Genomic DNA, 57,671 nt, shown 5'->3' with positions numbered 1-57,671 from the left:
GAATACGACAAAATGAAGGAAGCGTTGAGAGACTATGCGGTTTCGTATGAAGGACGCAGGCATATCGATGAATTGGAGCCGCTGACCACGGCCAGTGCAGTCCGCAGGGCGCTGGATGAGACGGCGGAAGCCAAGGCGCTGCTGGATAAAGGGGCCAGCGTCCCGCTGCCATCCCTGGAAGGGATTGACCGGATCGTCTCCCTGCTGCATACAGGGTACCTGTTCGACGAGCAGGATTTTACCGCGGTCCATACGTTTCTGCACAGCTGCGGGCAGCTGCGTAAGTACATGGCCGGGAAGCGCGACATCGCGCCGGGCATCAGCTCGTATGCTTCCTCGATGCAGGAGCTGGCGAAGCTGAAGAGCGAAATTGAGCGCTGCATCCGGTTTGGCCGGGTGGACGATCAAGCCAGCAAAAACCTGGAGCGCGTCCGCAAGAAGATCGCCATCGTGAAGGAGCGCATTCAGAAAAAGATCGCCGCGATTCTGTCCAGGCACGGCTCGATTTTGCAGGAAAACCTGGTCAGCGTCCGGGGCGGCCGGTACGTCATTCCGGTCAAGCGGGAGTATCACAAAACGATCAAGGGCTCGGTGCTCGACCAGTCGACGAGCGGGCAGACTGTCTTTGTGGAGCCGGAGGAGGTCGCCCATCTTCAAAGCGAGCTTGGCATGCACGAAGCGGATGAGGCCCGGGAAGAAGGCATCGTGCTGAGCGCGTTGACCGGGCTGCTTGAAGCGGCATCGGCCGATCTGCTGCTGAACATTGATATCACGGGAACGTACGATTTTATTTTTGCCAAAGCAAAATACAGCCGCACCTTGGGCGGGAACAATGTTCTTCTAAGCGACAGCGGGCGCATCAAGGTAAGCGGAGCGCGGCATCCGTTCATGCTGAAGACGATGGTGCCGCTGCGGCTGGAGCTGGGCGGCGGTTACCGCTCGCTGATCATTACCGGGCCGAATACCGGCGGCAAGACGGTGGCGCTCAAGACGCTCGGGCTGCTCACCCTGATGGTGCAGTCGGGTCTGCTCGTGCCGGTGGAGGATGGCAGCACGTTCACCGTATTCACTAAAGTGCTGTCGGCCATCGGGGACGGGCAGAGCATCGAGCAGTCGCTCAGCACCTTTTCCGCCCAAATTAAGCGCCTGATCGGGATGGTGGATGCGGCGGACCGCCATACCCTGCTGCTGATCGACGAGCTGGCGGCCGGAACGGATCCGGGGGAAGGGATGTCCCTGTCGATCGCCATTCTGGAAGAGCTCAGCAACAGAGGCGCCATGATCATGGTCACGACGCATTTTAACGAGCTGAAGACGTTTGCGGCACGGACGCCGGGCTTCCAGAACGCCCGGATGGAGTTCGATGTCGAGACGCTGGAGCCGCTTTACCGGCTGACGATCGGCGAGGCGGGGCAGAGCTACGCGATTCAAATCGCCACAAAGCTGGGGATGACAGCTGGCATTATCGAGCGGTCGCAGGAAATTTTGCAGAGGCAGAAGCCACTGCCTGCCCTGCAGCCGAATGCAGCCGAGGAACATCCCATTGTTCAAACGGAGTCTGAGCAGATGGAGGAGACAGCTCAGTCCTCTGACCCACTTGAAGCCAATGAGGGCGATGGAGCAGGGAGCCGGGATCAGGCGGATGAGGATCAGGAGCAAGCATCGGCCGCGCCCGTGCGCAAGCTTGAGGTAGGAGACGCTGTCTATGTCAGCTCCTATGGGCGAACGGGCATCGTCTACGAGCCGGAGGACGCCATGGGCATGGTAGGGGTCATGATCCAGAAGGAGAAGATCCGGATCAACCAGAAGCGGCTCAAGCTGTTCATTGAGAAGAGCGAACTGTACCCTGAGGACTACGATTTCGACATTATTTTTGAGTCCAAGGAGAACCGGAAGAAGAGCAAGCTGATGAACCGCAAGCATGTCGAGGGGCTGTCCATCATTCGCGATTCCGACTCGAAGCCCTAAATTGTGAATCGGGTTACGGAAGAAAAAAATGTTAAAAAAAGCGGATAAATGCCCCTTCGGTAGCGGTTAGATTCCTGCGAAACGGGTAATTGGAAGATGACAAGACCTGACATCAATCGTGCAGACCATGAGGCAAAAGATATAGATCAGAAAGTCAAGTGGAGGGAGAAACGATGGAACCAGACAAAAGAGGCCGGGACTCAGGCCCGGCCGGATCCAATGTGACCGAGCAGGACGTGCTGACCCAGCTGGGAGGCGAGTCCGAAACGCAGGAGAGCAAGCATAAAATGCAGCTGTGGACCAAGGAAGACTACCTGCGGTCCCAGCGGGAAATCGATCAGATTAACCGGGATTTAAAGGCAGCCATCGAGGAAGGCCATCACCCGGGTGCTCCGCAGGTTCAGCGGATCATCCGCAGGCATTATGAATGGATGAGCTGTTATTATACGCCGTCGGCAATGGTATATATCGGATTGGGAAACTTATATGTGGAACAGACCGAACACAAGCAGCTGTTTACGGCATACCATCCGCAGCTTCCCGTTTTTTTACGGGACGGGATGATCATATTCGCCGAGCGCGAGCTGATGTAAGGAAGATGAACAAGGGTGAGCACAACAAGCCCGCCTGGCCGATGAATGGCCGGGCGGGCTTCTGCCGTATACGGAAGAGCATTTGTTCATTTCATTGGGGCGGATTCGAGAACTGACTCTACCAAAAGGCGTTAATTAATGGCCGCTTCAACCGTCTCGTCCGGCTCGAGCAGCACGTACACGCCCGGGTTCAGCTGCAGGGCCGTTCCTTCCGGAAGGTTCGAATATGTCTCCACTTTGGTAAACGGCCCGCTCGAAGGCGGCGCAGGGACGTAGTCCGGGAGGATCTCTTTTCCGCCGGCACGGATCACCGATTGCGAGACCCCTTTAAAAGTTGGGTCCTCAGAGGAAGACTTCACGATCAACTGGCTGCCCTTCAGATAGTAGGTGAACGTGACCTTCCGTCCGTCCAGATCCATCTGCACCTGCTGCTCAGTGGCAGTCGGCGCCGCCAAATCGTACCAATGCTTCGAAAGGTCCCTTTTTGTAATTTCCAAACCTGAGAAGATAAGCTTCATCGGTTCCCCCGACCAGTCTTTGAACCATGTCGGCGACTCAAAGCGCAGGTAGCCTTCATCCAAATATTCCCGGTGCCGGACCTTCTCGTACATGCCGGTATGATAGTCACCGCCTTCGATGCGCTGGTCCCCCAGCTGCAGGGATACTTTCGTAAAGCGTCTCACGCCCTCAGTCCAGTCATTGGAATCCTGCCTGTATGGGATTCGGATCTGTAGCGGCGTGATGACCAGCTGTTTCAGGTTCAAATTGACGTTTGTAGCCTGTTCCTCATTTGCCGGAAGCGGTTTGCTGTAAATGGCTTCGCTGGCCTTGCTGCCGTCTGCGTTGAAGTCAAAAGCCCAGGTTCCCGCTACTCTCTTGATCTCCTGCAAATAGGTCAGGTGAAGCTTGGCTCCCTTCCAGTCCCGTTCCGGAATGGTGAAGGTCGACTGGCACAGCAAATCGTTACCGTCCGGGGGCAGGACCGCCTGGGACACGCTTTGATACGTGTGCGAACCGGAGGTGATCACCAGGTGGGGGTCCAGATAGCCTGGATCCTCAAGTGGTGACGTCAGGGCATACCGGATGGTCAGTTGGTCGTTTTTCCGGACGATCGATTGGATCTCCACAGCCGCGAAGCCGCCTGCAGACGACGATGGAGCAAGCATGGAACCTTCGGCAATATCTCCCGCAAGAGGCAGATCGTCATATTGGTAAAAAACCAGGTTGCTGGCGTCCAAGTGCATGCTCCGTTTAGACTTCTTCAGCTCATCCAGCAGCTCGAACATCCCTTTCAGGGTATCTTTTTCCTCATCGCGCTTGAGCAGGACGTTTGGCTTGGCATCTTTTCCCTTGGAATCGGACAGGGAGACGGATTCGAAATCGACGGCGTCATAATCCGGAAGGTCCGGAACCTTCATTGTAAAGAGCACATCCATCTGCTCGCCGTCGGTCACGACGCCGTGCAGCTTCATCGTTGTGCCCGACTGCCGGGCACTCAAATCCAGCGGCTCGCCAAAGCCGTGCTGAATGGCATTGTTCACACCCGGCCGTCCCCACAAGTCCCAGCCCGGGTTTATGGCTGCAAACACGGGAACGGCTACCGCCAGGAAGACCACAGCGGAAGCGGCCGCCGGAACCCACTTGCGGGTCACCGATGACCTTTTTACAGTTGAAGACTGGCCTGAACGCCGTCGCCCAACCTCTTCCTCGATCGTGCTCCACATCGCTTCAAAATCGGGAGCGGGCTCAGGCTTTCGTGAAATGGCCCGTTCCATCTGTTCCAAGCTGAATCGGTTCATCGTCATTCTCTCCTTTCATGAGGGGGCAGGAGGGCTTAGCGATATATTTTCTCATGAGCGAAAGCCCCTTATTGATTCTGGATTTGACGGTCCCCAAGGGAACGCGGATCATGTCGGCGATCTCCTGCTGAGACAGCCCGTTAATGTAACGGAGAATCATCACCATCCGAATGTTCGCGGGAAGCCGTCCGTAGAGCCGGGACAGCTCTAAGGCCAGTTCCCGCCCTTCGACAGTTTCCTCGACCGAATGCGGGGCAGCCGCCAGATGCCGATAGGAAAAGAGCTTTTCCTTGATGACGCCCGCTTTCAAGCGGCGAAGCGAGTTTTTGCACAGATTGGCGGCGATTTGAATAAGCCAGCGCCGGATATCCTGAATAGAGCTCCGGTCCGCGAGCAGTGCCCGGATAAACGTCTCCTGGCAGAGGTCTTCGGCATCTTCCCTGCGCTGCATCATATAGTAGCAAAAGCTGTAGACATCCCGGTTAAAGGTCTCGAACAGCTCTTTGTCCGTCATTGCCTCACCTTCCTTGACATGCAAAGATCCATGGAACCGATGCCGGCCGGCGGTTGTTCCATCTGACCATAAGACAAACAACACCGTGTTTTCGTTCATTATCTTATCATGCAGGAATGGAAAAAAGCGGTCTTCCGCATCATAAGCAGAAGACCGCTTTATTTTCCAGGATCCTATATTACAGCTGTGCCGTCAAAATACCGGCAAACTGTTCGAGAAACTGCCGCTCATCTTGGTCAAACCGCCCCTTCAGCGGGCTGTCGATATCGAGTACGCCGATCAGGCGCTCTCCCTGGACCAGCGGAACGACGATTTCACTGTTCGAGGCGGCATCGCAGGCGATATGCCCGGGAAACTCATGCACGTCATCGACCACAATCGTTCTCCGCTCGGCTGCCGCTGTACCGCATACCCCTTTACCCAAAGGAATGCGGATGCAGGCCGGGAGCCCCTGAAACGGTCCGAGAACCAGCTCGTTTCCATCGAAAAGATAGAAACCAACCCAATTTATGTCAGGAAGGAAGCTGTTCAGCAGGGCCGAGGCGTTGGCTAGATTGGCAATGGAGCTGGGCTCATCATGGATGAGCGACTTAAGCTGTTCGAGGACGGCTGCAAATTGGTCATTCCGGTTTCCTTCGTAGGGAAGGGCTTGAAACATGACGATCCACCTCATTTCTGTCTTTTAACCGTTGGTTAATTATAAAAGATAGTATACAGGAATTCCTTCCACGTCAAGTGAAATTCCTCCCTCTCAAAGTAAAGAACAATTCCTGGGAATCCTGCTGATTCCGGCGTCCGGCATGGCTTAAGCAGGGATCGGTATTGTTTCCCGGCAGCGGAAGAAGGGTAAACAATGGTAATGACAGGCTCATTTTTACAGGCGTTCGCCGGAAGGAGAGGAATCTATGCGTGCAGACGTACAAAATTTATTCATGAGTATCCACATGCTTTACCATGCTCATCACCATGACTTGACCATCCGTGATATGCAGCCCGTGCTGGAGGCGCACGGCTACAAGGTGGGGGAACGGGAAGTGAAGCAGCAACTGGAGCACCTGACCGAATTGAACTTTCTGACGGCTCACGGCGATGAATACAGCTTGACCGGAACGGGAATCGGGGAGTTCAAGGAAATTCAGGTCATGCTTCAGAAGCTGTGCGGGGAAGTACTGGCACCACTTGAAGAAACGGAGAGCGCGAATGCCGGTGCTTAACGCCCAGGCTTCCAAGATCAACTTCCTGCCACCTAGAATCGTTACCGCATCTTAGAATGGAGGGAATGAATATGCATAAATGGTTTACTACGGCTTTGACGACAAGCCCGGTGCGGGTGCTGGCGGCGGAACTGCCCGATGCAGGGACTGAGCACAGCGCGCACGGAGCATGGTATTGGTTGTCCTATGCGCTGGCGATTCTTTTGTTCGGATTTGCTATATATGTCATGATTGGAGCGCGTTTGAAGCGCCGGCTCAGTCGTTTGAAGCATACGCTGTCGGATGAATTGGTAAAGGTCAACGGCGCCCTGGTAGCCGAAAAATCCTCGGAATTAACAGAGGAAAGAGCCGGCCAATATGCGCAGTCCCATATCCGCAGGCTGACGGATTTGAGGGACCGGCTGAGATCGGACGTGGATGAACTGAGCGAGCTGGACGTTTCCGTCTTCGACCTGAAGGGATTAAACCAGGCGATCAGTCATTACAACGCGGAGAAAATGAGCATCCGGGAAGACATCGCGGCAGAGGAGAGCAAGCAGTACAGGATGCGATAAGGCTGGCTGGCTTCATGTTCAGAAAATGAAAAAGCCCCTTGGTCCGAAGGAGAGGAGTCCAAGGGGTTTTTTTGGGTTGTAAATGTTGTGAGCTGGTGCAGAAGTCTTACATATTAAATTCCGGCTGAGGAAGCCCCGCCTGCACAGGCTCTTCCACAAGCTCCTCGGCCTGTTCCGGCTGCATTGCAGGTACGGCGCCTTCCATCACGTCGCGGACAAATTCCTGCACGGCTTTTTTATACAGCTCCGGATTGATCCCCAGCGCATTGCCGTGGGAGGCTCCTTCAACGAGAAGAAGCCGTTTCATTCCTTCTTTGGCGGCAAACAGTTCCTCGCTCATCTCCGTCGGGATATAGCGGTCCCGTGTACCATGGATAAACATGACGGGAACGGGGCTGTACCGGGCGGAACGGACAGGGCTGACCTGATTCAGCGTAAAGCCTGCTTTCCGGAACAGTCTGCGGTCGACGAGCGGAAGGAACACAGCCGCGGGAATACGGTTCAGCGCCTGCATTTGATGATGCATCAGGCGCGTCAGATCGGAATAAGGGCAGTCGGCGATGACAAAGGCGGCGTCCGTGTGAGGCAGCGACAGGTATTCCAGCACGGTGCCTCCTCCAAGCGACATGCCGTGCAGGCCGACGACCGAGTCGCTGCCGTACGTGGCGCGTATCCACCGGATCCAGGAGTCGATGTCGTGCTTTTCGTGGAACCCGTAGGTCGTATATTTGCCTTCGCTTTTTCCGTGCCGGCGCAGGTCGATCAGCAGCGTGTTGAACCCATCTTCCCGGAAAATGTCCATAAAGGGAATCGATGCGGGAAGCGAGGCGGTATATCCATGGACGAGAATGACGAAACGGTTGGAGCCCGACGGGTGCGGTATGAGCATGCCGTTCAGCTTCAGCCCGTCATAGCTTGTAATTTGAACCTCCTCCTTGGGCAGCGACTCAAAGTAGTCCTGCTTGAACAGCCCGACCTGCTCCATGGCTTGAAAGGTCTGCTCGTACGTGAGGGCTTTCATCTGCGTCATTTGATAAAAGGCGAAACGTGTAATTCCCATCGCGGCCAGAACAGCGGTAAAAACGACAATAACGGCAGTCTGCCACTCCATAAGATATTCCCCCCTTCTTTTCATACAGTTACGGTAAAAGTAGTATCACCGGAACGTTTTAAGTCAACTCATATTTTCATGAAAAAACTCACTACGGGCTGTCATGTAATTGATTTTGTTACAATTTATTTAACAATTCCCGATTTGACCGGTTTTGGAAGCGGTTCTTTCTGGTCATCGGCGGGGGGAAATGCTAGAATAACCTAGAGAAGAAGTGTTAAGTAACTTACATTAAGGAAGAACTAAAGACCCAAATGCCAAGGCGCCTCAGCTTTAGTTCACAGGAAAGGAGACGTCAGGCTTCGTGAAACCGAAGAAGAAGCAAGTCAACACCGTGGCCCAACGTAAAGCCCAGCGGGCAGCGCAGGAGAAACGCATGAAGCGGATCATGTGGATTACAGGTGCATGTATCGTCGTGCTGGTCCTGCTGCTGGTGTTCATTCGGCCGCAATCCAAGGAAGCATCGTTTGATTACAGCTCGCTCCCAGTGCTGGGAAATCCGGAAGCCCCGATCAAGATCGTGGAGATGGGGGACTATAAGTGCCCGGCCTGCCAGTATTTCAGTCAGGACATCGAGCCGAGCCTGCAGAAGGATTTTATCGATTCCGGTAAAGCCGCGCTCTATTTCATGAATTACCTTATCATCAGTCCGAATGCGGACTCCAACACGGCTGCACTGGCCGCGCAATCGGTGTTCCATCAGAACAAGGATGAATTTTGGAAGTACTACCATGTACTCTTCGACAACCAGCAGGATGAAAAAACCGAGTGGGCAACGCCAGAGTTTCTGGTGAAGCTGGCCCGCGACAATAACATCAAAGTGGATTACGATCAGCTTAGCAAGGACATCGAGGAGAAGACGTACCAGGATGAAGTGGACAGCCATATGGCTACCGGCACCAAGCTGGGCGTGAACAGTACACCAACGCTGTACGTGAACGGCGAGAAGGTAGCGGAGAATGTCACGCTCGATTACAACGCGCTCAAGAGCTATTTGGATAAAAAGTCGGCTGACACCGACAAGTAAGGGGAGTTTCGGATGGAAGGCAACCGTTTCATTGCGTTCATCAAGCCCTACAGCCTGTATCTGGCCTGGATCGTCTCTCTTGTCGCCACGGGAGGCAGCCTGTATTTAAGCGAAGTGATGCACTACGAACCGTGCAGGCTGTGCTGGTTCCAACGGATATTTATGTATCCGGAAGTGATCCTGCTCGGCATCGCCAGCTACAAAAATGACCGTAAAATCATTCCTTATGCAGTGACCCTCAGCGCGATCGGCGGCTGCATCTCGATCTATCATTATGCGGAGCAGAAGATTCCGGCGCTTGCCAAGGCGCTGCCATGCAAGGTAGGGATCCCTTGCAATTTCGATTATTTGAACTGGTTTGGCTTCATTACGATCCCGCTTCTGGCATTGATCGCTTTTATTTTTATCATTGCGTTTCTGCTGATGGGAAGAACGGAAGCACAGCAATAATGGTGTAAAATACAGCGATGGACAAGCACTCCGGCTGCAGCCCTCCTCAAGGACAAAGGGTAAGGCCGAAGTGCTTTTTGCGTTCATATGGCAGAAACCAGGAGGGCAGGCGCTCTTGTGCTGCAGGGGGCAGGCGTTGTACATTGATAATATTGCAAAGTACACGAAAGGGGCGTTGGGATGAGCTATCAATGCAGCGGGCATATTCCCGAGCTTGAAGGGCCGCGGATCCGGCTGCGTCCGCTCGAGGAAGGCGACGCCCCGGCACTGTATGCGTGCTGGACCGACGAGGAGGTTCGGAAGTACTCGGATCTTCCGGACCTGCCGGACGAAGCGGCGGCAGCGGAACTCATCCGGCTGCTAAATCGTTTGGCGGCCACCGAGGATGGGCTCCGCTGGGGAATTCTCCTGCCGGAGGCAGGGATCATCGGCAGCTGTGGTTTTAATTGGTGGCAGCTGGAGGGTGCCTACCGGGGAGAAATTGGCTGCGAGCTTGCGAGGCCCCATTGGGGAAAGGGCTACATGCGCGAAGCAATTGGCCTGATGCTCGGATTCGGCTATCGGACCATGGGCCTCAACCGGATCGAAGCGCTGACCGATCCGCGGAATGAACGAGCCGTCCGTCTGTTCGGGTCCCTCGGATTCACGGCCGAAGGTCGGCTGAGACAGTACCGCCATACGGCTTCAGGCTTTCACGATGCACTGCTCCATTCGCTGCTGCGTGAAGAGTGGGAGCAGGCGGAGCATAACAAGTTTTAGATCAAGGAGGAGCGATCAAACGATGATTCTATCGTATCAAGGGGGAGGCTCGCCGCTGCACCGCATCGACCCGCTCAGCAAGCTCGTGGTCCTGCTATGCATCGCCGTGCTGACGATGCGTTTGCACACTTCGGCAGGGCAGGCACTGCTGCTTCTGGCGGCCTCGTTCATGGCCCGAACGGCAGGCGGAATCAGCTGGAGAAGGCAGTGGAAAGCGATGGCTTTCCTGATCGGTTTTGCGGTTCCGTACTTTGTACTGACCCTGCTGACCGTACCTGGCAGCCATACCATCTGGCAGTTCGGCGTGCTGCACGTCACGACGGAGGGAGCCGATGCGGCCGGTTCGGTCACGCTGCGCATGTTTACGGTTTTTCTCTCATCCTTTGTCTACATGGTCACGACCGATCCCGGCGATCTCGTCACCGCGTTAACCCGGCGGATGAAGGTTCCTTACCGGTTCGCCTTCGGCATTTCGATGGCGCTCACGTTTTTGCCTTTGCTGCAAGAAGAAGGGAGAAGCATCTCGGCTGCCCATCAGGTCAGGGGAGGGGCACCCCCCAAGGGAATCAAGCAGCGTGTAGGCTGGTGGAAGGTGTTTGTGTCCGCCATTTTGCATAATGCTGTGCGCCGGATTCAGCAAACCGCGGGAGCGATGGAAGCCAAAGGCTTTGGTGCATATCCAGAGCGTATGTTTCTAAGGGAGCAGCAGCCGTCTGCAGCCGGGCAAATCATGGCGGTTGGGGCCGTACTGATTACCGCGGCACTGTGGTGGTATATCCATATTGTTAACCTGTAATTTATTTTTAGGTTGACGTTTCGAATCCGATCATGCACAATAGCAGGGAGGCCTGGCCATGCGAGTCCTCAAGGGTGAGAAATCCCACCATTTTCCTGATTAGGAGTTGACATGAGATGGAAACTTTATCACAATCAAAGAAACGTGTTGTCCCGTTTACGACGCTGGACATCGTGCTGATGGCGATGCTGGCCACAGCGAACGCGGTATTGACCTTTTATTTATCTTACATTAATAAAATGCTGAACAGCCTGGGCGGGCCCGTGGCGACCTCTACCATCGTCGGCGTGTACATGGTGTACGGCCTGCTGGCCTACTACATTATCCGCAAGCCGGGAACCGCGGCCATTACATACGGAATCGGCGGCGCGATCCAGTGCTTTGTAGGCAATACGTACGGGATCGCAGCGAGCATCGTGGCCGCGCTGTGCTATCTGGTTGTGGCGGAGGCCGTATTTTTTCTGCTTCGCTACAAACGCTGGAATGCCGGTGCGATGATGCTGGTCGGCGGCGCGATGGTTCCGATCTGGTTCATTTGCGCGGCGAACATGTTCGGGTATACGTCCTGGAGCTTTCAGGTGCTGTCAATAACGATGGTGGTGCGGATCATCAGCGGCATCGTGCTGTGCGGCCTGCTCACCAAGGTGCTCGGAGATATGCTTCAGCGGAGCGGACTGCTTAAACGTTTTGCCATTGGCAGAAAGGCTTCTGCGGATGCAGGGAACTTCCATTGAGCTGACGGAGCTTTCTTATTGGTACGAAGATGTGGAACAGCCTGCGCTCCGCGGCGTGTCACTCACGATTCCCGCAGGACAGTTTACGGCGGTGATCGGACCGGGCGGCAGCGGCAAGTCTACCCTGTGCCAGCTGCTTAGCGGCTATCTTCCGCGGAGCGGAGGCGGCCGTCGGGAAGGGAAGGTGCGGCTGGACGCGATTGACCCGGCGGAAGCTCCGATCGCTGAGATCGCCAAGGTGGCCGGTATCGTGTTCCAGGATCCCGACGCCCAACTCGTGAGGGGCGTCGTTGAGGATGAGGCCGCGTTCGGGCCCGAGAATCTCTGCGTGCCGCCGGCGGAGATCGAGTCCCTTGTGGCCGAAGCGCTGGCGGCGGTGAACCTGACCGCCCGCCGCAGCTCCCCGGTGCGCGAGCTGTCCGGCGGACAGCGCCAGCGCACCGCCATTGCCGCGGTGCTGTCGCTGTCTCCGCGGATGATCGTCTTCGACGATGCATCCGCCAGCCTCGACCCCGCGGCGCAGGCGCAGTTCGTGCAGCTATGCCGCAGGCTGCACGCCGAGGGCCGGACCGTCGTCACGGTGTCCGGCCGCTTCGACGATGCCGCGCGCGCTGCGGAGCGCGTCATCGTCCTGGACGGCGGCGCAGTCCTGCTGGACGGAGCGCCGCAGGAGCTGCTGCGCACCAGCCGGGATCGGCTGGCGCAGCTCGGCGTGCTGCCCCCGTGGGAGGGGGCAGCGGAAGCCGGCGGCCCGGCAGGTGGCCGCCGCGAGGTCCCGGAAGCCGGCGCGCATGCAGCGGAGCCGGCCGCCGGGACCCTGCAGAGCGCCGGCATGGTGACGGCGCCGGCGCAGAGGCCGCCGGGTGCGGATTGCCCCGGCGGTGACCCAGCTTCCGGACCGCTGCTCGAGGTCCGGAACCTGAGCTACACTTACCCCGGAGGGCAGGAAGCGCTCCGGGACGTCTCGTTTGCGATGCATCCGGGAGCGTGGGGCATGCTGACCGGTGAGAACGGTTCGGGCAAAACGACGCTCACCCGCCTCCTGATGGGCCTGCTCCCGGTTCCTTCCCGTTCGGTATATTGGAAGGGCCGGGACGTATCCGGTATGCCGGTTCATCAGCTTGCCGGGGACATCGGATACGTGTTCCAGCAGCCGGAGCATCAATTTGTGGAGCATACGGTGTGGGATGAGCTCGTGTACGGGCTGCGGATTCGAAGCGGCTGGCGCCGGCGGCAAGCTGAACTGACACCTGAGCAGACCGAAGCGGCCGAGGCGTTGCTTGCGGCTGCCGGGCTGAGCGGGCGTCGTCAAGACTCCCCATACCTGCTCAGCCAGGGTGAGAAGAAGCTGCTCAGCGTCATCGGCCAGCTGATCCAGCCGAAAGCCCTCTACATTCTCGATGAGCCCACCTCAGGCATCGATTACCGCGCCGCGCAGCGGCTGCTGAAGCTGTGCCGGGGTGCCGCCGCCCGGGGCGCTGCCCTGCTCATGATTACCCACGACCCCCGCCTGGTGGAGGAGGATGCTTCTTTCGTGCTCCGGCTCGATCAAGGCAAGGTCGAGGATTACCGGCAGTTGGGCCGGAATCACGGACTTATTCATGTACGATCATAGGCAGGAAGATTTCGTTTGAGTGACGGTCGAACGATCGTCTACGTCTGAAACTTCATGCCCTTCTATTTTAATAAACCCTATGCATCCGCCCAGTCTGAAAAGCGGTCTCTTGCCAGAGGCCATTTTTCGTGCACTGGGTGGATACGTTTCGTTATAAGGAAACTTTGTCAAAACGGGAGAAAGGATACAAATAACGTGAATCGATCTGAACAATTGCCTGGAAAGCAGAGCCGGAACTGGATTCTGGCCGGAATCCTCGTATCCACGTTCTTGTCGGCCATCGAAGGAACCGTAACCGGACCGGCCGGTCCGGCCATCATCATCAGCTTTGGCGGCATGAAGCTCCTCAGCTGGATTTTTACGGCCTACCTGCTGACCATGGCCGTATCCACTCCGATTTTCGGAAAAATCAGCGACCTGTACGGCCGCAAACCAGTATTTCAAATCGGGTCGCTGCTGTTTGTCCTGGGATCGCTGCTGTGCGGCTTCTCGCAAAGCATGGGACAGCTGATCGCGTTCCGGGCCATTCAGGGCATCGGAGCGGGGGCGGTCATTCCGGTCACTTTTACGATTATCGGGGACGTCTACCGGATTGAAGAACGTGCCAAAATCCAGGGACTCATCAGTTCGGTCTGGGGCATTGCCTCCCTGATCGGACCGCTCATCGGCGGATACTTTGTCGACTATTTGAATTGGCGCTGGATTTTCGGCTTTAACGTGCCGTTCGGGCTGCTGTCCATGTGGATGATCGCCCGCCATTTCCACGAACAGCGACAGGAGCGTGCCGAAACACATGTCGATTTCGCAGGTGCCGGAACGTTTACGGTGGGGATGACGGCGCTGCTGTTTGCGCTGGCAACCGGCGGGCAGTTTTTTGCCTGGTCTTCGGTGTGGATCGTGCTCTGCATCGTGCTTGCGCTGGTTTTCCTGGCAGCCTTTATCGTGGTGGAGGCACGGGCGAAGGAGCCGATGCTGCCGCTGAAGCTGTTTAGGATTCGCGATATTTCCGTGTCCACCGTCGCCGCTATGCTGACCAGCGCGCTGCTGATCGGCCTCACGACGTATACGCCGCTCTGGATTCAAGGAGTCATGGGCAAAAATGCCACGATGTCCGGGCTGACGATGGCGCCGATGTCGATCGGCTGGCTGTTCGGCTCCGTAGCGGGGAGCCGGCTCATTCTTACCGCCGGTTCGCGGAAAACGACGCTGATCGGCCTGGCCGGCATCGTGATCGGGGCTCTCGGATTAGCCTGGATTGGCGAGGGGACGCCGCATTACGTGATTTTGATTTTTACCTTTATCTACGGCCTCGGCTTCGGATATTCCAACACGGTGTTCACGATTATTGCACAGTCCTCGGTCGGTTACTCGCTTCGCGGCGCTTCGACGGCGCTGAATACCTTTATCCGGTCGCTGGGCCAGACGGTCGGCGTCGCTGTCTTTGGATCGTTGATCAACTTGACGCTGGCCGGGCGGCTCGCCGATACTCCGGGGTTGGAGCGGGTCGGCCAAGAAGAGGTCAACCAGCTGCTGACTCCGGAAGGAAGCGCATCGCTTCCCAAGGAGTTGTGGAGCGAGCTGAGGCATATTCTTGAGGGGAGCCTCCATTCCCTGTATGTCGTGATGGCTGTCATTGCTGTCGTAAGCCTTCTGATCGTGCTCGGACTGCGAAATACGGTTCCTTCGGCCGGTCCGGAGGAAGAGATGAAAGAGCGCGGGAAGGCGCGAATGGATAAAACCTCATAGCGTTGCTGCCGCAGCAAGGATTCTTCGATGTCCGGAGAATCCTTGTTTTTTTGGAATCCCTGGGCTCGCCAATACCGTAACATCGTCATTGTTCCAGCCGTCCTTTTCTAGTAAGATAGGGGGAAATCTTGCGGGAGGGATGCGGCAGTGATTCAATATCCGCGAATGGAAAAAGGGGCTGTCGTCGGTGTGACGGCTCCCTCCTCGGGCATAGAGCCCGGTCTGCACGACATGTTCCGCACGGCTGTCAGCCGTATGGAGGAGAGGGGCTATCACATACGCGTCGGCGAGACGGTCTGGACGCAGCACAAGGCCAAGTCCGCCCCGGCCAAAATCCGTGCCGAGGAGCTGAACGAGATGCTCGGGGATCCCCAAAACGGTGCGATCATTCCTCCGTGGGGCGGGGAACTGCTCATCGAAATGTTGGATCGGGTGGACTTTGACCGCATGCCGCGGAAATGGATTCTCGGCTATTCGGACCTCAGCGTTCTTCTTCTGTCCATCACCTTAAAGACGGGAATCGCCACCGCTCACGGGCTCAATTTCGTCGACCTGCGGGGGACGTATTCGGATGAGACCTCGGCCATGTGGGAGACCGTGCTGACGGCCGAGCCGGGTGATCGGATTGCTCAGCAGGCATCGGCCAAATACCAGAAGGAGTGGCGTCATGACGATCCGAGCCCGTGCGTCTTCCATCTGACGGAGCCGACGTTGTGGAAGACGGTTTCGGGCGGGCCGGAGTCGCTGCAGGGACGGCTGCTTGGGGGATGCGTCGACGTCATCCGCCATTTGATCGGCACGCCTTACGGAGATGTGGCAGCATTCCGGGAGCGCTATATTCCGGGCGAGCCTCTCCTCTGGTATTTGGAGAACTGCGAGCTGAACACGGCCGATCTCCGCAGGTCCCTTGTTCAGATGAAGTATGCCGGCTGGTTCGAAGGCTGCTCCGGGCTGTTGTTCGGCCGGAGTGCGGCCAACCGTCCAATGGAAGGATACACGGTGGAGGATGTGTATCAGGAGCTGTCGGAAGAATTGGGCGTACCGGTCATTTACGATATCGACTGCGGCCACGTGCCGCCGCAAATGACGCTGGTGAACGGCGCTTATGCCGAAGTGAAGGCGGATGGCGGCGGCGGAACGCTGGTTCAGTATTTTAAATAAGCCCGCCGGCTGTAGATCGTTTTCAGTCCCGGGATGTATGGATTATCGGGTGAACTTTTCATATAGTTAAATTATGCAGGGTCGGGACGCAAGCCGTTCCGATCCATATGGTTTTTACAGGCGTTTGTATTGAGGGATACGGAGAGGCCGAGGATACCTTTTAAAGACGGGACGGGGTTCGGCTTGGATATAGATACACATAAGCCCTATGGCTGAAACGGATTATTTTTGCTGGAGGTGGATCATGGAGCCTTTGCTACCTGTGCTCGATGTGCATATCGAGGAATCGGGATATGAAGAAGGTCAGCCGCGCATTTGGGACGTTTCTTTTCAAGTGGCGCCCGGCGAGCTGCTGGGCGTCATCGGTCCGAACGGTGCCGGCAAAAGCACGACACTGAAGACGCTGCTCGGTCTGCTGAAGTACTCCAAGGCGTCCGTAACGATCGGAGGGGAAAGCGGGCGGTACGCCTATATCCCCGAACAGCCGGTATTTTACGACGACTTGACCCTTTGGGAGCACCTCGATTTGGCTGCGGCCGCTTATGAATTGGAATACGAAGCTTTTGTCCGCCATGCAGAGGAGCTGCTGGCCCAGTTTGGCATGAGCGGGGTGAAGCATCAGCTCCCGGCTGGTTTTTCCAAAGGAATGAAGCAGAAAATGATGCTGATGCTCGGATTTCTGGCGGAACCCGATATTTATATCGTGGACGAGCCCTTCATCGGGTTGGATCCGCGTGCGACCAAGGATTTCCTGCGGCTCTTGGAAGAGGAGCGGGCGAGGGGCGCCGGCGTGTTGATGTCCACCCATGTGCTGGATACGGCCGAGCGGATCTGCGATGCGTTCGTCATGATCTCCGGCGGACGAATGGTGGCCAAGGGTGATTTGACGGATATCCGCAGAACGGCCGGGCTGGCTGACGCTTCGCTGTTCGATTGCTTTGATGCTTTGACCTGAGGCCAGATAATTCGACTAGTTCAGGCCTTGGGAGGAACGAGAGAAGCCTGGTGTTTCTCAGCAGACAGGCTGGCATCATGGAGAGGAGATGGACATGGCGGACTCAAGCAATACCGGTTATGCCTACCGAACCCCCGGGCGATTGTTCTGGCACCGGCTCCTGACCCATTGGAAGGAAACCATGGCCGTCATCCGGTCGGTGGCGGATTGGACGGTGCTCCTGTATATGCTGATTCCGGGCGCGCTGCTGGGGGGAAGGTTGTATTATGGTTTATGGAAGGAGCCGCTCCCGCAGTGGAGCGGCCATATGATATTCGGTGTAATTCCTGTATTTCTGTTATTGTGGCTATCGGCGGGCAAAATGTTCCTCATGATCCGCGAGGCCGACGTCCTTTTCATTCATCAGCGCGTGCGGTGGCTGCGCGGGTTGATGGTCAGGGGAGGCATCTACAGCATGATCGCCACAGCCCTGTAGGCGGGAGCGGGCTTTCTGCTGGTGCTTCCCTTTATGGTCCGCAGATATGGGATCAGCCTGGATGCTGCCGGGTGCTGGCTGCTCTTCACGGTGACGGCCGGTAGCCTGATGGTCTGGCTGAAGCATTTCGCACGGATCCGGACTCACGGCTGGCGGAGATGGCTGCTGTATCTGCCCATGGTCGTGCTTCCGGCCGCAGCATACGTCGTATTGTCGGTATGGTGGATAGACAGCCCGTCCTGGCTGGCTGCCGCTTCCGCCCTGCTGGCGGTGATCAACGTGCTGCTGCTCCTGGTGCGGATGAGAACCCGCGGCACATTTATGAACGATATCCAGGAAGAGCTGGTTCAGCGGACCAAGCTGACCGGACTCGTGCTGAGCAGCACCATGGACAAGCCGCGGAAAATTCGCAGCAGCCCATGGATTTTCCGCCGGTCCCAGCGTCTGTTCCGATCGTCAACGCCGGTTCATCGCCTGGCCGGGGCATGCGTAAAGGCATATGTGCGCCAGACGAAGCAGCTTACAGGATATGCGCAGGTCATGTCGCTCAGCGCGGCCATCCTGTTGACGCTGCCCCCCGGGGTGAAGATTCTGGTCTACGCCGCGCTTCATTTGCTGCTGGCTTACTGGCTGTATTTGAATGCAGCGGCCTTTATGAAGGAAGGCTTTGTTACGATGCTGCCCTGGGCGGACGAGGTGAAGCTGGGCGCCATGAAGAAGGCCGTGCGGATGCTGCTTGCGCCGTATGCGCTCGTGACGTCAGGGCTGCTGCTGTTCTCGATGCTGCCGGTCTGGGAAGCTGCGGTTGCGCTGATTCCGCTGGCTCTTGCGGTTTCTTGGGTCACGGTCATCCTTCTTCAGATGTTAATGATGAGAAAAATATAAGAAAAGAAGCATTCGGATCTAACATCGTATCGGTGTGTGCAAGCAAACTTGTGGGGATATAGGTTCTTATTTGTCTTTGGATACTCAGCGAAAAGCTTTGTAATCTGGATTATAGAAGAGGAAATTATGGTGGTTTATGATGAATGTAACACTCCGCTACAGGGCCATGTAACACGAGGAACGATTATCGTGGAGAGTGGAGCGGTTGTCACTAGCAAGATTGAAAGGAGGGGCAACATGTTACATTATGAGGCGATGGAAGACATAACATCATTGTTGCCAAAAATAAAGATATTTGAATCGCTTCCGGCAGAAATTATCCGTGAAATCGAACAATCGGTAACAAGATCAAATACGTATAAGCTTTCAAAAAACTCTATCCTTCAGACGCCCGATAATGAAAGGAATGGCTTGTTTTTCGTAGTCGCCGGTAAACTTCGCTTATACAAAACCAATTCGGCCGGGAAACAACATACGGTCTGCATCCTAAGCGAAGGCGGCATGTTTGGTGAAGTTGAAACATTTTCATTGGGCACAAGTGGGACTTATGTGGAGACGATGGAAGACTCGATTGTTTTTTCGATTCCGGCTGAACAATTCGAACCGCTTTTAGGCAAGTATTCTGAATTGTCTTTACGATTTTTATCGGAAATAAGCAAACGCCTGCGAGATCAGGATGAATTGGTGGAAAAATTGGTTTTTAGGGATCTGCGTGGTAAAGTGCTTTATTTTCTCAACCGTCTATCTAAAAAGTTCGGCATAGAGGAAAATGGATACCGAAAAATCGATATTCCCCTGACTCATCAAGAATTGGCCAATATGATCGGTGCCACAAGAGAAGCGGTATCGCTTACCCTACAGGAACTATCCAATGAAGGTATAATCGTTACCAGCCGTAGAATGGTCATGATTCATATCGAAAAAGCGATGAAAGAACCGGCTTGATTTCATGACTGTATGAATTTCCCTTCGACTATATGCTTTTCGACGTAATCTACATTACTGTCGAATTATTCATCTAGCGTTATGATAAATGCCGTAACGGATTGACTGCAAAATATGAAACTAGGAGTAGTCAACACATTAATTTCATGGGAGGCATATAGACATGGGGAAATTTGAAGGAAAGGTAGCAGTTGTCACCGGAGGAACAAGCGGGATCGGACTTGCGACGGCACAACGATTCGTTTCGGAAGGAGCCTATGTATTCATTACCGGCCGTAGACAAAGCGAGCTGGACGCGGCAGTAAAATTGATCGGTGACCGGGTTACCGGCGTTCAAGGTGACATTTCTAATTTGAAGGACTTAGATAAACTGTTTGATACGGTAAAGCAGGAGAAAGGACATCTGGATATTCTATTCGCAAACGCTGGACTTGGCAGCTTTCTGCCCTTGGGTCAGATTACGGAAGAGCAGTACGACACAACCTTCAACGTGAACGTAAAGGGTACCTTGTTCACCATCCAAAAGGCTTTGCCGCTGTTTCCAAATATGACAGGAAATATCATTTTAACCGGCTCGACGGCGGGTACGATTGGCGAAGCAGCGTTTAGTGTCTATGGAGGGACCAAGGCGGCTCTCCGTCAGATGGCAAGGAGCTGGATAATGGATTTGAAAGGCACAGGGATACGACTTAATGTAGTGAGCCCTGGCATGGTCCACACGCCAGCTTATAATGATCTGTTTGGCGAGGCGCTGGATCAAGTCCTTGAATCGGCGAAGAATGTCGTTCCGCTAAGTCGTTTGGGCAAGACGGAAGAGATTGCCAGCGCGGTGATGTTTCTGGCCTCGGAAGAAAGCAGCTATGTGAACGGCGTCGAATTGTTTGTAGATGGCGGTATGGCTCAAGTCTGACCAAATGCTTATCGAAGTACATTCCTGGAAGAAAGTACGCGTGTGGCGGTAGCTATACATTGTATAATCAAAAAACGCCGGATCTTAGATCCAGGCGTTTTTTGATTCGAAAGCATAACGGATATATAACTAAACCATAATGGCGCGGATCGGGCAGGAGCTAAGATTCCAATATTTCGAGCGCCTGCCGGACGGTTTCCTCCACGATGTCTGCGGCGCTCTGGCCCGCTTTCAGCATTCTTGTCGCCTGCCCGGCCCATAGCGACATGTAGCCGGCTTGATTCTGCCGGGCGGCCGCGTTACGAATATCACGGGTCGCCGTGTTCTGCGTCGGGAACGGCAGCGGCTCTACGCCGCTCTGGTTCCACTCCCGGACGAAGGCGTTGGCGATGCCCCGGGCGGGCCGGCCCGAGAAGGCCTTGGTCAGCACCGTGCTCTCTTCGGTGCTGGCAAGCAGCGCCGCCTGATAGGCGGGATGCGCACCGGATTCGGCCGCCGTCAGGAAACGGGTGCCCATTTGGACAGCCTGCGCTCCCAGAACCATGGCGGCGACCATACCGCGCCCGTCCATGATGCCGCCGGCGGCGATGACCGGGATGGACACCCGGTCGGCGATCTGCGGCACGAGAGCGAAGGTGCCGATGTTCGCCCCCATGGGGTGAGCATCGACGTTGAACGTGCCGCGGTGGCCGCCGGCCTCGCTTCCTTGGGCGACGACCGCATCGCAGCCGGCGTGCTCGGCTTCCAGCGCCTCCTCCACGGTGGTCGCCATGGCGACCACCTTCATGCCGGCCGTCTTGGCCAGCTCCATATGCCGCGGGGACAGCACGCCAAAAGCGGTGCTGATCACGGGAACGCCGGCTTCGATCACTTCGGCGAACTGCCGCTCCAAGTGATCCGGCGTTTGGACCGCCTGGTGCGGGGCGGGCGGCAATCCCAGATCGTCCCGGATGGAGTCGAGAACACGCTGGACCTCAGCGGTCCGGCGATTGTCGTCTTCCATCGGGACGGTGAACAGATTGACCGCAAACGGGGCGCTTGTCCGCCCGCGGATGTCTGCGATCGCTGCGCGGATCGCCGCAGGCTCCATGTAGGCCGCCCCCAGAGTACCGAGACCGCCTGCATTCGATACGGCAGCCACGAGCTCAGGCGTCGTGGGACCGCCGGCCATGCCCGCCTGAAAAATAGGGTAACGAATGCCGAATTGCCGGCAAAGATCATTGTTCAGCTCCATCCTCATACCGATCACCTCGAAATTGGATTTTTAATTGTACCCCGCTGCGTGCATTCCAGCGGTATAGCCGGTCGAGAAGGCGGCCGTAATGTTGTAGCCGCCGGTGTATCCGTGAATGTCGAGCACTTCGCCGCAGAAAAACAGCCCCGGCATCAGCTTCGATTCCATCGTCTTCGGGTTGATCTCCTTCAGGTTGACACCTCCGCCGGTGACAAACGCCTCCTCGATCGATTTGGTGCCGACCGCGCGGAAACGGAACTGCTTCAGGCAGGCGACAAAATCCCCCCACTGCTGTTTGGGCAGATGGGCGTAGGTCGCGTCCCCGTCCAGCTGGGATGTATCGAACAGCAGCGGAAGCAGCCGATCGGGGACCTGGCCCTTGAGCACGTTACGGATCGCCTTTTTCGGCTCGGACGCGAGTTTGTCCCTCAGCAGCTGGTCGAGCGACGAAACGTCCAAATCCGGGAACAGGTCGATGGCCATTTCGACATCAGGCGTATGAAACTTATTTTTGACCTGCCGCAGAAATTGGCTGCATCGCAGGGCGATCGGACCGGATACGCCGAAATGGGTAAAGATCATATCCCCGCGGTGCCCGATCACTTTTTTACCTTTGGGATTCCACACGGAGAGCTCTACGTCCCGCAGGGAGAGTCCCTGAAGCTCCTTGGACTGGATCCACTTTTCATGGGAAACGATCGGGACTTCGGTAGGGTACAGCTCGGTAATCGTGTGGCCGGCGGCTTCTGCCCAAGGGTAACCATCACCTGTGGATCCGGTATGGGGCACAGATTTGCCGCCGGTGGCGACAATGACGCTGGGGGCTCTGTAAATATGACCGGACTTCAGACGAACGCCTGCCGTTCTTCCATCCTCATAGAGGACCTCCGCAATCGGGCTGTCCGTTTTGATCTCCACGCCGAGCCTCTTCACCTCCTGAATGAGAGCGCTCACGACGCTGGCGGCCTTGTCGGATACCGGAAACATCCGCCCGTTGTCCTCTTCCTTCAGGGCAATGCCGAGCCCTTCAAAAAAGTTCATAATGTCCCGGTTGTTAAAATGCTGGAACGCGCTGTACAAAAAGCGGCCGTTGCCCGGGATATGGGCGATCAAGTCATCGGTTTCTTTGGCATTGGTTACGTTGCAGCGGCCGCCTCCGGAAATGCCGAGCTTGCGGCCAAGTTTATTTCCTTTGTCCAAAAGCAGGACAGATGCCCCATGCCGGGCGGCCGAGACACATGCCATTAGACCCGCTGATCCGCCTCCGGCAACGATTACATCATATCGGTTCACTAGGTATTCTCCTTTATTTTTACGACAGTCTATTTTCCTGTTTCGTGTGTCCTTTTTTAGGATATATCAGGATATATTGTAATATCGTGTTGGCTGTGATTTAATCAAAAGGAAATCGTCTTTCATCATAAAACAGCGGTACATCTTCCTATTCCTTGTAGTCCGTTAAACCTGTAATGAATCGCTTACACTCGAACGGCAAGAAGAACCAGCTTCAATCACTAAAGATTCGTATTGGGAACTACACATACCTGCCCTGGCGGGGAGGAGGGATTGGCGATTATTTACGCACTGAAAAACATTATAACACAGGTACTTATGGCCGGTTCCTTCGCTTTTCTCTTCCCAATGGGACTGGACAAATATGTCCGGGTTTTTAGGCGTAGAAAGCGAATGGAAGCCATGGATTTTGATCTTGTCATTATTTTGTCCAGCGCTCTGACGATTTTGCTCTGCTCGATGTTTTCCTCCTCCATTTTTAACTACATTCCATTAAACCTGGGCATTTTGCCGCTGTTTATCGGGATGCTGTATGGAGGTTATAAGACAGGTCTGCCTCTGGCGGGGCTGTGCCTTCTGTGCGACTTCATCTTTAATCCCAATTGGACGGTTCTCGGTTTGTTTCTGCATACCGGATTACCGCTATATCCTCTTCTGATTTGGCTGTCCCCAAAATTCCGGAAAGGGCCGCTCACGGAGAAGATCAACAAGCTGTGGCTGTGCCTTATGCCTGCGATGCTATTGATCACGGCCGCCCCGATTATCGAATCTCCCAACCTGAATTTAACCGATACAGGGCTGGTGCTGATCGTTCTCTTCTATATATTAACCAGTATGTTCACCGGGGGTACCCTGGTGTATATGATTGAATTTGCTCTGGAGAAGCTGCGGCTGAAGGAGCAGGTTATGGGCATCTCCGAGAAATATCTCAGGGAAGAGGAGAAGCTGCAGCAGGTCATCGATGCCACGCCCATTTCGATGGTTTCGGTCGATCATGCCGGCAATATCACAAGCATCAACGACACGATGATGAACCTGGTCAAGACGAAGGACCCCGACCTTACTAAGCAGGACGTGCTCGGCTACCCTGTCACGATGTTCGTGGATATTATGGGTCAAGACTACATCAACTACCGGATCGTTCAGGCGCTTCAGGGCAAGAAACTGGGCAATGAGCTGATCCGCATCGGAACGCATAACTACTACATAAGCACATCACCATTAACGAATACACATACAGGTGCCATTATCGGAGCGGTCCTCGCTTTTCAGGACGTGACCGAGCTGGCGAGGCTGCGAAGCGAGCTGGAGAATGTGGAAAGACTCAGCCTTGTCGGTCAGATGGCGGCCAGCATCACGCATGAAATACGCAATCCCATGGCCGTCGTCCGGGGCTTCCTACAGCTGATGAAGGAGAAGAGCCCGGAAGCACTCGACCATTACTACCGGATCGTCATGGAGGAACTGGATCGGGCGAACGGTATTATCAACGACTTTTTATCCCTTGCCCAGAACCGTATCGCTGAGAAAGAACAATGGCATCTGCATACGATCATCAGCGATTTAAGCCCGCTGTTGTGGGCGGATGCGAATCTGCGCGGACAGACGATCGAGCTGATCCTGGACGAGAAGGTCCCGGAGCTGAGCCTGAACGCCAAGGAAATCAAGCAGCTGGTACTGAACCTGTCGCGCAACGGCATGGAAGCCATGGAGGAAAAAGGGCAGCTGACGATCGAGACGAGGCTGAACGACTCCTTTGTGGAGCTGATCATCAAGGATACGGGGATGGGGATCGCCAAAAGCAGGCAGGAGCGGCTGTTCGAGCCGTTTTTTACGACGAAAGCCAAAGGAACCGGGCTCGGTCTTGCCCTCTGTCTCAGCATCGTGGAGCGCCATCACGGCAAAATATCGGTAGAATCGGAGGAGGGAAAGGGGACGGCTTTCACCATTCAGTTCCCGGTTACGGATTCGTGGGCGGGAATGATCTGACAGCCCGCAAGGCCGCTGCTTCTCTTGATTTCGACCCTTATGGATGTATAATAGGAGTATTAACAGCGGATGTTGTTATGAGCTTGTCCATTGATATTTTGTATCCAAGGAGTGATAGGGAATGGCCATGTCTTTTGACAGATATATGAAGGATATGATTCAACCGATGCGTGACGAACTGACGCGCCTCGGCATTAAAGAACTTAGAACCGCGGAAGAAGTGGAGACTCACCTTCCGGACGCGCCAGGCACCACGCTGGTTGTCGTTAACTCGGTGTGCGGCTGTGCCGCCGGCCAATGCCGTCCCGGCGTAGCTCAGGCTTTGCAGCATGACATCGTGCCTGACAATCTGTTTACGGTATTTGCCGGACAGGATAAAGAAGCGACCGCGAAAGCACGCGAGTATTTCGCTCCGTATCCGCCGTCTTCTCCATCCATCGCCCTGATGAAGGACGGGGAGCTTGTTCATTTTATTGAGCGTCACCAAATCGAAGACCGTTCGGCTCAAGAAATTGCCGAAGATCTCATCGAAGCGTTTGACCGGGTGTGCCGTTAATCGGCGCACCTCGTACATAATGCCCCGGGTACTCGGACATCCGATACGTACGGGGCTTTTGTGTTTGAAATCACACCGGTATTTAATCGACTATTCTGTTCAAGAGAGGTGCTTATCGTGAGTTTGCAGGAAGAAATTATTGCGGCCCTTGGCGTGAAGCCGGCGATCGATGTGGAGAGCGAAGTCCGGAAAAGGGTGGATTTCCTGAAATCCTATGTGAAGAGCGCGGGGGCGAAGGGACTGCTCATCGCCATCAGCGGGGGGATCGACAGCGCCGTGGCGACCGGCCTGTGCAAACGGGCGACCGACGAGCTCAGCGAGGAGGAAGGCAAGGAATATATGACGCTGGGCGTGTTCCAGCCCTATGCGGTTCAGGAGGATATCGAGCACAGCTATGCGGTGGCGGAAGCTTTTAACCTGAAATATAAGGCCGAGACCAATATCGAGGATGCCGTCGGCGAAATTGCCTTGGAAGCGGAGCATGGGCTCAAGCAAATTGGCATCCACCGCCACCTGACCCCGCAGGGCAAAGGGAACATCAAGGCGAGAACACGCATGGTGATGCAGTATGCGCTGGCATTTGACCTGAACCTGCTCGTCGTGGGAACGGACCATGCTTCCGAAGCCATTACCGGCTTCTACACGAAGTGGGGCGACGGTGCGGTGGACATTACGCCGCTCAGCACGCTCAACAAGCGTCAGGTCCGCCAGCTGGCTAGTTACCTTGGCGTGCCGCAGGCGATTCTGGATAAGGCGCCTACCGCCGGTTTGTGGGAAGGCCAGACGGACGAAGGCGAGCTCGGCATTACCTATGACGAGAACAGCGACTATCTGGAAGGCAAGGAAGTGAGCCCGCAGGCGAAGGAGCGCCTGGAGAGCTACTATAAGCGTACCGCACATAAACGTAATTCGATTCCAGGCATCTAAGCTGACTCCGGGGAATCAAGGGCAGGCCGCAAATAGCGGCCTGCTTTTTTTGCCCTCATATCGGGTATAGCTATGCCTTCTAAGCTCGTTTGGTTGCAAAAAGTGCTGAATTGTTGAAGAATGAACCATTTTCGGGGCGGAGCAGGCTCCCTACAATAATAAGAGAACGGCTCTGCGGTTCATCCTGTCTTTTGCTCGTGTATTCTATGGCGGATTCAACTAAGGCAGGGGCGCTTCTTCTGTGGAGAAAAGAACGCTACTCGCATGCATCCGTTTCCAGTATAATGATGATGCTTTTAGACATGTTCTGACAAAGACATACGTCTTGCTGATCCATGACTTAAAAAATATGCGTAAGGTGTGAACTGCCGTGCCCAGAAATACATTATTCCGTAAAATGGTGCTTTTGCTCGTCATGATGCTTGTCCCGATCGTGGGCCTTTACTTCTATTCCAACCGTACGAGCACGGAAGTGCTGGGGACGGAGCTCAGCCAATCGAGCGCCAACCAGCTGAACTTTTTCCAGACGCAGGTCAACACGAACATCGAACGCTTTTCCTTGTGGCCGACCCTCCTGATCCAGGATCCCGATATTTTCGGATTTAAGGACGTTTTTTTGAACAGTGAGTATTTCAATCTCGACATGATTAACCTGGTGAAACGGATCCAGACGAAGCTGAACATTCAGGAAAGCTCGTCGGACTGGAAAACGAAGCTCTACATTTTTTCCCCGTCGCTGGGGCGGATGGTGTCGGACAACGACGTGGAATCGTACGATAACGACGATTTGAAGAAGCGGATGAGGCCCGGCTGGCAGGTGAAAAAGATGGGGGAAGGAGACGAGGCGTATTATTCGTTCTCCTTGTTTACGGCGTATCCGTATTCTTCTTTCAGCCATCCCGAAGACGCCAATCTGATCATCGAGCTGCAGTTTGACAGCAGCAATATCCAGAACATGCTGGACAAGTTCAAAAGCGACGGGCGGCGCGACCCGATCTACTACAGGCCGGACATGGGCGTGATCTATAACCGGTCGGCGGATCGGCCGCTGACAGACTCCATCCTGCGGCAGCTTCGGCAGGAGCCGCTGAAGAAGGCGGAGAACCGGAGGCTCGAGCTGGACGGCGAGACTTATCTGGTCAATATCGCCGCTTCGGACACTACCGGCTGGTACCTGATCGACTACGTACCGCTGAAGGAAATCGTTGCGCCGATCGAGCAGTCGAACCGGCTGTTTTATGTTTCCGTCGGCTTGACGCTGCTGCTCAGCTGTCTGGCGGCTTATATGCTGTACGCCCAGGTCCAGGTTCCGGTGAAGCGGCTCGTTTTGGCGTTCAAGAAGCTGCAGCACGAAGATTATTCCGTCCGGCTGGAGGCCAAGGGCAACAATGAATTCGGATTCGTGTTCCAGCGCTTCAACTCGATGGTCGGGCAGATTCAGGAGCTGTTCGAGAACGTGTATATGGAGCGGATCCACGTCAGGGAGGCGCGGCTGAAGCAGCTGCAATCGCAGATCAATCCGCATTTTTTCTACAACTGCTTTTCCTTCATTTCCAGCATGGCGAAGCTCGGGAACATGAAGGCCGTGGTGGCGATGGCTCACAACCTGTCGAACTATTACCGTTACACGACACGTCAGGAGAGGGATGTCGTCCCGCTGCAGGAAGAGCTGGACTTTGTCCGCAGCTATTTGGAGATTCAGAAGATGCGCAAGCCTCAGCTTGAATTTGCTGTCGATATCCCTGAGGTGATGCGCAAATGGGAAGTACCGCTGCTGGTCGTCCAGCCGCTGGTGGAGAATGCGGTGCTGCATGGAATCGAGCCGAAGTCCGGCGCAGGCAGCGTGCGGATCGCCGGTGAAGTCGGACCAGGTGAAATGCGGATTATCGTCGAAGACGGCGGCCGCGGCATGACGGAAGAGCAGATGGAGGGGCTGCGCCGTTCCCTGACCCTGCCGATGAGCCAGGATATGGGCTGCGGGCTGTGGAACGTGCGGCAGCGCATGCTGATCCATTACGGCGACACCGCCGGGCTCCGCTTCGCAAAGTCCGGTCTGGGCGGCGTCCGGGTAGAGCTGCACTGGCCCATTGAGCATACGTTAATCCGAACGGGCAGCAGGTAAGGGGGAACATAGAATGATTGAAATTTTACTGGTGGATGACGAATCCTATGTCACCGAAAGCATTAAAGCCACGATCCCGTGGGACGACTTGGGGATTGCCAAGGTTTATCAAGCCGACTCGGCCGAGGCGGCTCTGGCCGTTCTGTCCGAGCAGTCCATCGATATCGTCGTATCAGATATTCGAATGCCGGAAACCGACGGTCTGCAGCTGATTGAGCGGATTCAGCAGGACTGGCCGCATATCCGCTGCATGGTGCTGACCGGATATTCGGACTTTCAATATGCCAAGAAGGCACTGCAGCTGCAGGCGTTTGATTATATTCTAAAGCCCGTGAACGACGAGGAGTTTATTCTCAGTCTATCCAATGCGATCGAATCTTTGAAGGACGAGTGGGAGGCGGCGGAAAAGGTGCATCAGTTAATGTACGCCATCAAATCGGATTCCGGTGTGCTGAAAGCAAGCCTGATGCACGATTTGGTGCTGGGCCGGACCTGGTCGCACCGGACCGTGGCAGACAAGCTGGCCCAGTACGAAATTCCGCTGCAGGTCGGCGAACCCGCCGTGCTGCTGCTCGTCCAGCTCGGACGGCAGTTTGCCCATTACGACCACCATTCGATGGCGCTGATGGAGTACGCAGTGGGCAACATCGCAGAGGAGACGCTTGCGGAGGCGTTCCATGTGTGGGGCTGCAAGGCGCCCCATGACTGTCTGGTGCTGGCGGCCGCGCTGAAAACCTCTTACCGGGAGGGCATTGAGCTGCTGCCGGATTTTGAGAAGCGCCGCCAAGCGAAGCTTCACGGGCTTGCGGAAAACTTCCGCACGCAGGTGAGCAGTTACTTGAAGGGCGATATCACGCTGGTCATCACCGACTGGTTTCCGTTCCCGGACGGCATCGCCCAGGCTTACCGGGCCGGTCTCGGCTCCTTTATGATGTCTGGCGGCGAGTCCGGGGGCATCCTGTACCTCGATGACGTACGGTCGCAGCCTGTCAGCCCGGTCCAATCGATGGAATCGCTGTACAAGCCGCCGACGCTGATTCACCTGCTGGAATCCAAGCAGTGGGATGCCGCGCGGAACAAGCTTGACGAGGTTTTTGCCGATTTGGAAGGGACGAGCTACTCCCGTGAGCATCTGTACGAGGTGTATTTGCTGATGACGAATGCGTTCATGTATATGGTGCACAAGCAGGGCCAGTTTGCCTATCAAGTCGACCAGTCGGGCTTTGACCTGGTCCATGACCAGGGAATGATTCTGTCGCTGGACAAGCTGAGAAGCTGGGCCTTGCGAATGCTGGACAAGCTCCGGACGGAGTTGTCGGCCAGCGATCAATATACTCGCAGCTACATTATCCACCAAGTGCAGGAGCTCGTCTCCCGCGATTTGGGGCAGGACACGTCGGTGAAGACGATTGCCGACAAAGTCTTTTTGCATCCGGTCTATTTGTCCAAAATCTATAAGGCCGAAACCGGCGAGAGCCTGGGCGATTATATTATCCGGATGCGGATGGAACGGGCGCTCTATCTGCTGAAGAAGACGAACAAAAAAATATACGAGATTACCGCCGAGCTCGGATACCAAAACCCGCAGTACTTCAGCAAAATGTTCAAGAAGCATTACGGGCTGAATCCAAACGAATTCCGGGACCAGTAACAGGTTGCAAAAGGTGCAGAAATGTTCGGAGAATGACATAGGACGCCGATTGGGGCACCTCTATAATGAAACATGTAGAAGAAATATAGATTTAAGGGGGAGCGACATGAAGGCATATACGAAAAAGGCATTGACGCTTGCATGCAGCCTGGTGCTGGTCAGCGCGCTGTTCACCGGATGCTCGGGGTCCAAAGGAGGAACTGCTGCGGATTCGGCCCAGAACCCGCCGGCTGCAGCCGAAAATGAAAACGCTTATAAAGACAAATACGACCCGCCGGTAACGATTAGCACGGTGTGGGGCGTCGATCCGGAGCTGAAGTTCAAGAACGGAGAGTCGATCGAAAATAACGTGGCTACCAAGTGGGCTAAGGACACGCTAGGCATCGAGATCAAATCGCTGTGGTCAGTGACCGATACGAACGGCGCATTTGCAACCAAGCTCCGGCTGGCGATGTCTTCCGGCCAGGAAATGCCGGATGTGGTCACCGTCGGCGATGCGCAGCTGGCGCAGGACCTGATCGATTCGGGCATGTTCCAGGATACGGGCGCGCTGTTCGACAAGTATGCCAACGACACGTGGAAGCAGGCGATGGATCAGGACAAGAACGTATGGAACCCCTATATCCGCGATGGCAAAAGAATGGGCATCCCGGTGCTCGATTATGCCTACAACCACGATTATTTGCTGTGGATCCGCCAGGATTGGCTCGACAAGCTGGGACTTGCCGCGCCGAAAACGATCGATGAGCTGGAGAAGGTCATGGACGCCTTCAAAAACAACAATCCGGACGGCCTGAAGCCGGACGAGGTCATCCCGCTGAGCATCGGATTCAAGACCACGATGAATACCTGGATGGGTGATCCGTCCTGGATCTTCGGCGCCTACGGCACCATCCCGCAGCAGTGGAACAAAGGCGCGGACGGGAAGCTGGAGTACGGCTCGATCAACCCGGGCATGAAGCCGGGGCTGCAAAAGCTGAACGAATGGTTCACCAAAGGCTATATTCCGAAGGAAGCGGCGCTCTGGGATGAGAACAAGACGTCCGAACCGGCCGTCGCCGGCAAAGCCGGAATCATCCCTGGACCTTACTGGATGAGCGGATGGCCGCTGAGCGACACGGTGAAGAACGTGAAGACGGCGGTCTGGAAGCCGATTGCCCTGCCGGCCGGGCCGGACGGGAAAGCCGGGCGCCACGGCACCCTGTTCACGAACGGCGTGACGCTGATCAACAAGGACATGAAGCATCCGGAAGCGTTCTTTACCTACCAGAACTACATGTTCGACAATTTGGCCAATTCCCAGCCGGGAGGCGTGTTCGACAACGGCCTCTTCAAGGGATACGATTACGATCTGGACGCCAGCGGCAAACCGCTCCGGTATGAGGACATCCCCGGCGGATTCGTGAACAGCCTGCGCTACCTGCTGGTGCGCGACGGGGCACGGATTCCGGACGCGCAGATGAAGGCGCTGCTGAACCTGGCGGACGGCAAGGAAGCGACAACCCGCCTGGAAAAAGAAGTAAAGCTAAACTACGGTCTGGATACGCCGGCAGCGGCCAAGGTATTGATGTCCCAGAAGGACATCGCTTATCCGAACCTGTACACCGGCCCGACCACGGCAACTATGAAATCCAAGCTGGACTATTTGAATAAAATCGAAAACCAGACCTTTAACGAAATTATCTACGGCAAGCAAAGCGTGGATGCGTTTGATAAATTCGTCGAGACCTGGAAGTCTTCGGGCGGCGACCAAATGACAAACGAAGTGAATGATTGGTATTCCAAGCTGGGGCAATAACCGGCGTCATAGAAGGGAAGCGGCATGCTGAGGCATGCCGCTTTTTTGCTTCCATCTGCGAAGCCTATTTGCAAACCTCGCGAATTTTGACTTTGGGAGAGATCGCTTAAGAGAACACCCCTTCGCATGGTTACGTGTTATAGAATGCCAAAATACAACATATGATTAAACAGACTTGTGCTCTCTACTGGCAGGCATGGTGGGATATTTCATCAAAGGGGGTGGCGGCATGTGGGTTAAACCCGATTTTGAAGTCATTGAGGTTTGTGCAGAGGTTACCGCATACGCTTATCAGAAGTGACGAACCATGCCGGAGCAATCCGGCATCTATTTTTTTGAGGGGGGCAGGAACATGCTGTTGAAGGTGCTGGGATCGGCGGCGGGGGGAGGCTTCCCGCAGTGGAACTGCGGCTGTCCGAACTGCCGCCGCGTGCGGATACATGATCCCTCATTACATGCCCGGCTGCATAATTCGCTGGCCGTCAGCGATGATGGCAGGGATTGGGTTCTCATCAACGCCACGCCGGATATCGGTGCACAGATCGAGGCCCATGCCGAGCTTGCTCCGGGTTCCACGATCCGGCATACGCCTATTTCAACCGTGCTGCTGACGGACGGGGAGCTGGATCATACGATGGGCCTCCTCCACTTAAGGGAGTCCTCGGCAATCGACGTTTACGCCGCGGCCCCCATATTGGACGCCCTGATGGAAGCCTTCCCGGTGAGGAAGATCCTGGAGCCCTATGCTTCATACCGGTGGCTCGAAGTCCGGCCGCAGGAATCTTTTCCACTATTTGGGGGCAGAGTAATGGTATATCCGTTCTTCCTGGGCTCCAAGCCGCCGAGGTATGCGTCCGTCCTTCGGAATCCCCATACGGATGGTGCGTCCACATCCCCTTGGGTCGTCGGCTACCGCATGGTAGACCAGCGGACCGGAGGGACTGCTGTATACGCGCCCGGTGTCGAATCCTGGTCGAACGAGCTTCATACCCAATTGGTAGCAGCCGACTGCGTCCTTGTGGACGGCACCTTTTGGCATTCGGATGAGCTTCGGCGGCTGGATATTTCCGGATTGGTGGCATCCGATATGGGGCATGTCCCCATTGCCGGACAGGGTGGAAGCCTGGAGCACCTTTCCCGTATATCGGCCGGGCGAAAAATTTATATCCATATCAACAATACCAATCCGATCCTTGACGAGGCTTCTGCGGAGAATCGCAGCCTTCGGGAGCTGGGGATCGAGGTCGGTTACGACGGTTTGGAATTGGAGGTCTGACATGAACCAGCATTTGCTCTCGAACGAAGAATTAACGATGAGGCTGCGCCAGGTCGGGGAACAGCGCTATCACGACAAGCATCCTTATCACGTACGCATGCATGATGGAAAGCTGAGTCCCGAGCAGCTTCGGGCTTGGGTGGCGAACCGGTTTTATTATCAGAAAAATATTCCTGTCAAGGATGCCATCATCCTTTCGAAGCTGCCCTCCAGGGAGGAGCGCCGCCACTGGATACAGCGCATTGTGGACCATGACGGAACAGAAGGGAGCGAAGGAGGGATCGAAGCCTGGATCCGCCTTGGCGAAGCCGTCGGCATTCCGAGAGAGGAGATGCTGGATGAGCGCCATGTCCTTCCCGCCGTCCGGTTTGCGGTCGATGCCTACGTGAACTTCTGCCGCCTGCAGCCGTGGCTCATTGCCGTAGCTTCCTCTTTGACGGAATTGTTCGCTCCCGTCCTCATCTCCCAGCGAATCGCCGTGTTTGAACAGCTGTATCCATGGATCCGTCCGGAAGGACTGGAGTATTTCCAGGCGAGGCTGCATCAGGCACCGCGTGACGCGGACCACGGTCTGGAAATCGTTCTGCGCGAATGCAAAGACCGCGGCGAGCAGGAGCAGGTCATATCCGCCCTGCACTTTAAATGCGATGTCCTCTGGGCCATTCTGGATGCGTTAAGTCTGGCGTATCCCGATGCGGAGGCACAGCGATGATCGCTTGGGGGCAGTCGGAGCAGCTCAGGCTGCGAAGTCCCGCACGGCTGAAGTTCGATAAAGCCAGGCAAACTGATATGCTCCTGCTCCCCGAACGCGTCGTCAACCTGAATCCGACGGCCGGGGCCATTCTTTGGCTGTGTGACGGGACGCGGTCGGCTCACCAAATCATCGGGGAGCTAGAGGCGAAATACAATCAATCCAATCTGCAGGAGGATATTCTCGAGTTTCTCACGCAAGCAATTGAGCGGGGGTGGATCGAAAAGTGTCCGTAAGCATACCGTATGCCCTGTCGGCGGAAATTACCCACCGGTGCCCCCTTCATTGCGCCTACTGTTCGAATCCGGTAGAGCTCGCCAAAAGGGAGCATGAGCTGAGCACAGAGGAATGGATCAGGGTATTCACGGAAGCCAGTGAGCTCGGGGTCGTGCAGCTTCACCTGACAGGCGGCGAGCCGCTCATGAGACCGGACGTGGACCAGCTGATCCGGCAGGCCCGTGAGCTGGGCTTTTTTGTGAATGTCATTACCAGCGGAGTCGGCGTGACAGAGAAACGCATGCAGCAGCTGGCGGACGCGGGGGTCGACAGCATGCAGCTCAGCGTACAGGCGTCCGAGCCAGGCCTGGCGGATGCGATTGCCGGCTCCCGGGCACACGAATTCAAAAAGAAAACGGCTGCCTTGATCCGGGAGGCGGGGATCCCCTTACATATGAACGTCGTCCTGCACAGGCAAAATATCCACCTCGTGGAGGAAATCATCGAGATGTGTGTGTCATGGGGAGCCGGACGGCTGGAGCTGGCGAATACCCAGTACTACGGCTGGGCGCTGCTTAACCGCCAGCATCTGCTGCCGACCAGAGCGCAGCTCGCGGCGGCCGAGGAAGCTTTTTTTCGGGCCAAAGCGCGCTTTGACCGCCAGATTGAACTGATCTGGGTTCTCCCGGATTACTATGAGGATTTCCCAAAACCCTGCATGGGCGGGTGGGGCGAAATTTCGATGACGGTGACGCCCGACGGAACCTTGCTGCCCTGCACCGCGGCATCCAGCATTCATACCTTGACCTTCGAATCCGTTAAAGAGCGGAGCCTCGAATGGATATGGCAGGAATCCGCCGCCTTCAACAGCTTCCGCGGCTTCGACTGGATGGCGGAGCCCTGCCGGAGCTGTGAACACCGTTTCCGCGATTTCGGCGGATGCCGCTGCCAAGCTTACCTGTTGGCTGGCGACGCGCGGCAGGCGGATCCTGTCTGCCAGCGGTCGCCTCATCACGAACTGATATCCGATATTTTATCTTCCCTCAATCAAGACCACGATGAACCATCCGTTACTGCGCCTCATCGCCCTGTGCCTTCTTATTCCTATCGCGGCAGGTTCAAGAAGAACGGAGGAATGACCGGTGACCATATTTGACGCCCACTGCGATGTGCTGAGCAAACTGCTCGAGCATCCGCAGCTGGATTTTGTACACGAACAGGATTTGCTGGATGTCACGCTGGAACGCATGCAAAAATCCGGCATCGGGTTCCAGAATTTTGCCGTCTATTTGCCTGAGAAGTATGCCGGAGAGTTTCGTTATGTGCTGGAGAGCATTGACCTGTTTCATGAGAAGGTGCTCGCAAGCGGCCCCATCCATTTTATCCGGTCCAAGGAGGATCTCGAATACGCAGAGAAGAACGGGCTGACCGGAGCGCTGCTATCGCTTGAAGGAGTCGATGCGCTGCAGGGAAACCTGGCCTATGTGCGGATCCTGCATCATTTGGGCGTCCGGAGTATCGGCATCACCTGGAATTACGCCAATTGGGCGGCGGACGGCGTCATGGAGTCCAGGAGAGCGGGATTGACCGAGAAAGGCCGGCAGTTGATTCAGGAATGCAACCGTCTGGGCATGATCCTGGACGTGTCCCATCTCTCGGAAAAAGCGTTCTGGGAGCTGGCGTCGATGTCCGTGAAGCCGCTCATCGCCTCCCATTCCAATGCCGGCAAAATATGCCCGCGCCGCAGAAACTTGAGCGATGAGCAGATTGGCTCCATCATCCGGGCGGACGGAGTCATCGGGGTCACCTTTGTGCCGCCTTTTGTCCATGCGGAGGAACCGGTTACGATGGACCGGCTGCTCGCGCACATCGACCATATCTGCTCTCTTGGGGGCCGCCGGCATATCGGGTTGGGATCGGATTTTGACGGTATCCGTGAAAAGATCATCGGTCTGGAGCATGCGGGGAAATATCATGATCTGGTCAATTTACTGCAAAAGCATTACAGCGAGGAGGACGTGGAAGGCTTTATCTGCGGCAACTGGTATCGTTTTTATTTGAAGCACCTGCCCGCGGCGAATTAATATCTGCTTCCTGCAGCTTCCCTCGAGCCATAAATCGAAAAAAGGAGTTCCATCTTCGAATGGGCTCCTTTTTTGTTTGGTCTTAGGATACCGTAATCGTACCCGTCATATTGTCGTGGCCTGAGCCGCATTGAATCGAGCAGTTGAAATCGTAAGTCCCAGCCTTGTCTACGGTAAAGGTGGCCGTTTGTCCGTCCTGCAGATTGACGTTCAGGTCAGGAATTTCGAAGCCGTGAACGCCATCCTTGTTTTTAAACGTCAGCTTGACCGTGTCGCCGGCTTTCAGATCGATATTGGGCGGGTCAAAAGCGAAGTTTTTCGCCGTCACGGTAATTTCTTTGGTTTGTCCGCCGCCGGTGGATGGGGCTGTATTGTTGGCAGGCGGAGCCGCCGTACCGTTATTGCTTTTGCCGCATGCGCTTAATACCAATACGATCGAGAGCAGCGCTATCATAAAGATCAAACGGAATTTCGGTTTCATCGTCGTCCTCCTTGAATGCAAATCTGGGTGGTGTGTTTCTTCTCCTTCAAGATGACCGATTTGAGCCGCTTTTATACCTGCATGACATCAGCCGGAAATGCGGCTTGGGTGCAAACCAGGTGTATGTACGAAGGGCTGTATTTTTTTCTGCATGATTTTTGGTCTTGCTGGAAATATTACGTTACAACGCTTCTAATGAAAAAATGAGGAGATCGTTCCAACATGAGAAAAACTCACGTGATGATTGGCGCAGCCCTTTTAAGTACAAGCCTAGCTCTAAGCGGCTGTAATACGAATAAGAACAATAACGCAGCGACCCCGGCTCCGGCGCAAAATACAAACGAAAACAAACCATCCACGACGCCGGGAAAAGTGACGGGCACCTCTTTTAAAAACTTCGGCACCTATGGATTTGATCTGAAAAATACCCGCCATGTCCCTTATAAAGAGGTGACCGCGGCCAACGTCAAGGATCTGGGCGTGATCTGGAGCGCGGACCTGAAGGAGCTTGACAAAGACGTCAAGAACGGGAATCAGTGCTATCCGGTGTTCGTCGACGGCATCGTGTACATTACGACCGCCGGGAATCAGGTATTCGCCTTCGACGGCGCAACCGGCAGTCAAATCTGGCACTGGAAGCCGTCCGCAGAACAAGCTGCGACATTCAGCAAGTCGGGGATCATTGCCAACCGCGGCGTCGCTGTTGGGGAAGGTAAAGTGTTCATGCTGACGGTCGACAATCAGATTGTATCCCTGGACCAGAAGACCGGCAAGCTGATCAAAATGGTGCCGATCTCCGAGTCCATCAAAGGCGTGACGCTGGAGAACGGTTACTACGAAACGACCGCACCTGTGTATTACAAAGGCAACATTTATATCGGCAGCAGCGGCGGGGACAACGGCATCCGCGGGTTTGTCAACGCCTATAAAGCAAGCGATCTGTCGCCTGCCTGGGCTTCTCCTTTCTACACGGTCCCGCCTAAAGGCCAGGACTGGCTCGCCAACAGCAAATTCCAGGGCGGAGGCGCGGTATGGAATCCGCCGGCCATCGATGAGGAGACAGGAATCATGTACTTTGCCGTGGGCAACCCGGCGCCTGACTTTTACGGTGAATCCCGGCCGGGAGACAACCCGCACACGGACTCGGTGGTCGCCGTCGACGCTGCTACGGGCAAGCTGATCTGGGCGAAGCAGGAAATCAGCCATGACCTTTGGGATTATGACGCTGCAGCTTCGCCAATGATCCTGAATGCCACTGTCAAAGGCAAGCAGCAAAAAATCGTCGTGCAGGGCGGGAAGTCGGGACAATGGTATGCATGGGACGCCAAGACCGGCGCCGTCGTTTGGGACGGGGTTCCTTTTGCCAAGATTGATCATCCGAAGCCGACACCGGAGGGCGTTACCGTGTATCCGGGCGTTCTCGGCGGCGAGAACTATGCTCCTGAAACGTATGATCCCGCAACGAATTACGTGCTGATTCCGGGTGTGGAACAGGGGGCCGTCATCAAGTCCGCGAAAAGCCAGACGGAAGCTTCGACACCGGACATGCCCGGAGCGGCCGCGTTCGGTACGACGACCTCGGCGCCAGCGAATGATGTACCGTTCGGCACCATCACCGCGATGGACGTGAATACCGGTAAAAAAGCCTACCAAATCAAGACGAAGGATCCGATGCGCGGAGGCTTTACGAGCACGACGACGGGACTGGCTTTCTACGGCGAGCTCGACGGGAAGATCAACGCCCTGGATATTAAAAACGGCAAGGTCATCTGGACCTTCCAGACGACGGGCAGCAGCATTCAAGCAGCGCCGGCGATTTTCGTCGTCGACGACAAACAATATATGGCTTTTACATCCGGCGGTCCCAAACCGAAAGTGTTCGTGTTCGGTCTTGGCGGCGACAAAACCCAAGGCAAAGCGGGTACGGCGGAAGACACGAACGCTCACCAGAAAAAATAAGGTTCATGAAGCGGGGCAGAGCCTATGGCTTTGCCCCTGTTTATTTGCGCACAAGTAAAGGGGAGGAATCGAATCCATGTGGTATTTGCAGCGACTGTCCATTTTGATCATGACGGTGTGTCTTGCCGGATGTGCCGGGATGCCCTCGAAGCCGGTATCCTCGGAGGCTCCGGCATCGGCGCAAGCGGCGGACCATGGCGTTCAGCTGACGGTTGATTCGCCGTCCTTGCGGCTTAAGCAGTGGAAGTCGGACGGGTCCCATATAACCTCCGTTCACGGCAGGCTGCTCCTCGACAATCAGCCTGTGGCCGGCGCCACGGTGCATACGAGCCAGAGCCAAATTGACGTTCCCACAGGGAAGGACGGATCGTTCACCCTGACCGTTGACCAGAGCCTCCTGGCTGAGACCAAGATCAGTATCGCTTCCCTTAAGGACGCCACAGTATCCGGGAAACATCTAACGCCGGAGATGTCGAAGCGGCTTCTTACTGCTTCGGCCATGCTCAACGTAAATTATCCGATTGAGGTGCTGAAGGTGGAAGACGATCCCGAGGATGCGTCCAAGGTCCAGATTCACGGACGGATTATCGCCGGCAGCGGTGACGTCGTATCTTATTTTCAAGTGGATAAATACCGGATGGGCGGGGTTGTCAAAGACGCGAACGGCAGACCGGTCGAGAACGCGGTGGTCTGGTTCGACCGGGATCAAGGCGAAGGCTTCGGGAAATCGACGCCGACCGATCAGGACGGCAGATATTCCATTTTCTATTGGCCCGAGGATGAAGAAACAAATCTGTCGGTAACGATCGGCACCAAGAGGTACACGCTTCCTGAAGGCAGAGTGTTCAAGATGCCCGAGAACACCAGCGTGGAGATCGACATCACACTGCCGGAAGAGGGTACGGTCATCACGGATCATCCTCCGTATCTGGTGAGCCGGACATCGTCTGGCGCGATGTACACCGGAGTGCTGGTCGGACTGAGTTTGCCCAAGGATGTCCCTTATTCCGTCACCATTCCGAACAAGCGAGGGGAATTTACCGTGACCGTTGCCAAAAAGGTGTGGAAGCAGCGGCCGGCCTTTTTCGAGACCCGGATGTCCAAATTCGTCGAGGGGCGCTTAACTTGGGGCGATACCCTTCCGGCCGGTTTTGTTCAGCCTGCCGCTGAAGACCCGAAGCATATTCCGTTTAAATATGATGAACGTCCGGCTCACTCTACAGCCATTTAGATAGCCATTTAGATAGCGATACACAATAGAATGTGCTGTTGATTGATCGACCGGGAGTCGAAGCACCAAAAATCCCTGACCTACATTTTAAGTAAGTCAGGGATTTTTATGATGGCTGACCATGCATTTAGGGCAAACTAACCGCGGTCTCGTTCCGGGTTTCCTTTGCGCATACCGGCTAATCCGATCAGACCCAGCAGTCCGAGCCAGCCCCAGCCTCCGCCGCGGTTTCTGTCCGTCGCCGCGTTCGTCCGGATTCGGTTATTGTCAGTCAGCATATTCGTATTGGATCCGGTGTAGTTGTTTGTTCCCATCCGGCCGGTGTTGTTCGTTCCGTAATTCGTATTCAAGTATTGGCTGCCTGTTCCAGTGCCATATACGCTGACATGGTAATGGGATGTCGTTCCGGCATTGTTCACCCGGTAATGCGAACCGCCGGTGGATTCGGTTCCGAGGGTCCCCGTGCCCATACCGGTGCCCATGCCGCCATTTCCGCCGTCTTGCGCCGTTCCAGCCGCCCCATAAGCAAAGGCCGGAGCGGCCAGCATCAAGGACATGCCTGCAATCAATACACCGATTCTTAACTGTTGTCTCATTGAGGCTACCTTCCTTCGGAGTATGTTTTTAAACTTACGTTATTGTGTCACGGAAGAGGTGAGCTTATACATTTAATAAAGCAGATATACAGATCTAGTAGAAATGATGAGCGAGCGGGGATTAAAGATTTCCCATACGACGATCATGAGATGGGTGCATGAGTGATTTGCTATAATCGCTTGGAACCGTATAAGCATTATCAGCCTCGTCAATAAATAATTGTGCCACTTCATCCGATTGCTTGCACACCTCTTCACGCTGTGGCATCAACATCCGAATATTCCCTTTCGAAAAGGCTTCGAAACCTTCGTGAAGTCCTAATAAAAGGCATCCTCGAATTGATTGAACAAAAAAAGGAAGATGCATCTATTTCGTCTTTTTTGTATTTTCGATGTAAGTTTCATGTATAATAGAAGGTAACGGTTCTAAGGGGAAGGGGGAATTCGCTTGCAAGATCAAGTCGCGGACCAACAAGAGAAAAATAAGATGAAATACTTTAAAAAACTCATCCCCCCCGTTATGAGAGAAGGGTTTCAAGCCTTACGGATGGACGACATCGCCAAGCTTATGGATGTCAGCAGAGCCACTTTGTATAAGCACTTCTCTTCGAAGGAAGAAATCATCGAAGGCGTCGTTCGCATTTTCTCGGATTACGTCGCCAAGCTCGAGGACTTGGACCCGGAAGACGACGACAACGTCTACGCGATCGGATTTCAACGCTTGTTCGAACAGTCCGTGGCGCTTGCCGGGAAAATATCGGATGTGTTTATGAAGGAGTTGCAAGCGGTCTATCCAGAGCTGTACGACGAGCTTAGGAACGCTTTGAACGAACGGGAAGAACGAATAGTCCGGTTTTACCGCGACGGGCAAAGCAAGGGAGTCTTCAATCCGATTAACTATCACCTTATTGTGCTCCAAGACGTTATTTTACTAAGGGAAATCATGAACCCCAAATATTTGCTTTCTCGTAATATTTCGTTTCGGCAATCGCTTGTCGATTATTATCGGTTGAAAAAAACGCAGCTGTTCAAAGCGGAAAAAGCGTCGATCGTCGACGATTCGAAAATCGAGCCGGTTATCGACTATCTCGTCGAAAAGTTCACCAATACCTTGTAGTGCGGAACAATAAAAAAGAAGGAGTCGCGGTTTATTCCGCGACTCCTTCTTTTTTGATTCTAGCCTGGTTAAGACGGCTTCGCGAACTTGCCTTCCGGTTGCGACGAGGCTTTCTTGTCCGGCTTCAGGTCCGGCATGAACCAGACGAGCACCACGACGAGCGCCGCCGTCAGAAACGCCGCCGAACCGAGGATCGCTGCCGAAGTCGCGTGAGCGAAAACGGACTTGGAAGCTTCGCCCCCGCCCGTCGCCGCTTCGAATACTGTGGCCAGGATGGCGAGCCCTAACGATCCACCGGTTTGGTGGGCGGCATTGACGAGCCCCGAAGCCGCGCCCGCGTCCCTCGCCTCCACTTCGGCGATGCCGAACGAAGTGAACGGAGAGAACACCATGCCCGCCCCGATTCCTATAATGATCAATGGGAAGAACATTTCGGGGAAGTATGACGTATGCGACGAAAGCGGGCTGAGCAGGAGCGTGCCGATAATCGCGATCGCAATTCCCGCGATCAGCACTTTAAGATTGCCGAACCGGGAAATGAGTCGGGGCATCGCGTACATCATCCCGAACTGCACGAGCATCATCGGGAGAAAGGCGATGCCGGCTTGGAAAGCGGTGAAGCCGAGAACGTTTTGCAAATATTGGGTCAGAAAGAAAAAGAGCGGGAAATTGCCGGCTAACATGAGAAACCGGCCGAGATAAGCCCCGGATCTGCGGCGGTTGGAAAATAACCGCAGCGGCGTGATCGGCTGCTTCGCCCGGGCTTCGATAAAGACGAACGACGTCAGCATGGCGGCGCCGACCGCCAGCGAAATTAAGGTGAGCGGCCGATCCCATCCTTCGGAAGCCGCCTGGATAAACCCGAATACGAGCGCCGACATGCCCAGAACGGAGGTCAAAGCGCCCATCACGTCGAATTTGCCCGCATTTTTATCCGTTTCGTTCAGAAACCGCGGTGCGAGTATGAGCAAGGCGATGCCGATCGGAACGTTAATGAACATCCCGACTCTCCAGGATACGAATTCGGTCAGCCACCCGCCGAGCACGAGGCCGACGCTGCCGCCCCCGCCCGCAATGGCGCTATAGACGGCGAGCGCTTTCGCACGCTCTTTCGCTTCCGTGAAGCTGACGGACAGCAGTGCTAGCGTGGACGGCGTGGCGAATGCGGCCGCGAGCCCTTGCAGGGCACGGGAGACGAGCAGGAATTCGGCCGATTGCGCAACGCCGACCAGAACGGACGCAACCGTAAACACGGCGATACCCAAGAGTAAGGTTCTCCGTTTTCCGAAAATGTCTCCGGTCCGCGCGCCTAACAGCAGCAGACCGCCGGAGACTAGAATATAGGCGTTCTGTACCCAAGTCAGGCTCGTCGTCGACAGATGCATCGTCGCTCCGATTTCCGGAAGCGCGGTGATCATGACGGACGAGTCGAGCATAATCATAAGTTGGCAGGCAACGATAAGCATCAAGATCATGTTCTTAGAAGATTTCAACCCGATCATCCTTTCGCGATAGTGTTTTTTCGACTTGATCATATCACGCAGTATATACAATGTAAACAAAATATATTCTTTTTGTCTATTTTATCTAATGAGGAAATGAAAAAACATGCCTCCGATGTTCAGCACGGGCATGGTCGATTTCGAACGATTATTCGGTATCGCGCCTCGGCGCGCCAGATAACGTCGCTTATTCCCGGAACGCAAAACGGGCTCAGCCAATACACCTACCGCGATCGAGTAAACCCAATACGTCGTTAAGGGAACTCCCGTATGTTCGTAGAAGCAACCAGCGCCGATTTTGCCGCGCAAGTCGGACCTTTCAAGGACTTTCTCAGGCTGCGGGCGGATTCCGGAAGGGTTTTCGGATGATGACAATGGGTTGGTCGGACGGGCATACATTTCTACCCCTGGATTTCAGCTTGCTTAGTTCGATAAAGTCTGGAATTGTCGGTATGACAGAAAAGATCGATAAGCGCACCTCAGGCTACAAGAGCCGACAAGAAGCACTGTTGTCGGGACCGGAAGTCATTACCGCAATGATTGACCGTACAATTGCTGCAGGCGTGTCTGTCTCGTATGCCTTAATGGACAGTTGGTTCACCCAATTACATCAAGGCTTATCTGCCGATTTCAAGCTGCGAAAGTTGAGTTATACAGATGTGGAGAGCGGAGGTTTTTAACGGTCTTACGGGAATATTCGATTTTGTCCACGACATATATATCAAAAAAGGCAGGAAACAAAGAACTTTGGCGTGCAGGCCTATTGCTTGTCGATTCAGGTTATAAGGAAACAGGCGGGGGAGTGTGTCGAATGGGAAAAATGAATTTAAGGTCGTCCGTAAAGGGCGCGGTGATGGGAGCTGCCATGACCGGAGGGTGGCTGCTTGCCGATCTGCTGCTGCCGGAGCCTTGGGGTGATGTGGTTTTATTTGGAGCGATGGCGGTTTTGAATATAGGCATCGGCTGGAAAATCGGCAGAATGTTCGATCAGCGCGAAGCGCAGGAAGCCGGCACCCATGGCGAGGCGGCGCATGCCAACAGCCCGGCCAGCCTGGAGTCCCGATAATAGAATGAGTTAGGCAGAAACCGGTGAAAATCAATTTTGATTTTTTGCCGGTTTTTTTGTATTCGGCAGGCCTGGCTTCATGAACTCTCCATTGGCGGAGGCATGGTTCAGCAGGGGACAAGCCCTTCGCGGATCCATGCCTGCAATTGGTTGCAATAGTGCCATTTATGTTGGTTTTATGAGCTACGACGACATTTGGGCGGTTGCTATAATGACGGTACCAAAAGAGAAATTGGCATTCCAAGAGGGGGAACGACCGTTTATGAACCGTCTAAAAAGAACCTGGCCGCTGCACGTTATGCTGCTGCCGGCGCTGGTGTTTCTGGTCATTTTCAGCTATGTGCCGATGGCGGGGATCGTCATGGCCTTTCAAAATTTTAAGCCCTGGCTCGGCTTTGCCCACTCCGAGTGGGTTGGACTGGACAACTTCCGCATGCTGTTTGAACGGCAGGACAGTATTGAAGTGATCTGGAATACGCTGATCATTTCCGCACTCAAGATCGTGCTGAACCTGCTGGTGCCGTTTACGTTTGCGCTGCTGCTCAACGAGGTGCGCAGGGCGTTCTTCAAGCGTTTCGTGCAGACGCTGGTCTATTTGCCCCACTTTTTGTCATGGGTCATTCTGGGCGGGATTTTGCTGGATTTTCTGTCCACGGACGGGGGGTTTCTGAACCGCATCCTGAGCTCCTGGTTCGGCATCCAGCCGATTTTTTTCCTTGGCGATAACAATTGGTTCCGATTTACCGTCATCGCCTCGGACGTATGGAAGGAGTTCGGCTTCGGCACGATCGTATTCCTGGCTGCGCTCGCGAACGTGAATCCGTCCCTTTACGAAGCGGCGGAGGTAGACGGGGCAACCCGCTGGAAGCAGACGCTCCATATTACGATTCCGTCCATGCTGCCGATCGCAGTGGTCGTCGGAACGCTGGCGCTGGGCAACATTTTGAACGCGGGCTTTGACCAAATTTTCAACTTGTACAATCCGCTTGTGTACCAGAAAGGGGATATCATCGACACCTTCGTGTACCGTACCGCGATTCTGAACGGAGAGATGGGGCTTGGCACGGCGATCGGTCTGTTCAAGTCGGTAATATCGATGATCCTGATCCTCATTTCGTACCGGCTGGCCTATAAGCTGGCGAACTACCGGATTTTTTAAGAGGGGGATATCAGAAGGATGTATCATAAAACCGCTTCATACCGCATATTTTCGGTCGCCAATACCCTGGTGCTGCTGTGCCTGTCGCTGATGTGCATCATTCCGCTGCTGCATGTGCTGGCGGTGTCGTTCAGCGCCAAGTCGGCGGCGGACGCCAATCTGGTCGGCCTCTGGCCGGTGCAGTTCTCGACGGAGGCCTACAAAAAAACGATCGACAACCCCGTGTTCCTGCACTCCATCTGGGTTTCGGTAAAACGTACGGTGCTGGGCACCGCGCTCACGCTGCTGCTGGCCTTTCTGGCGGCCTATCCGCTGTCGAAGGAAGCGTCGGTCTTCCGGGCGAGAAACGTGTACTCCTGGTTGTTCGTGTTCACAATGATCTTCAGCGGCGGGCTGGTGCCGTTCTATATCGTCATTCAGAAGCTGCATCTCATCAACTCCTTCTGGGTGCTCGTTCTGCCGGGGGCGGTCAACGTGTATCTCACGATATTGCTGCTGAACTTTTTCCGGGGGATCCCGAAAGAGCTGGAGGAAGCGGCGTTCATTGACGGAGCCGGGCATTTCCGCACACTCTTCTCGATTTTTCTGCCGGTATCGCTTCCGTCGATCGCAACGCTGGCCCTGTTCAGCATGGTGTTCCACTGGAACTCGTGGTTCGACGGGCTGCTGTATCTGAACAATGCCAAGCAGTTTCCGCTGGCGACCTTCCTGCAGACGGTCATTGTGCAGAAGGATATGAGCACCATGAGCATTGATCCGAAAGAGGTGGCGCTGCTCTCGCAGAAAACGGTCAACGCCGCCCAGATCTTCATCGGCGCGGTGCCGGTGCTGCTGGTATATCCGTTTTTGCAAAAATATTTCGTCAAGGGCCTAGTCATGGGCTCGGTTAAGGAATAGGAGGCAGGGCATGGAAATCGAAAAGATGTGGATCAAGGGCATGGACGTGTCCTTCCTGGATGAGATCGAACAGGGGGGAGGCACGTTTCATGAGGGTCCGGACAAGGTGGACGTTCTTGAGCTTTTGCAGCGCGGCGGCACCACCTCCATCCGGCTGCGGATCTGGAACGACCCGCCGGGAGGCTACTGCAATTTGGAGCGGACTCTGATAATGGCCAAAAGGGTCAAGGAGCTCGGCATGCATCTGCTGTTGGATTTTCATTACTCGGACAAGTGGGCCGACCCGGCGAACCAGTGGAAGCCGGCCGCTTGGGAAGGACTGCACGGGGCGGCGCTGGAACAGGCCGTTTACGATTATACGTACGAAGTGATGGCGGTGCTGCGTGCCGGCGGTGCCCTGCCGGATATGGTTCAGATCGGAAATGAAATTACGAACGGCATGCTCTGGCCGGATGCGAAGGTGGATCCGAAAGCGAAGGCCGGAACGGATGAGGAGCCATGGGCCCGCTTGTGCGGGCTTCTCAAATCCGGCGCAAGCGCTGTGCGGGCGGTGGACCGATCAGTCCGGGTGATGCTGCACATCGACCGCGGCGGGGATCCGGAAGGCAGCCTGACCTTTTTTGAGCGGATGGAGGAGCAGGGGGTTCCTCATGACGTGATCGGATTGTCGTATTATCCGTGGTGGCACGGCCCATTGGAGCAGCTCGAACGGAATTTGCAGGATTTGTCTCTGCGGTTTGGGCGGGACATCATCGTCGTGGAAACGGCTTACCCATGGACTTTTCGGACTAGGGAAGGATATCCCCTCATCGTGGAGAATGATGAAGCATTGCCGCCCGCGTTCCCCATTTCGCCTGAAGGCCAGCAGGCTTATTTGAAAGCGCTAACCGATATCATCCGCCGCACGCCGGACGGCCGGGGCTTGGGCTTCTATTATTGGGAGCCGTGCTGGATCCCGTCGCAGCAGGTGTGGTCTGTCGGTCATGCCAACAATTGGAGCAATCTGACGCTGTTTGATCATGACGGTTATCCGCTCCCGGCGCTTTATACCCCATAACAGAAAAGAGGCTTGTATTCATATGAAAAAATCCTATCCACCGATCAGCCCGCAAATTTCAGGATTCATGCATGGGGCTGACTATAACCCGGACCAATGGCAACATGATCCGGAAGTGCTTGAAGAGGACATCCGGCTGATGAAGCTGGCCAAATGCAACGTGATGGCCATCGGCATTTTTGCCTGGGCTGCGCTGGAGCCGGAGGAAGGCGTATTTACGTTCGACTGGCTTGACCAGGTGCTGGACCGGTTTGCCGCAAACGGAATTTATGCATGGCTGGCAACCCCCAGCGGCGCAAGGCCTGCATGGATGTCGCAGAAGTATCCCGAAGTGCTGCGCGTAGGGGAGAACCGGGTGCGCAATCTGCATGGCGGGCGCCATAACCACTGCTATTCTTCGCCCGTATACCGGGAGAAGACCCGGATCATCAATACGAAGCTGGCGGAGCGGTATGCGAACCATCCGGCCGTGATCGGCTGGCATATTTCCAATGAATACGGCGGGGAGTGCCACTGCAATTACTGCCAGGAAGCGTTCCGCGAGTGGCTGAAGGCGCGTTACGGATCGCTGGAGGCTTTGAATCAGGCTTGGTGGACGTCGTTCTGGAGCCATACGTATACGGACTGGTCCCAGATCGAATCTCCCGCCCGGCACGGGGAAAGGATGGTCCACGGCCACAATCTGGACTGGAGAAGGTTCGTCACGGACCAAACCGTGGACTTCTGCAAACAGGAAATCGCTCCGCTCAAAGCGATCCGGCCGGACCTTCCTGCGACCACGAATATGATGGATTGGTTCGAAGGGCTGGATTACCGCAAATTCGCGGATATCCTGGACGTCATCTCCTGGGACGCCTATCCGACGTGGCATGACAAGCAGGACCCGGGCAAGCTCGCATCCTGGTTCTCCTTTAACCACGACCTGTTTCGTTCGCTGAAAGGCGGGCAGCCGTTCATGCTGATGGAGAGCACGCCGAGCCTGACGAACTGGCAGCCGGTCAGCAAGCTGAAGCGTCCGGGCATGCATCTGCTCTCCTCGCTGCAGGCCGTAGCTCATGGCTCGGACACCGTGCAGTATTTCCAGTGGCGCAAGAGCCGCGGCTCCAGCGAGAAGTTTCACGGCGCCGTCGTCGACCATGCCGGGCACGAGCACACGCGGGTGTTCCAGGATGTAGCCCGGCTAGGCGGCCTGCTGGAGCAAATCGCCGCGGTGACCGGTTCCGGCGTGCCGACGGAGACGGCGATTATCGCGGATTGGGACAACCGCTGGGCCGTGAAAGATTCCCAGGGGCCGCTGAACCGGGGAATTGACTACGAAGGCACGGTGATGCAGCATTACCGCGCCTTCTGGAACATGGGCGTGCCCGTGGATATCATCGGTTCGGGCGACGACTTCTCCCGGTATAAGCTGATTGTCGCCCCGATGATGTATTTGTGCACGGCGGAAGCAGGTGCCGCGCTGGAGATGTTTGTGGCCGAAGGAGGCACCTTGGTGGCGACCTACTGGTCCGGCATCGTCAATGAGAGCGACCTGTGCCATCTGGGCGGATTCCCCGGACCGCTTCGCAAGACGCTCGGCATCTGGTCCGAAGAGATCGACGGCCTGCATGAGGGCGAGCTCAACCGGATGATCCCCGTCCAGGACAACGGCCTTGGCCTCGAAGGCGATTATGAGCTGTACGACCTGTGCGACCTGATTCATCCTGAAGGCGCCCAGGTGCTGGCGGAGTATGGCGACGATTTTTACGCGGGGCGTCCGGTGCTGACGGTACATTCGTTCGGACAAGGCAAGGCCTATTACCTCGCTTCACGTGCGAAGGAGCCGTTCTACGGCGATTTCTATGCCGGCATTATTCGGGAAGCGTGGGTCAGCCCGGTGCTGGATACCGAGCTTCCGCAAGGGGTTACGGTCCAGCTTCGGTCGGACGGCAGCATGGACTATGTGTTTGTCCTGAATTTCACGGGTGAGGACAAGCAAGTGGATCTGGATGAGCGGGAATACCGCGATCTGCTTGGCGGCGAGCCCGTCGCCGGAAGCATCAAGCTGGAGGGATACGGTGCGCGGCTGCTGGCGCGGAGCACCGTATAAATCGTAGACGGTAACAGGAATGCGGAGCACGGCGAGGGGCTCCGCATTTTTCGTGTGCGCTACAGCTTTTGAGGTATTGCCAGCGATCGTTCCATGAAGAATGGCTGGTGAAAGATATGCCTGCTCACAAGCGGCTCGTTTTTGGGACGTGCACCTGTTACAATAGGATTTGTATGTCATGGAAGGGAAGGTGCGGGGCATTGATTTACGGAATCGGGCACGATGTGCTGGAAATCAAGCGGGTTGGGCTGCTTCTCGGCAGCCGTCAGGGCTTCCGTTTTATGGAGCGGGTGCTCACCGCCCGTGAAAGGGAGGAAGCCATGAAACGGGGCGGAAACCTGACCGAGTTTGTCGCCGGGCGCTTCGCCGCAAAGGAGGCTATCTCCAAAGCCTTTGGCTGCGGCATCGGCGGGGTAATCGGCTTTGTGGACATGGAAGTGCTTCCCGATGAGAGCGGCAAACCCGTTGTGGTGCTGAACGAGCAGGCTTGGGAGCGCCTCGAGCTGCCGGGTGAGCCGGAATATGTAATCCATCTATCGATCTCCCACCAGACCGAGCTGGCTTCCGCCTTCGCTGTTGTAGAGAAGCGGGAATAGGCCGGCTCATGATCAAGCCAGCCAGAAAGGTATGAAGGACCTCATGAGCAGTTCGATAAGTTCAATGGAGCAGAAACGGCATTTCAGCATCAACCTGCTGGAATGGTACGAGAAGCATAAACGGGATTTGCCGTGGCGGCGCCACCGCAATCCCTACTATATTTGGGTGTCGGAAATCATGCTGCAGCAAACGCGGGTGGACACGGTCATTCCGTTCTTCAACCGGTTCATCGAGCGGTTTCCGACCGTGGAAGACCTGGCCGACGCCCCTGAGCAGGATGTGCTCAAATGCTGGGAAGGCCTGGGTTATTACTCCCGGGCCCGTAATTTGCAGGCTGCGGCCAAGCAGGTGAAGGAGCTGCACGGCGGTATGGTGCCGGACGACAAGGCGTCCGTGTTCGCCTTGAAGGGGGTCGGCCCGTATACGGCCGGCGCGATTCTGAGCATTGCCTTCAACAAGCCGGAGCCGGCCGTTGACGGCAATGTGATGCGGGTGCTATCGCGATACTTCCTGATTGAGGAAGATATCATGAAAGGAAGCACCCGCGCCTTTATGGAAAGCCTGGTCGTGGAGCTGATCCCGGACGGCCGGGCATCGGATTTCAACCAGGCGCTCATGGAGCTGGGCGCCTTGGTGTGCACACCCAAGTCGCCGCACTGCCTCACCTGCCCGGTGATGGAGCACTGCTCCGCCAGGCAGGAAGGCAAGGAGGAGCAGCTGCCGATCAAGACCAAGGCGAAGCCGCCGCGGCCCGAGTATCGGGTGGTGGCCCTCGTGGAGGGCCGCGGTGATCATAGCGGCCGCGTCTTGATCCGCCAGCGTCCGCAGGAAGGGCTGCTCGCCCGCATGTGGGAGCTGCCGCATTTGCAGACGCCGGCGGCGCGCAGCGGGCGGCTGCCGGACGAGCCGGCGATGGATATCCTCGCCGGGGCGCTGCTCGAGGAAGGCATCGCTGCGCGGCCGATCGCGCATTTAACGGACGCGGAGCATACCTTCAGCCATATTCACTGGAACCTGCAGGTCTACCGCTGCCGCGAAGAGGACCTGCCGCAGGCAGCCGAGCTGAAGGCAATGTACGCGGCCGGGGACAGCGGCGAGCCGTCCGTCCAGACGGAGTACCGATGGATCGATGAGCGGGATATGCAGCATTACGCCTTTCCCAATGTGTTTTTAAAAATTTTACAGAACTATTTCAAACATTCATCCTATTAATCGTTTAAAATGTTAACCAAAGCGTGCTGTTCTCGGCAGCCGGGAATCATCTCGCTGAGAGACAAGCAAAAGGGGCTGCCCCTCAAGAAACTGCAATGCAGTTCTTTGGGGGCAGCCCCTTTATTTCCGGGAAGGTACAGCTTACGGCTGTACGATTTCCTGGTAACGTTTGCTGACAACATCCCAGTTCAGAACGTTCCAGAACGCTGCGATGTAGTCAGGGCGTTTGTTTTGGTATTTCAGGTAGTAAGCATGCTCCCAAACGTCCAGACCGAGGACCGGTGTTTGACCTTCCATCAGCGGGTTGTCTTGGTTAGGCGTGCTAGTTACAGCCAGTTTGCCGTTCTTGTCCACGACGAGCCATGCCCAGCCGCTGCCGAAACGGGTTGTAGCTGCTTTGGTGAATTCTTCCTTGAATTTGTCCAGGCCGCCAAGCTCGCTGTCGATCGCTTGAGCCAGAAGGCCGTTTGGCTTGTCTCCGCCTTTAGGGGCGATGATTTCCCAGAAGAGGGAGTGGTTGGCGTGCCCGCCGCCGTTGTTGCGAACGGCTGTACGGATGTTCTCAGGTACGCTGTCCAGGTTGGAGATCAGCTCTTCAAGGCTTTTGTTTTGCAGTTCAGGAGCATTTTCCAGAGCCGCGTTCAGGTTCGTTACATAAGTGTTATGGTGACGGTCGTGATGGATTTCCATCGTTTGAGCGTCGATGTGCGGCTCGAGCGCATCATTCGGGTATGGAAGTGGTGGTAATTGAAATGCCATGATAAATACCTCCTGTTAATGTTTTTTTGGGTAGAATCAACGCAAGCGGCTGATTCATATGAATAAAGGAACGCTTTTGTTGTCCAAAAGTGCCCTTTATCGGCATAAGTATGTAGCATGGAATGTGATTCCATTTCTATTAAACCGTATTTTTTCGATTAAATCAACATTTATGTTTACAAAGTCGAATTAATCCTGAGGCGGGCTTGCCAACTGTATGGGAACGGACTTAACCGCGGCCTTTTCCAGTGAGAACCTCGAATGATCCAGGCGGGAAGTGCCATTCTTTCATCGCAAAAAAAACTTTTTTGGATTCCGTGAAGGCACACCGAAAGACGCATTTGTTATCCTTTACCCAAATCCCGAAGGATTATGCCGCAAAACTAGTCCATTATATGGGAAATTTACAGATGATAGAATGAAAACGCTTGCCATAAAGCGCTTTCAAAAGAAAACGCGTGTTTTTTAAAGTAAACTATGGTTTAATGGATGATAAAGAAGGATTTTCACGGTTTTTGTCGTAATACTATACCTTGGATTAGAGGGTTTTTTTGTTTTCCCTGAAAATCCCCTTAATCCTATAAAGCTAACGAAAAGGGAGATTTAAACATGCATGTTCGTTCCTTTCAGTTAAGTGATGCGACTCGTGTCAACGAGCTGCTGCAAATCGCGTTATCCGAAGAATGCTACGAGAATACGATCGAACCTTTCTCCAGGCAGCTCTACTGGGATTCCGACCTGATTATGGTTGCAGAAGAGGATGAACAGATCGTCGGTGCCCTGATCGGCACGATCGAGCATAACCACGGCTTCTACTATCGTATCGCCATCCATCCGGATTACCGCCGCAAGGGAATTGGCAAGGCACTGGTCACCATGATGGAAGGCCGGTTCCAGCAGCGTAAGGTCAGCGGAATTATGATTGCAGGAGACGAGCATAACAAGGCCGCGATGCCTCTGTATGAGGCGATGGGCTACGGGGCCAACAAGGTGCTGCAGGCATTCCAGAAACTCAGCATTGTCGCGCCGCAATAGAGATAACGACCCTTTGGTATTACGGAGAAAACGTACATCCATATCGTGAATAAGCAATATTTACTATACTTGAGCATATCTACGCGCCGTTGCAAAAGGCCCGAAGATATGCTTTTCTGTATATATGGGAATTTGTCATAAAAATGAGGTGTAGCATGAATCAAGTCGATCAGCGGGAGCAAGGCCGCCCCGAGCCGGTGCCGGTTACAACGCCGGTAGAGCAGGCAGGCAAGCGCGGCTGGCTGTCCGAATTTTGGGACTGGGCCAAAACACTGGTTATCGCATTTGTCATTATGATGCTGCTGAATTTATTCGTTTTTAATCTGTCCATGGTCCGCGGGCAGTCGATGCAGCCGACGCTGGTAGAGCAGGAACGGCTGTTTGTCGATAAGATCGTATATGATTTTACCGCACCGAAGCATGGCGAGGTCGTCGTGCTTCGCGACCCGAGCAACGGTCCGGAGAAAAAGGAATTTCTGGTGAAGCGGATCATCGGCGTGCCGGGTGACACCGTGGAAGTCAAGAGCCACAAGCTGTACGTGAACGGTAAGGAGCAGAGCGAGCCTTACACCGAGGTGGAAATTCAGGATGCGGATTTCGGCCCGGTCAAGCTGGACAAGGATCACTATTTTGTGATGGGGGACAACCGGCATGCCGGTGCAAGCCGGGACAGCCGTTCCTTCGGCAGCGTGGAAGCGAGCGCCATCGTGGGGCGGGCCGAATTTATTTTCTGGCCGTTGTCCAAAGCGAGATCGCTGTAAGACATGGAACGACTCTTAACGGAAAGGAGGCCGCAAGGAGAAATGACATCAAGTAAACCACAGTCTGCGTACGCTCCTTCGGCTTCGCCGTGGGAGCAGCTGAAACAGGACATTAAAGAGGCGGCGGCTGGGTTCGGCATTGACGATATCGGTTTTGCTTCGGCTGACCCGTTTGTCTCTCTGAAATCGATTCTCGAGAACCACCGCAAGCTTGGTTACGAATCCGGCTTTGAAGAGCCGGATCTGGACAAACGCGTCACCCCGGCACTCCCCGATGCACAGCCCGCCTCCCTCATTGCTATCGCCGTAGCCTATCCATCCAAAATGGAACACAAGCCCAAGCAGGTGCCTGGACAATACCGGGGGATCCTCGCCCGTTCCGCGTGGGGGCGGGATTACCATCAGGTACTGCGGGACGCTATGGGCAAGCTTGAGGCGTTTATCCGGGAGCGGGTGCCGGATGCGGTGATGGAGAGCATGGTGGATACCGGGGCATTGGTGGACCGGGCGGTTTCGGAGCGGGCCGGCATCGGCTTCAGCGCGAAGAACTGCTGCATCATTTCGCCCAAATGGGGTTCATGGATCTATCTCGGGGAGATGGTGACCAACATTCCGTTTCCGCGGGATACGCCCGTCACAGAGGACTGCGGCGACTGCACGATGTGCATCGACGCATGCCCGACGGGAGCGCTGGTCGGCCCCGGCCAGCTCAATGCGCAGCGGTGCATCTCCTTTTTGACCCAGACCAAAGGCTTTCTGGAGGACGAGGTGATGCGCAAGATCGGCAACCGGCTGTATGGATGCGATACCTGCCAGGTCATCTGTCCAAAGAACAAGGGGAAGAACTGGACGCATCATGAGTATCTGCTGCCGGATCCCGAGAAAGATAAGCCGCTGCTGCTGCCTATTCTGGATTTGAGCAATAAGGAGTTCAAGGAGAAGTTTGGGGAAAGCGCAGCCGCCTGGCGCGGCCGTAAGCCGATTCAGCGCAACGCCGTGATTGCGCTCGGCAACTTCAAGGATACATCGGCGGTGCCCCGCCTCGGCCGGGTGCTGCTGGAAGACCCAAGACCGGAACTGCGGGGTGCCGCAGCGTGGTCTTTGGGCCGGATAGGAGGGGAAGAAGCTTTGAATTGGCTGAATAAAGGTCTGGCTTCAGAACAAGACGAGAAGGTGATAGACATGATGAGCGAAGCGCAGGAAAAGCTTCAGCCCGCTGGAAGCGGACAACCCGCAGATGCCGAAATGGCTGCGGATGATTTTTCTCCCGGTCTGGGAGGCGAGAAGGAAACGGTCTATTATTCGGAGATGATTTCTCCGATCGGCCCGCTGACGCTGTGCGCAACGGAGAAAGGGCTGTGCCTGATCGAGTTCGGACCGTTTAACGTCAAGGAGGCGGTTCTCCAGAAATGGTCCCGCACCTGGTGCGGCGGCGGTGATTTCGTTCAGGATGATGAGCGTTTGGCTGAGGCGAAGCGCCAGTTGGGTGAGTACTTTGCCGGGGAACGCAAGACGTTCGACGTGCAGCTGGATATGCGGGGAACGCCGTTCCAGCTTCAGGTTTGGAGCTCGCTTGCCGATATTCCTTATGGAGAGATCCGATCCTATGCAGATATCGCAAATGCGATTGGCAGACCGAAGGCCGTCCGTGCCGTCGGCGGAGCCAACAACAAAAATCCCGTACCGCTGATCGTCCCGTGTCACCGGGTGATCGGCGCCGACGGCAGTCTCGTAGGATATGGCGGAGGGATGGAGATCAAGCGCCATCTCTTGACCTTGGAGAACTCCCTGCCCGAAAGAAAGGGATGGGCCGATTAAGTAACCAATCGGGGGAACGTTCATGAGGTATGTAGGCATTGAAAGTGTGGAGCCCGGTCAATTTTTGGGGAAAACCATCTATTCCGGGAATGGGACGGTACTGCTGTCGGCGGGAGTCCAGCTTACCGTGTATATGATCAGTACGCTGAACCGAATCGGGGTCACGATGCTCTACATTCAGGATCCGCTGTACGCGGACGTGGATACGGAGGACATTCTCAGCGAAGCAACCAAACAGGGCCTGATTCAGGAGATGAGCGACGCTTTTGAAGCGGTGCGGTCCGGGAAGGAATGGAACACCCAGCTGATCGGCGCGAGTGTGGACCATCTCCTCGAGGACGTGATGGATAACAAGGAGCTGCTCGTGCAGCTTACGGATGTCCGGACCGCAGACAACGCCCAGTATGTTCACGCGATGAATGTATGCTTGCTGTCCACAGTAATGGGCGTCAATATGGGCCTGAATTATCAGCAGGTCAAAGAGCTCGCTACGGGCGCCCTGCTGCATGATATCGGTAAGAACGGCATGCGGGAGGGAGACGAGCTGTTCCCGGATTCCAAGAGCCATCACACCTGGCGCGGTTTCGAGAAGCTCAAGAACAAAAGGGAGTTCGGCCTCCTGATCGCCCACGTCGCCCTTCAGCATCATGAGCGGGTAGACGGCTTGGGCATTCCCCGGGGACTGACCGGAGACGAGATTCATTTATATGCCAAAATCGTCGCCGCTGCGGACGCTTACGACCGGATGATTCATCCGCTGAAGCCTTCGGGCCGGAGGCTGATGCCGCATGAAGCCTGCGAGCAAATGATGGCCATGTCGGAAAAGCAGCTCGACCACGGCGTGCTGGTCCAGTTTACGAGGATGGTGTCGATCTATCCCAACGGGACGGCCGTCAGGCTGTCGAACAAGGAGACGGGGCTTGTCGTCCGTCAGCACCGGGGGCTGCCGGGACGTCCGGTCGTCCGGATCGTGCGCGGCGAAGCGGGTCATTTGGATATTAAAGAGCTGGATTTGGCGCAGGAAACGACCGTATTTATCGAGGCTGTATTGGCCTAGAATTCATTTGCGAGCCGCATTTGGACATGCTATGATAGGTTCGTGCTGCTCAGGCACGCGCAAGGAATCGATTTATACTTATAGGGGTGGCGGAATATGCAATATGTAATTCCAATTATTACGCTGATCGTCGGCTTGGTCGGCGGGTTTTTTATCGGCGTGTATTATCTGCGCAAGCAAATGGAAAAAATGCAAAATGACCCGCAAATGCTTCAAAAGATGGCCAAGCAAATGGGTTACAACCTGAACGGGCGCCAGATGCAGAAAGCGCAGCAGATGATGAAAAATCAGCAGTTTTCCGGCAAGAAGGGCCCGGCACAAGGTCAAGGCCGCAAGAAGAAATAATCCCCTCGGCATAGAACGTCTACAGAGAAGCAGGGGGTAGCGATAGGAGGAAGTGCTGTGGCTGGCGTTAAAGATTACGTGAACGCGCGGGTTGGTGAAAACCGCGAGAAGATCGAGTACCATATCGAGCAAATTTTGAAGCTGATCGGTGAAAATCCCGAGCGGGAAGGGCTTCTTGAGACACCCGCCCGCGTTACCCGGATGTATGAGGAAATTTTTGCCGGATATGAGGTAGACCCGCGTGATGTGCTGGGCGTGACCTTTGACGAAAATCATGAGGAACTGGTGATCGTCAAGGATATCGTGTATTACAGCCAATGCGAGCATCATATGGCGCCGTTTTTCGGCAAGGTCCATATCGGCTACATTCCGAGCGGGAAAATTGCCGGACTCAGCAAGTTGGCCCGGTTGGTCGAGGCGGTCACCCGCCGTCTGCAGGTACAGGAGCGGATTACGTCCCAAATCGCCGACATTATGGTCGATGTGCTGCAGCCGCATGGTGTGATGGTCGTCGTGGAAGGCGAGCATCTGTGCATGTGTTCGCGGGGCGTGAAGAAGCCGGGCAGCAAGACGGTGACTTCCGGCGTACGCGGCATTTTCCGTGAAGACCCGGCGTCGAGAGCGGAGTTTCTGTCTTTGATCAAAGAATAATGACGGCAATATAGAAAGAGGGCACGCCCGGAAGGGGGCGTGCCCTCTTTTGTTTGTACCAGCTATTTTTTGAAGATTAGAGAATTTATAAATTTCAGCGAAGCTGAACCATTCTATAATCGTAAGAAAAACTTCAGCTAATCGCGGTCTGTCTTCTTTGAAGGTACGTCGATA

Annotated in this window: 53 protein-coding genes and 3 pseudogenes (1 of these 56 running past the window's edge); 46 read left to right on the top strand and 10 right to left on the bottom strand. The window is 55.2% G+C overall.

From position 1 onward, the window contains the following. Together IAE55_RS30645 and IAE55_RS30640 are read left to right on the top strand one after the other, a co-directional pair. On the top strand, positions 1 to 1,968 hold the 3' portion of the coding sequence (locus IAE55_RS30645) for an endonuclease MutS2 (RefSeq protein ID WP_200634736.1). The gene continues 27 nt to the left of window position 1, outside the view; only the last 1,968 of its 1,995 coding nucleotides appear in the window; its start codon lies beyond the left edge, outside the window; it ends in the stop codon at positions 1,966 to 1,968. A gap of 173 nt (positions 1,969 to 2,141) precedes the next feature. After that, a complete protein-coding gene (locus IAE55_RS30640; protein ID WP_200634735.1) occupies positions 2,142 to 2,561 on the top strand; it encodes a TipAS antibiotic-recognition domain-containing protein in 420 nt (139 codons plus the stop codon). 131 nt (positions 2,562 to 2,692) lie between these two features. On the opposite strand, the gene IAE55_RS30635 is transcribed toward IAE55_RS30640, so the two are convergent. The 3 genes from IAE55_RS30635 to IAE55_RS30625 form a co-directional block, all read right to left on the bottom strand. Beyond that, a complete protein-coding gene (locus tag IAE55_RS30635; RefSeq protein WP_200634734.1) occupies positions 2,693 to 4,360 on the bottom strand; it encodes a DUF4179 domain-containing protein in 1,668 nt (555 codons plus the stop codon). Further along, on the bottom strand, positions 4,308 to 4,874 hold the full coding sequence (locus IAE55_RS30630; protein WP_200634733.1) for an RNA polymerase sigma factor: 567 nt from the start codon (positions 4,872 to 4,874) through the stop codon (positions 4,308 to 4,310). The genes IAE55_RS30635 and IAE55_RS30630 overlap by 53 nt, the downstream gene beginning before the upstream one ends. Positions 4,875 to 5,052: 178 nt before the next feature. After that, the gene (locus tag IAE55_RS30625) at positions 5,053 to 5,532 is read right to left on the bottom strand and encodes a GAF domain-containing protein (protein WP_145161160.1); all 480 of its coding nucleotides are present in this window, start codon (positions 5,530 to 5,532) and stop codon (positions 5,053 to 5,055) included. A gap of 247 nt (positions 5,533 to 5,779) precedes the next feature. Between IAE55_RS30625 and IAE55_RS30620 the strand changes: the two genes are divergently transcribed. Beyond that, positions 5,780 to 6,088, top strand: a complete 309-nt coding sequence (locus IAE55_RS30620; RefSeq protein WP_105444369.1) for a hypothetical protein — start codon at positions 5,780 to 5,782, stop codon at positions 6,086 to 6,088. A gap of 71 nt (positions 6,089 to 6,159) precedes the next feature. Further along, a complete protein-coding gene (locus tag IAE55_RS30615; protein WP_145161158.1) occupies positions 6,160 to 6,642 on the top strand; it encodes a hypothetical protein in 483 nt (160 codons plus the stop codon). Positions 6,643 to 6,748: 106 nt separating this feature from the next. Here IAE55_RS30615 and IAE55_RS30610 read toward each other — a convergent pair whose 3' ends face one another. Then, on the bottom strand, positions 6,749 to 7,753 hold the full coding sequence (locus IAE55_RS30610; RefSeq protein WP_200634732.1) for an alpha/beta hydrolase: 1,005 nt from the start codon (positions 7,751 to 7,753) through the stop codon (positions 6,749 to 6,751). A gap of 304 nt (positions 7,754 to 8,057) precedes the next feature. Between IAE55_RS30610 and IAE55_RS30605 the strand changes: the two genes are divergently transcribed. From IAE55_RS30605 to IAE55_RS30545, 12 genes and pseudogenes are all read left to right on the top strand, one after another. After that, positions 8,058 to 8,780, top strand: a complete 723-nt coding sequence (locus tag IAE55_RS30605) for a thioredoxin domain-containing protein (RefSeq protein WP_244364552.1) — start codon at positions 8,058 to 8,060, stop codon at positions 8,778 to 8,780. Positions 8,781 to 8,792: 12 nt separating this feature from the next. Beyond that, the gene (locus tag IAE55_RS30600) at positions 8,793 to 9,230 is read left to right on the top strand and encodes a disulfide oxidoreductase (protein WP_105444366.1); all 438 of its coding nucleotides are present in this window, start codon (positions 8,793 to 8,795) and stop codon (positions 9,228 to 9,230) included. Positions 9,231 to 9,410: 180 nt separating this feature from the next. Beyond that, a complete protein-coding gene (locus IAE55_RS30595; protein WP_200634731.1) occupies positions 9,411 to 9,989 on the top strand; it encodes a GNAT family N-acetyltransferase in 579 nt (192 codons plus the stop codon). Between the two features lie 22 nt (positions 9,990 to 10,011). After that, positions 10,012 to 10,785: an energy-coupling factor transporter transmembrane component T family protein gene (locus IAE55_RS30590; RefSeq protein ID WP_200634730.1), complete on the top strand. Its 774-nt coding sequence runs from the start codon at positions 10,012 to 10,014 to the stop codon at positions 10,783 to 10,785. A 116-nt stretch (positions 10,786 to 10,901) separates the two neighbouring features. Continuing rightward, on the top strand, positions 10,902 to 11,519 hold the full coding sequence (locus tag IAE55_RS30585; protein ID WP_200634729.1) for an ECF transporter S component: 618 nt from the start codon (positions 10,902 to 10,904) through the stop codon (positions 11,517 to 11,519). After that, a complete protein-coding gene (locus tag IAE55_RS30580; RefSeq protein WP_200634728.1) occupies positions 11,500 to 13,134 on the top strand; it encodes an ABC transporter ATP-binding protein in 1,635 nt (544 codons plus the stop codon). Before IAE55_RS30585 ends, IAE55_RS30580 begins: the two co-directional genes overlap by 20 nt. A 195-nt stretch (positions 13,135 to 13,329) precedes the next feature. After that, entirely contained in the window at positions 13,330 to 14,880 is a 1,551-nt protein-coding gene (locus tag IAE55_RS30575; protein WP_325168705.1) for an MDR family MFS transporter, read from the top strand. A gap of 147 nt (positions 14,881 to 15,027) precedes the next feature. Next, positions 15,028 to 16,041 (top strand): S66 family peptidase, encoded by a 1,014-nt coding sequence (locus IAE55_RS30570; protein WP_200634726.1) that lies wholly within the window; start codon positions 15,028 to 15,030, stop codon positions 16,039 to 16,041. Between the two features lie 244 nt (positions 16,042 to 16,285). Next, the gene (locus tag IAE55_RS30565) at positions 16,286 to 16,996 is read left to right on the top strand and encodes an ABC transporter ATP-binding protein (RefSeq protein WP_145161145.1); all 711 of its coding nucleotides are present in this window, start codon (positions 16,286 to 16,288) and stop codon (positions 16,994 to 16,996) included. Between the two features lie 88 nt (positions 16,997 to 17,084). Then, a pseudogene (locus IAE55_RS30555) lies at positions 17,085 to 18,356 on the top strand (ABC transporter permease). A gap of 237 nt (positions 18,357 to 18,593) precedes the next feature. Beyond that, positions 18,594 to 19,301, top strand: coding sequence for a Crp/Fnr family transcriptional regulator (locus tag IAE55_RS30550; protein WP_145161141.1), 708 nt, complete (start codon positions 18,594 to 18,596; stop codon positions 19,299 to 19,301). A 163-nt stretch (positions 19,302 to 19,464) separates the two neighbouring features. After that, positions 19,465 to 20,211: an SDR family NAD(P)-dependent oxidoreductase gene (locus tag IAE55_RS30545; RefSeq protein ID WP_105444358.1), complete on the top strand. Its 747-nt coding sequence runs from the start codon at positions 19,465 to 19,467 to the stop codon at positions 20,209 to 20,211. A gap of 160 nt (positions 20,212 to 20,371) precedes the next feature. Here the strand turns inward: IAE55_RS30545 and IAE55_RS30540 are convergent, their stop codons facing one another. Further along, on the bottom strand, positions 20,372 to 21,451 hold the full coding sequence (locus tag IAE55_RS30540; RefSeq protein ID WP_200634723.1) for an NAD(P)H-dependent flavin oxidoreductase: 1,080 nt from the start codon (positions 21,449 to 21,451) through the stop codon (positions 20,372 to 20,374). 24 nt (positions 21,452 to 21,475) lie between these two features. Continuing rightward, positions 21,476 to 22,738, bottom strand: a complete 1,263-nt coding sequence (locus IAE55_RS30535; RefSeq protein ID WP_200634722.1) for an NAD(P)/FAD-dependent oxidoreductase — start codon at positions 22,736 to 22,738, stop codon at positions 21,476 to 21,478. Positions 22,739 to 23,131: 393 nt separating this feature from the next. Between IAE55_RS30535 and IAE55_RS30530 the strand changes: the two genes are divergently transcribed. The 12 genes from IAE55_RS30530 to IAE55_RS30475 all read left to right on the top strand — a co-directional run bounded on the left by IAE55_RS30530 (position 23,132) and on the right by IAE55_RS30475 (position 36,108). Then, positions 23,132 to 24,727 carry an ATP-binding protein gene (locus IAE55_RS30530; RefSeq protein ID WP_234489984.1) on the top strand — a complete coding sequence of 532 codons (1,596 nt, stop codon included), beginning with the start codon at positions 23,132 to 23,134 and terminating at the stop codon, positions 24,725 to 24,727. 121 nt (positions 24,728 to 24,848) lie between these two features. Next, the gene (locus IAE55_RS30525; protein ID WP_105444355.1) at positions 24,849 to 25,283 is read left to right on the top strand and encodes a BrxA/BrxB family bacilliredoxin; all 435 of its coding nucleotides are present in this window, start codon (positions 24,849 to 24,851) and stop codon (positions 25,281 to 25,283) included. Between the two features lie 117 nt (positions 25,284 to 25,400). Beyond that, positions 25,401 to 26,210: an ammonia-dependent NAD(+) synthetase gene (gene nadE, locus IAE55_RS30520; RefSeq protein ID WP_145949924.1), complete on the top strand. Its 810-nt coding sequence runs from the start codon at positions 25,401 to 25,403 to the stop codon at positions 26,208 to 26,210. 370 nt (positions 26,211 to 26,580) lie between these two features. Next, positions 26,581 to 28,332, top strand: a complete 1,752-nt coding sequence (locus IAE55_RS30515) for a sensor histidine kinase (protein WP_145161133.1) — start codon at positions 26,581 to 26,583, stop codon at positions 28,330 to 28,332. 13 nt (positions 28,333 to 28,345) lie between these two features. Beyond that, entirely contained in the window at positions 28,346 to 29,983 is a 1,638-nt protein-coding gene (locus IAE55_RS30510) for a response regulator (RefSeq protein WP_200634721.1), read from the top strand. Between the two features lie 106 nt (positions 29,984 to 30,089). Then, positions 30,090 to 31,781, top strand: coding sequence for an extracellular solute-binding protein (locus IAE55_RS30505; protein WP_200634720.1), 1,692 nt, complete (start codon positions 30,090 to 30,092; stop codon positions 31,779 to 31,781). 196 nt (positions 31,782 to 31,977) lie between these two features. Beyond that, positions 31,978 to 32,082 carry a pyrroloquinoline quinone precursor peptide PqqA gene (pqqA, locus tag IAE55_RS34425; RefSeq protein WP_076175873.1) on the top strand — a complete coding sequence of 35 codons (105 nt, stop codon included), beginning with the start codon at positions 31,978 to 31,980 and terminating at the stop codon, positions 32,080 to 32,082. Positions 32,083 to 32,133: 51 nt separating this feature from the next. Next, positions 32,134 to 33,057, top strand: a complete 924-nt coding sequence (pqqB, locus tag IAE55_RS30495) for a pyrroloquinoline quinone biosynthesis protein PqqB (protein ID WP_200634719.1) — start codon at positions 32,134 to 32,136, stop codon at positions 33,055 to 33,057. A 1-nt stretch (position 33,058) separates the two neighbouring features. Next, positions 33,059 to 33,769 carry a pyrroloquinoline-quinone synthase PqqC gene (gene pqqC, locus IAE55_RS30490; RefSeq protein WP_200634718.1) on the top strand — a complete coding sequence of 237 codons (711 nt, stop codon included), beginning with the start codon at positions 33,059 to 33,061 and terminating at the stop codon, positions 33,767 to 33,769. Then, complete coding sequence (pqqD, locus tag IAE55_RS30485) at positions 33,766 to 34,044, top strand: pyrroloquinoline quinone biosynthesis peptide chaperone PqqD (RefSeq protein WP_200634717.1); 279 nt, start codon at positions 33,766 to 33,768, stop codon at positions 34,042 to 34,044. Before pqqC ends, pqqD begins: the two co-directional genes overlap by 4 nt. Continuing rightward, positions 34,035 to 35,180, top strand: a complete 1,146-nt coding sequence (pqqE, locus tag IAE55_RS30480; RefSeq protein WP_200634716.1) for a pyrroloquinoline quinone biosynthesis protein PqqE — start codon at positions 34,035 to 34,037, stop codon at positions 35,178 to 35,180. Before pqqD ends, pqqE begins: the two co-directional genes overlap by 10 nt. Next, positions 35,167 to 36,108 carry a dipeptidase gene (locus tag IAE55_RS30475; RefSeq protein WP_200634715.1) on the top strand — a complete coding sequence of 314 codons (942 nt, stop codon included), beginning with the start codon at positions 35,167 to 35,169 and terminating at the stop codon, positions 36,106 to 36,108. The genes pqqE and IAE55_RS30475 overlap by 14 nt, the downstream gene beginning before the upstream one ends. Before the next feature lie 82 nt (positions 36,109 to 36,190). Here the strand turns inward: IAE55_RS30475 and IAE55_RS30470 are convergent, their stop codons facing one another. After that, positions 36,191 to 36,589 (bottom strand): cupredoxin domain-containing protein, encoded by a 399-nt coding sequence (locus tag IAE55_RS30470; protein WP_105444349.1) that lies wholly within the window; start codon positions 36,587 to 36,589, stop codon positions 36,191 to 36,193. 222 nt (positions 36,590 to 36,811) lie between these two features. Here IAE55_RS30470 and IAE55_RS30465 point away from each other — a divergent pair, with 222 nt between their 5' ends. Together IAE55_RS30465 and IAE55_RS30460 are read left to right on the top strand one after the other, a co-directional pair. Then, complete coding sequence (locus IAE55_RS30465) at positions 36,812 to 38,548, top strand: pyrroloquinoline quinone-dependent dehydrogenase (RefSeq protein WP_152399272.1); 1,737 nt, start codon at positions 36,812 to 36,814, stop codon at positions 38,546 to 38,548. Positions 38,549 to 38,624: 76 nt separating this feature from the next. Next, entirely contained in the window at positions 38,625 to 39,779 is a 1,155-nt protein-coding gene (locus tag IAE55_RS30460) for a carboxypeptidase-like regulatory domain-containing protein (protein ID WP_200634714.1), read from the top strand. Between the two features lie 137 nt (positions 39,780 to 39,916). On the opposite strand, the gene IAE55_RS30455 is transcribed toward IAE55_RS30460, so the two are convergent. After that, positions 39,917 to 40,375, bottom strand: a complete 459-nt coding sequence (locus IAE55_RS30455) for a WGxxGxxG family protein (protein WP_145161117.1) — start codon at positions 40,373 to 40,375, stop codon at positions 39,917 to 39,919. 85 nt (positions 40,376 to 40,460) lie between these two features. On the opposite strand from IAE55_RS30455, the pseudogene IAE55_RS30450 reads away from it, so the two are divergent. Then, positions 40,461 to 40,538 (top strand): annotated as a pseudogene (locus IAE55_RS30450) (IS6 family transposase); the annotation flags it as partial. A 324-nt stretch (positions 40,539 to 40,862) separates the two neighbouring features. After that, positions 40,863 to 41,492 (top strand): TetR/AcrR family transcriptional regulator, encoded by a 630-nt coding sequence (locus IAE55_RS30445; protein WP_145949971.1) that lies wholly within the window; start codon positions 40,863 to 40,865, stop codon positions 41,490 to 41,492. Positions 41,493 to 41,560: 68 nt separating this feature from the next. On the opposite strand, the gene IAE55_RS30440 is transcribed toward IAE55_RS30445, so the two are convergent. Next, positions 41,561 to 42,985, bottom strand: a complete 1,425-nt coding sequence (locus IAE55_RS30440; protein WP_145949933.1) for an MFS transporter — start codon at positions 42,983 to 42,985, stop codon at positions 41,561 to 41,563. A gap of 344 nt (positions 42,986 to 43,329) precedes the next feature. Between IAE55_RS30440 and IAE55_RS30435 the strand changes: the two are divergent. The 8 genes and pseudogenes from IAE55_RS30435 to mutY all read left to right on the top strand — a co-directional run. Next, positions 43,330 to 43,596, top strand: a pseudogene (locus tag IAE55_RS30435) (IS4 family transposase); the annotation flags it as partial. Between the two features lie 209 nt (positions 43,597 to 43,805). Then, entirely contained in the window at positions 43,806 to 44,060 is a 255-nt protein-coding gene (locus IAE55_RS30430; protein ID WP_145026530.1) for a hypothetical protein, read from the top strand. 262 nt (positions 44,061 to 44,322) lie between these two features. Continuing rightward, on the top strand, positions 44,323 to 45,219 hold the full coding sequence (locus IAE55_RS30425) for an ABC transporter permease (RefSeq protein ID WP_145949934.1): 897 nt from the start codon (positions 44,323 to 44,325) through the stop codon (positions 45,217 to 45,219). Between the two features lie 18 nt (positions 45,220 to 45,237). Next, complete coding sequence (locus IAE55_RS30420; protein WP_145949935.1) at positions 45,238 to 46,116, top strand: carbohydrate ABC transporter permease; 879 nt, start codon at positions 45,238 to 45,240, stop codon at positions 46,114 to 46,116. 10 nt (positions 46,117 to 46,126) lie between these two features. Further along, positions 46,127 to 47,173: a glycoside hydrolase family 53 protein gene (locus IAE55_RS30415; RefSeq protein WP_200634713.1), complete on the top strand. Its 1,047-nt coding sequence runs from the start codon at positions 46,127 to 46,129 to the stop codon at positions 47,171 to 47,173. Positions 47,174 to 47,195: 22 nt separating this feature from the next. Beyond that, on the top strand, positions 47,196 to 49,262 hold the full coding sequence (locus IAE55_RS30410) for a beta-galactosidase (protein WP_200634712.1): 2,067 nt from the start codon (positions 47,196 to 47,198) through the stop codon (positions 49,260 to 49,262). A 200-nt stretch (positions 49,263 to 49,462) separates the two neighbouring features. After that, positions 49,463 to 49,858: a holo-ACP synthase gene (acpS, locus tag IAE55_RS30405; protein WP_200634711.1), complete on the top strand. Its 396-nt coding sequence runs from the start codon at positions 49,463 to 49,465 to the stop codon at positions 49,856 to 49,858. Positions 49,859 to 49,901: 43 nt separating this feature from the next. Continuing rightward, on the top strand, positions 49,902 to 51,071 hold the full coding sequence (mutY, locus tag IAE55_RS30400) for an A/G-specific adenine glycosylase (RefSeq protein ID WP_186382004.1): 1,170 nt from the start codon (positions 49,902 to 49,904) through the stop codon (positions 51,069 to 51,071). A 141-nt stretch (positions 51,072 to 51,212) separates the two neighbouring features. Here mutY and IAE55_RS30395 read toward each other — a convergent pair whose 3' ends face one another. Next, a complete protein-coding gene (locus IAE55_RS30395; RefSeq protein ID WP_076175842.1) occupies positions 51,213 to 51,830 on the bottom strand; it encodes a superoxide dismutase in 618 nt (205 codons plus the stop codon). 609 nt (positions 51,831 to 52,439) lie between these two features. On the opposite strand from IAE55_RS30395, the gene IAE55_RS30390 reads away from it, so the two are divergent. The 6 genes from IAE55_RS30390 (at position 52,440) to folE (ending at position 57,497) form a co-directional block, all read left to right on the top strand. Beyond that, positions 52,440 to 52,865 (top strand): GNAT family N-acetyltransferase, encoded by a 426-nt coding sequence (locus tag IAE55_RS30390; RefSeq protein WP_076175840.1) that lies wholly within the window; start codon positions 52,440 to 52,442, stop codon positions 52,863 to 52,865. A 155-nt stretch (positions 52,866 to 53,020) separates the two neighbouring features. Continuing rightward, positions 53,021 to 53,626 carry a signal peptidase I gene (gene lepB / locus IAE55_RS30385; RefSeq protein WP_200634710.1) on the top strand — a complete coding sequence of 202 codons (606 nt, stop codon included), beginning with the start codon at positions 53,021 to 53,023 and terminating at the stop codon, positions 53,624 to 53,626. Positions 53,627 to 53,668: 42 nt separating this feature from the next. Then, complete coding sequence (queG, locus tag IAE55_RS34315; RefSeq protein WP_200634709.1) at positions 53,669 to 55,444, top strand: tRNA epoxyqueuosine(34) reductase QueG; 1,776 nt, start codon at positions 53,669 to 53,671, stop codon at positions 55,442 to 55,444. A gap of 22 nt (positions 55,445 to 55,466) precedes the next feature. Further along, on the top strand, positions 55,467 to 56,501 hold the full coding sequence (locus IAE55_RS30375) for an HD-GYP domain-containing protein (protein WP_105444340.1): 1,035 nt from the start codon (positions 55,467 to 55,469) through the stop codon (positions 56,499 to 56,501). A 96-nt stretch (positions 56,502 to 56,597) separates the two neighbouring features. Beyond that, entirely contained in the window at positions 56,598 to 56,846 is a 249-nt protein-coding gene (locus IAE55_RS30370; protein ID WP_076175831.1) for a YneF family protein, read from the top strand. Between the two features lie 57 nt (positions 56,847 to 56,903). Next, positions 56,904 to 57,497, top strand: coding sequence for a GTP cyclohydrolase I FolE (folE, locus tag IAE55_RS30365; protein ID WP_105444339.1), 594 nt, complete (start codon positions 56,904 to 56,906; stop codon positions 57,495 to 57,497). The last annotated feature ends 174 nt before the right edge of the window (positions 57,498 to 57,671 follow it).

It is taken from the genome of Paenibacillus sp. S28 (genome assembly GCF_016624415.1).
GTDB classification, from domain to species: Bacteria; Bacillota; Bacilli; order Paenibacillales; family Paenibacillaceae; genus Paenibacillus_AQ; species Paenibacillus_AQ favisporus.
The sequence above is the reverse complement of the archived record's forward strand: the minus strand, read 5'-3'. Positions and strand labels throughout refer to the sequence as shown.

What these genes read in the sequence shown, in the direction of transcription:
- IAE55_RS30640 (WP_200634735.1), top strand. Translation starts at nt 2,142, where the DNA reads ATGGAACCAGACAAAAGAGGCCGGGACTCAGGCCCGGCCGGATCCAAT.
- IAE55_RS30635 (WP_200634734.1), bottom strand. Translation starts at nt 4,360, where the DNA reads ATGAACCGATTCAGCTTGGAACAGATGGAACGGGCCATTTCACGAAAG.
- IAE55_RS30630 (WP_200634733.1), bottom strand. Translation starts at nt 4,874, where the DNA reads ATGACGGACAAAGAGCTGTTCGAGACCTTTAACCGGGATGTCTACAGC.
- IAE55_RS30625 (WP_145161160.1), bottom strand. Translation starts at nt 5,532, where the DNA reads ATGTTTCAAGCCCTTCCCTACGAAGGAAACCGGAATGACCAATTTGCA.
- IAE55_RS30620 (WP_105444369.1), top strand. Translation starts at nt 5,780, where the DNA reads ATGCGTGCAGACGTACAAAATTTATTCATGAGTATCCACATGCTTTAC.
- IAE55_RS30615 (WP_145161158.1), top strand. Translation starts at nt 6,160, where the DNA reads ATGCATAAATGGTTTACTACGGCTTTGACGACAAGCCCGGTGCGGGTG.
- IAE55_RS30610 (WP_200634732.1), bottom strand. Translation starts at nt 7,753, where the DNA reads ATGGAGTGGCAGACTGCCGTTATTGTCGTTTTTACCGCTGTTCTGGCC.
- IAE55_RS30600 (WP_105444366.1), top strand. Translation starts at nt 8,793, where the DNA reads ATGGAAGGCAACCGTTTCATTGCGTTCATCAAGCCCTACAGCCTGTAT.
- IAE55_RS30595 (WP_200634731.1), top strand. Translation starts at nt 9,411, where the DNA reads ATGAGCTATCAATGCAGCGGGCATATTCCCGAGCTTGAAGGGCCGCGG.
- IAE55_RS30590 (WP_200634730.1), top strand. Translation starts at nt 10,012, where the DNA reads ATGATTCTATCGTATCAAGGGGGAGGCTCGCCGCTGCACCGCATCGAC.
- IAE55_RS30585 (WP_200634729.1), top strand. Translation starts at nt 10,902, where the DNA reads ATGGAAACTTTATCACAATCAAAGAAACGTGTTGTCCCGTTTACGACG.
- IAE55_RS30580 (WP_200634728.1), top strand. Translation starts at nt 11,500, where the DNA reads ATGCAGGGAACTTCCATTGAGCTGACGGAGCTTTCTTATTGGTACGAA.
- IAE55_RS30565 (WP_145161145.1), top strand. Translation starts at nt 16,286, where the DNA reads ATGGAGCCTTTGCTACCTGTGCTCGATGTGCATATCGAGGAATCGGGA.
- IAE55_RS30550 (WP_145161141.1), top strand. Translation starts at nt 18,594, where the DNA reads ATGTTACATTATGAGGCGATGGAAGACATAACATCATTGTTGCCAAAA.
- IAE55_RS30545 (WP_105444358.1), top strand. Translation starts at nt 19,465, where the DNA reads ATGGGGAAATTTGAAGGAAAGGTAGCAGTTGTCACCGGAGGAACAAGC.
- IAE55_RS30540 (WP_200634723.1), bottom strand. Translation starts at nt 21,451, where the DNA reads ATGAGGATGGAGCTGAACAATGATCTTTGCCGGCAATTCGGCATTCGT.
- IAE55_RS30530 (WP_234489984.1), top strand. Translation starts at nt 23,132, where the DNA reads ATGGAAGCCATGGATTTTGATCTTGTCATTATTTTGTCCAGCGCTCTG.
- IAE55_RS30525 (WP_105444355.1), top strand. Translation starts at nt 24,849, where the DNA reads ATGGCCATGTCTTTTGACAGATATATGAAGGATATGATTCAACCGATG.
- IAE55_RS30510 (WP_200634721.1), top strand. Translation starts at nt 28,346, where the DNA reads ATGATTGAAATTTTACTGGTGGATGACGAATCCTATGTCACCGAAAGC.
- IAE55_RS30505 (WP_200634720.1), top strand. Translation starts at nt 30,090, where the DNA reads ATGAAGGCATATACGAAAAAGGCATTGACGCTTGCATGCAGCCTGGTG.
- pqqA (WP_076175873.1), top strand. Translation starts at nt 31,978, where the DNA reads ATGGTGGGATATTTCATCAAAGGGGGTGGCGGCATGTGGGTTAAACCC.
- pqqB (WP_200634719.1), top strand. Translation starts at nt 32,134, where the DNA reads ATGCTGTTGAAGGTGCTGGGATCGGCGGCGGGGGGAGGCTTCCCGCAG.
- pqqC (WP_200634718.1), top strand. Translation starts at nt 33,059, where the DNA reads ATGAACCAGCATTTGCTCTCGAACGAAGAATTAACGATGAGGCTGCGC.
- pqqD (WP_200634717.1), top strand. Translation starts at nt 33,766, where the DNA reads ATGATCGCTTGGGGGCAGTCGGAGCAGCTCAGGCTGCGAAGTCCCGCA.
- IAE55_RS30470 (WP_105444349.1), bottom strand. Translation starts at nt 36,589, where the DNA reads ATGAAACCGAAATTCCGTTTGATCTTTATGATAGCGCTGCTCTCGATC.
- IAE55_RS30465 (WP_152399272.1), top strand. Translation starts at nt 36,812, where the DNA reads ATGAGAAAAACTCACGTGATGATTGGCGCAGCCCTTTTAAGTACAAGC.
- IAE55_RS30460 (WP_200634714.1), top strand. Translation starts at nt 38,625, where the DNA reads ATGTGGTATTTGCAGCGACTGTCCATTTTGATCATGACGGTGTGTCTT.
- IAE55_RS30455 (WP_145161117.1), bottom strand. Translation starts at nt 40,375, where the DNA reads ATGAGACAACAGTTAAGAATCGGTGTATTGATTGCAGGCATGTCCTTG.
- IAE55_RS30445 (WP_145949971.1), top strand. Translation starts at nt 40,863, where the DNA reads ATGAAATACTTTAAAAAACTCATCCCCCCCGTTATGAGAGAAGGGTTT.
- IAE55_RS30430 (WP_145026530.1), top strand. Translation starts at nt 43,806, where the DNA reads ATGGGAAAAATGAATTTAAGGTCGTCCGTAAAGGGCGCGGTGATGGGA.
- IAE55_RS30425 (WP_145949934.1), top strand. Translation starts at nt 44,323, where the DNA reads ATGAACCGTCTAAAAAGAACCTGGCCGCTGCACGTTATGCTGCTGCCG.
- IAE55_RS30420 (WP_145949935.1), top strand. Translation starts at nt 45,238, where the DNA reads ATGTATCATAAAACCGCTTCATACCGCATATTTTCGGTCGCCAATACC.
- IAE55_RS30415 (WP_200634713.1), top strand. Translation starts at nt 46,127, where the DNA reads ATGGAAATCGAAAAGATGTGGATCAAGGGCATGGACGTGTCCTTCCTG.
- IAE55_RS30410 (WP_200634712.1), top strand. Translation starts at nt 47,196, where the DNA reads ATGAAAAAATCCTATCCACCGATCAGCCCGCAAATTTCAGGATTCATG.
- mutY (WP_186382004.1), top strand. Translation starts at nt 49,902, where the DNA reads ATGAGCAGTTCGATAAGTTCAATGGAGCAGAAACGGCATTTCAGCATC.
- IAE55_RS30395 (WP_076175842.1), bottom strand. Translation starts at nt 51,830, where the DNA reads ATGGCATTTCAATTACCACCACTTCCATACCCGAATGATGCGCTCGAG.
- IAE55_RS30390 (WP_076175840.1), top strand. Translation starts at nt 52,440, where the DNA reads ATGCATGTTCGTTCCTTTCAGTTAAGTGATGCGACTCGTGTCAACGAG.
- lepB (WP_200634710.1), top strand. Translation starts at nt 53,021, where the DNA reads ATGAATCAAGTCGATCAGCGGGAGCAAGGCCGCCCCGAGCCGGTGCCG.
- queG (WP_200634709.1), top strand. Translation starts at nt 53,669, where the DNA reads ATGACATCAAGTAAACCACAGTCTGCGTACGCTCCTTCGGCTTCGCCG.
- IAE55_RS30375 (WP_105444340.1), top strand. Translation starts at nt 55,467, where the DNA reads ATGAGGTATGTAGGCATTGAAAGTGTGGAGCCCGGTCAATTTTTGGGG.
- IAE55_RS30370 (WP_076175831.1), top strand. Translation starts at nt 56,598, where the DNA reads ATGCAATATGTAATTCCAATTATTACGCTGATCGTCGGCTTGGTCGGC.